Below are 54,446 nucleotides of genomic sequence, written 5' to 3'. Positions count from 1 at the left end.
TTCTCGATGTCGGTTTATCCCCGCTGGCGCGGGGGAACACGTGCCGTCCCAGTTGTTGATCGCTATTTTCGCCGGTTTATCCCCGCTGGCGCGGGGAACACCGGACTCATTGGCATGGCTACGGGCGGCCTTGCGGTTTATCCCGCTGGCGCGGGGGAACACTCCAGCGTATTTTTCCAGCCACCCAGGTGGTCCGGTTTATCCCCGCTGGCGCGGGGAACACTCCAGCGTATTTTTCCAGCCACCCAGGTGGTCCGGTTTATCCCCGCTGGCGCGGGGAACACGGCGCTTTCAACCTGCGAATAGACCATTTCAACGGTTTATCCCCGCTGGCGCGGGGAACACATTTTCATCTCGCGCTACAAGAGGGGTTTTTATCGGTTTATCCCCGCTGGCGCGGGGAACACTCCTCAGGGCAAGAAAGGATTCAAATAATCCCGGTTTATCCCCGCTGGCGCGGGGAACACTCTAAAAATATATACCTGTTTTATAAGGCATTTTAAAGGCAGGAAAATTCCACCGATTTTTTCCGGTTGTTAAAGAACGCTAACCTATTGATTTTCAACAGGGTGAAATGAGACTAACCGCAGTCCGTCGAGGTCCACCGGCATCCGGCGGTTTTCACCGAAGGTTTGAAACTCAAAACCGGATTCGGTATTGGTGGCCCAGGCCATCACCACGTTGCCCTGCTCCGCCAGTTCCACCACCTGCTGCCAGATCATTTCCCGCACCCGACGCGAGGTGTCGCCCACATATACGCCGGCGCGCACCTCCAGCAGCCAGATCGCCAGCCGACCACGCAGGCGCGGCGGCACATTCTCGGTGACCACCACCAGCATACTCATCCGCCATGCCCCCGGTGACCGGCGTCGCCAAACGGCGTCGGCTCGGGAATGGCCGGCGGTTGCGCGTCCGGCGGCGCCTGTGGCGGCGCGATCTCGCCGGCGGCCAGCACGTCTTCAATCAACGGAATCAGTTTGGCCAACGTCTGCTGGCTGCGGAAAATATCGCGGCACGCCACCCGCACGTCGCGATCCGGTTCCAGCGGATTACGGGCGGCAATCTCGAACGCTTTAGGCACCACGCCCTCGAACTTGATGATGTCGGCGATATCGTAGACAAACGATAACGGCTTGCCGCTGTGGACAAAACCGATGGCAGGCGCGTAGCCTGCCGCCAGTACCGCCGCCTCGGTAATACCGTACAGGCAGGCGGTGGCGGCGCTGATGCACTGGTTGACCTTGTCGCCGCGTTCCCAATCTTTCGGGTCGTAGCGGCGGCCCTGCCATTTCACGCCGAACTGCTTCGCCAGCAGGCTGTAGGTCTGCCGTACCCGCGCGCCTTCAATGCCGCGCAGTTGCTCTACCGAGCGTCGGCTCGGCGCCGGTTCGCCAAAGCGCAGCTCAAACATGCGCCGCACCACCTTCAGCCGCAATTCTTCATCCAGCGCCAGCTTCGCCTGATACAGCAACCGGTCAGAACGCGCCCCGCCCGGCTGCCCGGCGGCGTACAGCCGCACCCCGGCCTCGCCCACCCACACCAGCAACGTGCCGACGGTAGCCGCCAGCTTTGCCGCCGCGTGGGAAACGCGGGTACCCGGCTCCAGCATAATGCAGGCCACCGAGCCGACCGGGATATGGGTGCGCACACCGTTTTTGTCGATCAGCACAAAAGCGCCGTCGATAACGTCAATCTGCCCGTATTGCAGGAAGATCATCGAGGTACGGTCTTTTAGCGGCAGCGGGTTAAGCGGAACAAACGACATTCACCCTCCCGTTCAGGCGCGTCGCAACAGCAGCAGCCCACACCCCAGCGACCGGCTTTTGCCCAGCCCCTGACTGACCGCCTGGGCAAAACGCCCGGCGTCGGTGATACGCAACAGGCCGTCGAAATCCACCGAACTGAAGCTGACCGGCGCGGTCTGCTGCGGTTTATACAGCCGATGACGCTGATAACCGTCAACGCGACAGGCGTTCACCTCAAACCCGCAGCGCTCGCCCTGACGCGCCAGCCAGTCAGCGGCGGCCTGTTGCTGGCGCGGCCAGATCTTCGCCTTGTCCGCCCCTTGCGCTTTGGCGTGGTATTTGGCGTCCATCAGCACATCACTCCGCTGACGCTGGCGCGTCACCACCGGATTGGCGCGCAGGGAAAACGCCAGTTGCATCCCGACGCTCAGCTGTGGCTGCCAGGGTTTGGTTTCCACCACAAACAGGTTGTGATCCTGCCGGGGCGCGCAGGCCGAGAGCAGGTAATAGCGGCTAAGCGTCGCATGGTCGTCCTGCCGAAACAGAAAACCGCGTTGCGCTTCCTGCGGGAACAGTTGCCACAACCACTGATGGCTGGCGTAGACCGGCGAGGTCTGCCACTTGTCCGCCATCACCGATGACAGCGCCGCCGGTTGCAGCGTCACCCGGGAAAAGAACATCACTGACCTCCTTTCAGCACGCCGCGATACTGTACCCGCGTGGTAAATTGCCAGCGCCGACGGCTGGCGGGCTGATCGCCGCGCAACACCTGCATCACCCCGTCCGCCGCCACATCCTCACCCGCTTCCCAGTAGCAGGTGCCGTCCGGCTGGTTGATGAACTGCAGATCGGGGTCGTTTAGCAACGGCGCCCCGTCAACCTGTTGCCATACCTCAGGGAGCGAGCCGCTGAACAGGTGCGGCGCCAGCGGCAACGCCAGCGGGCAGCTTTTGCGGCCGAGATACAGCGGGAACACCGGCGTGCGCAGCGCGTCGGCCAGGTGCGCGAGCGTGACCGGCGCGCCGTCGGTGGCGCTCACCGCCACGTGGTAGTAGGCGTCGCAGCGGTATTCGCGGGCGGTCAGCAGCGTTTCCAGCCCTTGCGCCGGGTCTGAACACAGCTCATCGCGACGGGTGTGGCGCACCCGCTTGCGTTCTTCACGCGGCATTTGCACGGTATGGTAGTCACGCAGCCAGCCCTCCCGGCGGGAAAGCGGCCTGACCGCGAAGCGGTAGTGGGTGTTGAATTGCGTCAGCCGTTCTTCGTCATCGCGCCGGATGCCGAGCGCCGCCGCCAGCAGCCCCAGCAGCGCGGAACGGCTGGGCACCGGCGAGGTATGGCGCACCTCGCCCACCGCCGGTTCCCCCCAGGACGCCAGCGGCGCGTAAAGCTGAAACACCAGATACTCAGTCATGCCGCCCTCACTGGCTGATGAAATCCAACAGTTGCGGCAGGCTGCCGGCTCCGGCTTCCACATCCAGCACATAGTCGGTCATGCCGTCGGCGCCGTAGGCGCGATTGAACTTCTCCTGCTGGTTTTTCAGCGCGCTAATCGCCGTTTCCAGCGGTTCGGCGCTGCGCACCGGTTTGAAAAACGCCACCGACAGCGCGCGCGGCTGCGCCGAGCCACGTTCCGCCAGCACGTAAGAGGCATACGCGCGGGAGGCGAAACTGTTCTGCTTGCCGGTGGGCGACACGGTGAGCGCGGTTTCCCCCAGCGCCCGCAGCGTGCGCTGCACCAGCGCCTCGTCACCGCCGAGGTTTTCCCGCAGCCGGTCGCGGTCGATGCAGATATATTGATAGAACAGCGCCGAGGCAAAGCCTTGCTCGCCCATATGGCCGGAGCCGCTGTTGTCCTCGCCGGTGTTGAGGTCATCCACCGCGGTGAAGAAATCGTCTTCTACCGTCACCGCGCTGACGCCCAGCGCGTGCGCCACCTGACAGGCGGCCTCCACGTTAAATTCCGGGCTGGACGCCAGCATACGGCCGAACAGCGCGATATCGACGCTCGCCACCGCTTTGCGCAGCAGCTTCAGCTTTTCTCTGTTGGGCTCGCGGGGTTCGGCAATAAGCGTCGCCACCAGTTGATCCACCCGCGCCCGCTCCGGCACGCTGACGTGCGCCAGCTGTTCAATGTCGAACTTCTCCAGCGGGTCGGGGCTGTTTTTTTCTTCTTTTTTCAGCTTGCCGAATTGGGCAGCAATCTCCTTCGCGGCGTCTTCTGCGGTTTTGATCGGCACTCCGCCGTTGATCAGTTGCTGATACACCTCGCGGCCTAAACGCCGGGTACGGATGCCGATGTGTTCCCCCAGCGCGGTTTCAAACACCTCGGAGGTGCGCCAGGCGCGTTTGAGACTTTGTGACGACACCCGCAGCCGCTCTACCCCGCCGACGATGGCGGTTTTCGGGCGGCCGGTGTCGTCCCGGTTCAGGTTGGCTGGTGCGTAAGCGGTCAAAAAATGCAGTTGAATAAAGGTGGTCATGCCGGTTCCTTGTTGTCGGTCGGGTGATTTCCGGTCGGTTCGTTGGCGGTATGGGCTGATGGCGTATCGTCCGGCGCGGGATCCAGCGACGTCTGGTTGTATTCGCAGGCCCAGCGCACCGCGTTGCGTTTTAACGGATTGGGTTGTGCCGGCAGGTTGTGCTGTCGGTCGTACCATTCGTCCATCCACAGCAGGATGCCGTCGGCCAGCGACGGCAGATTCACCCCGTCGCTGCCGCGAATCGTGACGGCGCGGATCAGCAGGCGACACAGCTCCTCCGGCGTCTGCGCCCGCAGCAGGCGTTCAAAACGCAGTTCGGACAGGTAGCGCCGGTCGCTGCCGGCAGTGACCTTTTCCCCCAGTTGCGCGGCGAAACTTTTCTTGCCGTTATGCTCGTCCGCATGAACCGCCACCGCCGCGAATATCGCCACCGCCAGCAGGCGATGTTCCTTATCGCCGATTTGCGACGCCAGTATCCGCGCAATCCGTTGAAATCCCGGACAGGTCAGCGCGCCATAAGGGGCGGCGGCGCGCCGCAACGCCGCCCGATCCGCCCGCCCGTTGTAGTTGTCGTTATGCCGGTTCTGTAATGCGTAAAACCAGGCACTGATTTTCGCCGCCGCCGGCGCGTCTATCACCAGCAGCGTTGCGGTATTACCCATTCACCGCCTCCTCCTGAGGTTGCATTTGTTTAAACTGCTTCATCGATTTCTGACCGTAAAACAGCTTCACCATGTCGCTGCGTGCTTTCACCGCCTGCGTCAGGTCGCCCAGTTGGTCCGGGTTGCCGAACGTCAACCGGTCGAAGGTGCCGAGCAGGTATAAGTAGAGCTGGTTCTGCCAGGCTTTCAGCGCGCTGATGGCGCACTTGCCGCTGGCGATGGAGCGGTAAAGCTGGCGGAAAAACTGTTCGGTTTCCTGCCAGAACGACACGTCGATAATACTGAAATCGCCGCCCACCTCTTTCGGCCGACGGAACCAGGCCGCCTTCACCGACTGGCGCAGCAGTTGCTGAGCCTCGTGGGCCATCTGCAAGCCCAGCGGCAGGTAGTCGTGCACCGCCGGGGGGATCTCTTTCCACACCGGCACATGGTGTTCGTACCAGCAGCGCGCCTTCATGTTGTCCATGTCGTAGCCGAAGCACCACAGCCCGACCTTGTGCAGCAACGGCGCCCGTTGCTGGTTGAGGCTCACCACGCGGGCGGGCAATGTCTGGCTGAGCGCATCCTGCGTGCCGATCACCAGCCCCAGCCAGTCGCGGTACGACAACCCGCCCGGCTGGCCTTTCACCGACAGCAACATGCCGTCTTTGTTCGACAGGCGATACGGCGTCAGCGGGTGCTGCCAGTGTTCGTACTGTACGCCGTAGTTTTTGGTGCGGTAGTGCGTCAGCAGTTGCTCCGACTTATCGCCGCACAGGTCGCAATGCCCGGCCTCGGTGTGGCCGAAATCCAGTTCAATGCGGCGCGGCATGCCCCAGAACGCCTGCAACCGGTGCGCGTTTTCCGGCGTCACCTTGTCTTTATCGCCTTCGCTGGTGCGGGTGGCCGCCAGCCAGGGGAACACCGCCGCCACGCAGTCGCCGCGCTCGCCGGGCGTGACGTTGGCCCACAGTTTGCGCCACAGCGGCACCGGGTTTTGCGCGTCGTAAGGCATCAGCAGGGTGGTGATCGGCCCGCCGCCGCGCACGCCGACCCGGTGCCCCACCCCGCCCGACGGCGCGTTGGTTTGCAGCGTGTACAGCGCCAGCGCGGCGCAGTGCGGGCAGATGGCGTTCACCGTGCCGCGCTTGACGAAGTGGTCTTTATTGAGCTTGAGGGTATTGCCGCCCGGCGCATCGATCAGCAAACCGGAAATCGGGCTGTCATCGGCATCCAGTGGGGAAAAGTCCTGCATAAACGCGGGCTTGTCGGCACCGAAATTGAGCGCCGGCGCCAGCGTGTCGAGCGCGCGCACCCAGCCGTCGCCCAGCCCGTCGCGCCAGATGTCCTCCCAGTCTTCCTCATCCGAGGGAGCGTACGCGGTTTGCAACAGGCCGATCAGCAGTTGCCAGGCCGCGCCCTGAAAATCGGGTCGTGGACACGCCAGATCGATAATCCGGTCGTCGGCCAATTGCCGTGGAGAAATGTGGGTGCGGTGTCCGTCCGCGCCCACTACGGGTAACCAGGGTGTGTCAATCAGTGAAAACATGAACCTACCTCTTCAGTAAGGCCTCATCCGTGAGGTCGTCATGATTCCTGTTATTGTTTTCTGCCCCAGCGCGGCCAGAGTTCGCGCCAGTGGCACCGATGTTTCCCGGTGGACAAAACTGCTAACGCAGTAAAAAGACTGTGGAAAAACAGTCGTATTACCTTAAGGCTGTGGACAAACAGCTCCATGGTCGTATTACAGACAAATTTATGTTGGAACAGTGAAACGTTTCGTGCGTGATAACCGGATTGCTCCTTCGCAACCCCGCCGCACGCCCAACAAGGAGAGGCTCAAACGCCGCCTCTCCTTGACCTCTGGCTGGTGGCTAAACTGTGGCGCTACGCGCTACCTTCGGCGTTCGACTTCGCTGTCCGGGCCGCCAGTGACGCGGTTACTCGCCCCATCCCTGGGGCTCGCCCTTCGGGCCAGCGTAAACGCTGTTCAAAAACGCTCCTGGCGTTTTTGTCCGGCGCGACAATGGCTTTCGCCGCGTCCATGCGGCTCACCCGGCGAAGTCGCCCACCTCAGCACAGTTTTGATACGCCACAAAAGGCTATGGCGCGCAACCAGAAGGGTTCTCAACAATCTGATTACCTGGCTATCAAATTCATCATGCACTGACTACCGTGCAACTAGTCCCATATCTGCATGGTAGTAATCTGCCGCTTCACCCGGCGCCAGCAACAGCACTTCGGCGCCGGGGCGGTGCAGTTGTTGCCGGAAGCGGTCCAGCGCGTCGCCCTGTAAGGTCGGCCACTGTTTTTCGTGCTGTTGCCACCAACGCTGGCGCACCGACAGGCGGCTTTTCTCCCAGCCAAATTCCCCCTCACCGGCATAGGGCTGCGGTAAAGCGTCGTCGCTGTCCGCCCGCCATGCCAGATAGACATCCTGCGATGTCTCGCCTGAGCGGGTGAACAGTTCGGCGTCATCGCGCCAGCCGCGCTGACCGGCGGCGGCGCAATACCCCAGCTCAAACGCCAGCGACGACTGCGACGCGACGGTACGATCGCCCAGGCTTTTCCCTTCAGCCTGATAGCCGCGCTCCTCCAGCGCCGCCGGTGCCGGAATGCGCTGCTCGTAGACGCTGTCTATCAGCAAACGCGCCTCGTCCGGCATGTGTAGTGCGCCGCGTTCTCGCAATATCGCCTGTGTGCGCCACAGCACCGCATGATGCTGATACACCGCGCCGGTACCGCTCAGCTCCACTCCCAGCCAGTCAGGACCGGCCTCGGGCTGCCATTGCGGCGCCAGAACCCACAGCACCGGCGGGGCGCGGTCATCCTGCTGCGGCGCAGCGTCGTCCAGCTGTTTACAACGACCATCTGCCCGGCGGATATGACGTTGCAGGCGCCCGGCGCGCTGGATCAGCAAATCCACCGGCGCCAGGTCGCTTATCATCACATCCACATCAATATCCAGCGACTGCTCCACCACCTGGGTGGCGATCAGCACCTTGCCGCGCCGCTGTGCGCCTGTGCTGTGCTTGCCGAAGCGCTCAACCGCGGTGTCTTCAATCACCATGCGGTCGCAAAACGCAAACCGGCTGTGGAACAGCAGCACATCGTCCGCTGTTATCTCGCTGCACTGGCGCAACTGCCGCCAGGCGTCAATCGCCTCATCCACCGTGTTGCGAATCCAGCAGACGCACTGCCCGGCGGCCACCGCCTGACGAATCAACGCGATGGCTTCCGACCGGCGAGACAGCCAGTCAACCGTCACCGTGCGCCGGACCTCGGCGCGGGTTTCCACCGGCCACTCCCGCAGCGCCTGCGCGCTCACCTGGGTAAACCACGGGTATCCGGCCTGCTCCGCCAGACGGCCGGGCGGTTGCTGCATCCCCCGGCCAAACGCCTGCACCAGCCGTTCCCGCTGTGATGCCGCCAGCGTGGCGGTAAGAATAATCGCGCTGCCGCCCTGACTGGCGTGGAAGGTCAGCAGGCTTTCCAGCAGACGGCCGGTATAAGCGTCGTAGGCGTGCACCTCATCCAGCAGCAGAATTTTGCCGCCCAGCCCTAACAGCCGCAGCGACTGGTGGCGAAACGCCATCACCGCCATCAGCGCCTGATCGAGTGTGCCGACGCCGACGTCCGCCAGCAGCGCTTTCTTGCGCGAGTCGGCAAACCACTGATTGCAGGCGGCGCTGGCGCTGTCTTCATTATCCGGCCCGTACCGCATCTGCCCCGCCTGCGCTGGCCCCCATAGCGACAGGCGGAAATCCGTCACCATGTCGCGCGCGCCGTGCGCCAGCATCAGCGATGGCGCCACTCGTTCGTCAAACAAGGCGCGATACGCCTTCGCCAACCGCCGGTACATGGCGTTGGCGGTCGCCATCGTCGGCAGGCCGACATACAAACCGTCGCCTCGACCGGCGCTCATCAGCCGGTGCGCCAGCACCAGCGCGGCTTCGGTTTTGCCCGCCCCGGTGACATCCTCCAGCACAAACAGCTGCGGGCCGGGCGCATCAATCTCGACCGTCATCGCCTGCTGCTGCAACGGCGTCGGCCGGGTGATAAAGGGAAAGAGGTTGCGCATTCCCGTAAACGGCGCAGCCACAGCGGCGGCCGGCAGGCGAGACACCGACCGCTCGGCCTGCGGCAACGCGCATTGCCGCCAGTATTGCGCCAGCGTCAGCGTCGGCTCCGCCCGATAGGGGAAATCGTCCTGCGATGAGCCAAGCCAGTCCGCCAGTACCACGCTGCCTGCCAGCGGCCAGCTTTTCTGTTGCAACAACACCCGCCAGTTTTTGTCGCTAAAACTATCGGGAAATGCCGTTAGTTCAGGAAACACGGCGTGCAGATCGGCCAGATAAGCCTGTGCGGCCAGAATATCGTCAGGGTGGAAAGCCAGCGCGCCGTTGCCCTCTTCCCGCGGCGGCTGTCCATGATGGCCGCATACCAGCCGCAGCCATACATCCATCGCGTAATGCAGTTTTTCCGGTCGGGATGTGGCGGGCAGCCAGTCCGTTTGCTCCCGCCAGTTGTCATGCAGCTTAAAACGCCACAACCACAACCCCAGCGAGTCATGGCGCATTGAATAAGCCTGCCCCGCCCCACGCACCAGCGGCGCGGCAGGGTTCTGGTAGAGCTGTTGAAAACCACGGGCGAACTTGCCGATATCGTGCCAGGCCAGAAACCAGGCCAGCCATAACGCGGCGCACTCTTCATCCAGTCCCAACGCCTGCAAATGGTCACGGACATGAAAACGGTTATTTTTCACCAGCCAATAGCCACAGGCCGCCACATCCAGACAGTGATAAGGCAATAAATGATAAGGCGCGCCGTTTTCGTTATTGGAAAACGTTCGGGCTTTTCCCCAGTAACGAAAATAGGACTCAGACAACAGTTCCGAATGGACTGCCTCGGGCATCGGCTTACCTCACCACTAAAAACACGTGACTATTTATTAAGTATGGAAAACAAATAGGCGGTGACAAGATAATTTTTATAAATAAAAAAGCGACTTATCACATATGTGACATTCATTAGCCGATGAATAACATTTGAGAATAAATATAACGTCATCCCAATAATAATTATTGGAAATTATTTCTCATTCCGGTGAGATAATTATTTTCTATGACCGCAGTTCCGGCTTTTTTATTGTCATAAATTCAACCAGCTGCCATTAGCGACTTCCCCGGATTACGCCGCTATACAATCATTCTTCAAGTTGCAGGTGCGTCGGCTTTACTACACTACTCCGCTCATCCCTGAGTCTCTCCCCGCGGGCTGGATACCCACAAAATCAGTTAGAGAATGAGAGGCGTCCATATAATACATGACTTCATGACTTAACTTCACTTATGGTGGTTTTGATAATGACTTCAGGAAGTGACGTCGTGAGGCGAGGGAATGAAAGCGCAGGTTTCATCACTACGGAAGAGGCAAAAAAGTACGCTTGAACAGGTGTTTAAATCGCCCGTCCAGTCAGGCATCAAATGGGCCGATATCGAGTCACTGATAAAGGCGCAGTAGCCAACCTGCGCGACTGGCTTGAAAGCATAGGAGTGAAGCCATGAGCAAACCATCCACACCAAACACCATTGAGATAGCCGGACAACTGGCTGTTATCAGTTATGTGCCGGAACTTGGCGCATTTCGTGGCAAGTTTCTGGGTCTGACCGGCTATTGTGATTTTGTGTCGGACAGCATTCAGGGGCTGAAAAAAGAAGGTGAAATCTCACTGCGCGAGTATCTGAATGACTGCAGCGCAGCGGGCATTGAGCCATACGTCCGCCAGGAAAGGATTAAAACATTTACGTTACGCTACCCTGAGTCGTTCGGGGAACGTTTGAATCAAGCTGCTGCCGAGCAGGGAACCTCTGTCAACGCCTTCATCATCGAGACGCTAAACGAGAGAATGAAACACGCGTGACGGCGGTTTCAAACTGCTTAGGGTATACACCACAACCATAAACCGCGTTCCTGATGAGCTTTTCATGCCCCTCGCCGATCAACGAGTTGATTAGCTAAACCGTTTCTTCTATTTTAGCCAACAGTTTAACTATCCCCGATAAAGAGTGTAATTATGTCTCACAAAGTATGGGTAATGGGCGATGCGGTGGTCGACCTCATTCCGGAAGGCGAGGAGCGCTATCTGAAATGTCCGGGGGGCGCGCCCGCCAACGTCGCCGTGGGCGTCGCCCGATTGGGCGGACACAGCGGCTTTATTGGCCGCGTCGGCGAGGACGCGTTCGGTCACTTCCTGCGCGACGTACTGGCCCGCGAGCAGGTGGATGTCCGTCACATGCAACCGGATGCGGAACACCGCACCTCCACCGTGGTGGTGAGTCTGGATGCCCAGGGTGAGCGCACCTTCACGTTTATGGTGCGCCCCAGCGCCGACCTGTTCCTGCAACCGTCCGACCTGCCGGCGTTTCAGCGCAGCGAATGGCTGCACTTGTGCTCCATCGCCCTGTCGCGCGAACCGTCGCGCAGCACGGCGCTGGAAGCGATAACGCGGATTCGCGCCGCCCAAGGATGGGTCAGTTTTGACCCGAATATCCGCGCCGACCTGTGGCACAGCGAGCAGGAGTTGAGAACCTGTCTGGATCAAGTGCTGGCGCTGGCGGACGTAGTGAAACTGTCGGAAGAGGAATTCCGGTTTCTCAGCGGCAGCGAGGACATTCGTCAGGGCAGCGCCAACCTGATGGCGCGATACCCCATCAAGCGGTTGCTGATTACTCAGGGCGGCGACGGCGTCTGGCTGCATGACGGCCACCAGTTGCGCCACTTTCTGGCGCACCGCGTCACCCCGGTCGACACCACCGGCGCGGGCGACGCCTTTGTCGCCGGCATGCTCGCCGCACTGGCCGGCTACGATAGCCTGTACCAGATTGACGACTGGCATACCGTACTCACGCAGGCGCAGCGCTGCGGCGCGCTGGCGACCACCGCCAAAGGCGCGATGACGGCACTGCCGTTCGCCCATCAACTCACCGCCTCGCTATAGCCTTTCAGAGCCTGTTCCCGACGACCGCATTGCACCGTCGGGAGCGGGTTTTGTTGTCATGATCACAGTTAGCACAGCAAGAAAACAAAATTCCTTGCCAACCCCTTCGGCCCCATTTAGCTTTCGCTGCATAACCGGTTTAGCAATTTAGCAAAACAAAAAAAACCATCTGACCATCCAAGGGAAAACCCAACATGATAAAGCCAGGTTATCTTGCCGCCGCCGTGGGACTCGCACTCTGTACCTCTCAGGCGCTGGCAGCCCCTTCTGATAGCATTGAAGCGCGCCTGAACGCGCTGGAGCAGCGTCTGTTGCAGGCGGAACAACGCGCGAAGCAAGCGGAAGCCCGCGCCGACGCCGCCGAAAAACAAGCTAAACAACTGGCGGCCCGCACTGCGCAGGTCGAGCAGAAAACCCAGCAGGTGGAACAAACCACCCAGCAAGTGGCGCAGCAAACCCAACAGGTCGCGGCGCGCGCCACGCAAAACGAACAGCAGACCCAGCAGGTAGCGCTGAAAACCGACTCGCTGGCCAGCAAGCGCAGTATCGCCGATGGCTTTGAGTTCCACGGTTATGCCCGTTCCGGCCTGGCTATCCACGATTCCGTCACCAGTTCGAAGGCGAACATCGGCCCCAGTATGACGCCGGCCGGTGAAACCGGCGGCCATGTCGGCCGTCTGGGCAACGAAGACGACACCTACCTGGAACTGAAGCTGGAACACCGCACCAAACTGGATAACGGCGCCACCACCCGTTTCAAAGTGATGATGGCGGACGGCCAGCGCAGCTATAACGACTGGACCGCCAGCACCAGCGACCTGAACGTGCGCGAAGCGTTTGTGGAGTTGGGCTCGCTGCCGACGTTCACCGGCGCCTTCAAGGACACCACGCTGTGGGCAGGCAAGCGTTTTGACCGCGACAACTTCGACATCCACTGGATCGACTCCGACGTGGTGTTCCTGGCAGGAACCGGCGGCGGTATCTACGACGTGAAACCGGCGGATGGCTGGAAAACCAACTTCTCCCTGTACGGCCGCAGCCTCGGCGAGATCACCACGCTGGACAACGAGATCCAGAACTACATCGTCACCAGCAATAACTTCGTCGGCCCGTTCCAGTTCATGCTGAGCGGCCTGCGCGCCCGCAACAACGACATAAAAGAAAATACCGGGCGCAACAACGCCAACAACGTCACCAACACCAATGCCGGCGACAGCGGTTATCACGCGCTGGCCGCCTGGCACGGCGACAGCTTCTACGGTCTGCGCGACGGGACGTCCAAAGTGGCGCTGCTGTATGGCCACGGCCTCGGCGGCGAAGTTAAATCCATCGGTTCCGACGGCAACCTGACCCAGAACGCCAGTACCTGGCGCCTGGCGACCTACGGCACTACCGCGCTGAATAAAACCTGGAGCTTCGCCCCGGCGATTCTGGCGCAAAGCAGCAAAGATCGTTACGTTCAGGGGGATGACTATCGCTGGGTGACATTTAATGCGCGCTTTATTCAGGAAATCACCGAAAACTTCGCACTGGCCTATGAAGGCAGCTATCAATATATGAATCTGGATCCTCAGGGATACTTATCGCGTAATCAGGTAAGCGGCGGGTTCTACAAGCTGACTTTCGCCCCGACGTTCAAAGTGGGCGATATCTCCAATTTATTAAGCCGTCCGGAACTGCGCGTCTTCGCCAGTTACATGGATTGGGACAAGCGGCTGGATAACTACGCCAGCGACGACGCCTTCGGCTCCACCGGCTTCAAAGCCGGCGGCGAATGGACCTTCGGCGTCCAGATGGAAACCTGGTTTTAACGGTTAACGCGGCCGTCACCGGCAAGGCTTATGCTACCGGTGACGGGTGACCGCACACCTGTTATTGATAAAAGAGGAATACTATGGATATTCATGCCACTGCGGCATCCCTGATTCCCTTGCTGGGCGGCAGGGAAAATATCGCCAGCGCCGCGCACTGCGCCACCCGCCTGCGGCTGGTGCTCAACGATGACAGCCTGGCCGATAAAACCGCCATCGAAAGCGTCGAGGGCGTCAAAGGGTGTTTCCAGAATGCCGGCCAGATGCAGATCATTTTTGGCTCCGGGCTGGTGAACAAGGTCTACGCCGAGTTCATCAAGGCCGCCGGCATCAGCGAAACCAGCACCGCCGAAACCGCCACGCTGGCGGCGCAAAAGCTCAATCCGCTGCAACGGCTGGCGCGCTTACTGTCGAACATTTTCGTGCCGATTATCCCGGCGATTGTCGCCTCCGGCCTGCTGATGGGCCTGCTCGGCATGATCAAGACCTACGGCTGGGTCGACGCCGGCAGCGCCATTTTCGTGATGCTGGATATGTTCAGCTCCGCCGCTTTCATCATTCTGCCGATTCTGATCGGCTTTACCGCCGCGCGTGAATTCGGCGGCAACCCTTATCTGGGCGCGACGCTGGGCGGCATCCTCACCCACCCGGCGCTGACCAACGCCTGGGGCGTAGCCGGCGGTTTCAAGACCATGCACCTGTTCGGTCTGGAATTCGCCATGATCGGCTATCAGGGCACCGTGTTCCCGGTATTGCTGGCGGTCTGGTTCATGAGTCTGGTGGAAAAGCGCCTGCGCAAGGTGGTGCCGAACGCGCTGGATATCATCGTGACGCCGTTCCTGACCGTGATCATTTCCGGCTTCGTCGCCATGCTGGTGATTGGCCCGGCGGGCCGTATGCTGGGCGACGGCATTTCCTTAGTACTGAGCACCCTGATTGCCCACGCCGGCTGGCTGGCCGGGCTGCTGTTCGGCGGGCTTTATTCGGCTATCGTCATCACCGGCGTGCACCACAGCTTCCATGCTATTGAAGCCGGGCTGCTGGGCAACCCGTCCATCGGCGTCAACTTCCTGCTGCCGATCTGGGCGATGGCTAACGTAGCGCAGGGCGGCGCCTGTCTGGCGGTGTACTTCAAAACCCGCGACGCTAAAATCAGAGCCATCGCCGTGCCGTCGTCGCTTTCCTGTCTGCTCGGCATTACCGAAGCGGCAATCTTCGGGATTAACCTGCGCTTCATCAAACCGTTTCTGGCCGGGCTGGCGGGCGGCGCGCTGGGCGGCGCCTGGGTCGTCGCCAACCACGTCAACATGACGGCGGTCGGGCTGACCGGCATTCCGGGCCTTGCCATCGTACAGGCAGGCTCAATCCTGAATTATCTGATTGGCATGTTGATCGCCTTTGGCGCAGCCTTCCTGATCTCTCTGTTGCTGAAATACAAAACGGACAACGCATAATGAAGGAAATCCATCTGTTAAAACGCATGGCCTACGCCCTGATGTCCGGACCGTCACGGCAAACCTATGACCCGCATCGTCCGCAGTGGCACCTGTCGCCGCTGGTCGGGCTGCTGAACGATCCGAATGGGTTCGTGCAGCATAAGGGGCGTTACCATCTGTTTTATCAGTGGAATCCGCAGGCCTGCGCCCACGGCGCCAAGTTCTGGGGGCACTGGAGCTCCGCCGATCTGGTGCACTGGCGTCACGAACCGGTGGCACTGGTGCCATCAGAAAGCTATGAAAGCCACGGCTGCTACTCTGGCTCCGCCGTGGTGGACAACGACGCTCTGGCGCTGATTTATACCGGCAACGTGAAATACGACGACGGCTCACGCACCGCGTATCAGTGCCTGGCGCGCGCCAACGACGACGGCGAATTCGACAAGGCCGGCCCGGTGCTGTCATTGCCGGAAGGGTACACCGGCCACGTCCGCGACCCGAAGGTCTGGCGTCATCAGGACAACTGGTACATGGTGCTGGGCGCACAGGATGTGGATTTACAGGGCAAAGTGCTGCTGTATCGGTCATCCGACCTGCTGCAATGGCATTCTCTGGGTGAAATCGCCGGCTCCCGCCTCAACGGGCTGGGCGATTTCGGTTACATGTGGGAATGCCCGGACCTGTTCGCACTAGAAAACCAAGAGGTGTTGATCTGCTGTCCGCAAGGGCTGCCTGCCGAAGAAGAGCGCTACCTGAATACCCATCAGTCCGGTTATTTCATCGGTTCGCTCGACTACGACAACGGCAGTTTCCCCCATCAGGCGTTCCACGAACTGGATCTGGGCTTCGAATTTTACGCGCCGCAAACCACGCAGAGCGAAGATGGCCGCCGTCTGCTGTTCGGCTGGATGGGCGTGCCGGATCAGGACGAATTCTTTCAACCGACAATCACGCACGGCTGGATCCATACCATGACCTGCCCGCGCGAACTGACGCTGCGCGATGATCGGGTTTATCAGCAACCGGCGCGCGAGCTGCAAAGCCTGCGTCATCTGGAACATCTGTGGCAGGGCGTCGCTAACTACGCGCCCGCGCTGCCCGCCAGCAGCGTGGAACTCATGCTGGACACACAGGGCGAATTTCAGATCAACTTCGCCGGGGTGATGGTGCTGTGCTGGGACGGCGAACGCCTGACCCTGAGCCGTCGCAATCGCCGCACCAACGAGCCGGAACACCGTTACTGGCATGACGGCCCGCTGCACCACTTGCAGATTCTGTGCGACCGCTCCAGCGTGGAAATTTTTATCAACCACGGGCAGGCGGTGATGTCATCACGCTATTTCCCCACCAGCGACGCCATGGTCAGCTTCAGCGGCTCGGGTCGCATCACGTTGCAACACTGGCTGTTGGCACCGTGCGTGATAGAATAAGGTTCCTTTTCATGCCATTAAAGGCACATTGTTCTCTAAAGATACCACGGTGAAACAGACCAAACGCGTCACAATCAGCGACATCGCACGACTGGCGGGAGTATCCAAATCCACCGCCAGTCTGGTTCTCAATGGCCGCAGCAAAGAGTTCCGCGTTTCGGACGAAACCCGTGACCGGGTGCTGGCGCTGGCGCAGCAGCAACGCTATCAACCCAGCATCCACGCCCGCTCTTTGCGCTCCAGCCGCAGCAACACGCTGGGGCTGGTGGTGCCGGAAATGACCAACTACGGTTTTGCGGTGATCTCCCGCGAACTGGAGTGCCTGTGCCGGGAAGCCGGGTTGCAATTGCTGATTGCCTGTACCGATGAGAACGCCAGCCAGGAAATGATGGCGGTCAACAGCCTGATTCAGCGTCAGGTGGATGGCCTGATCGTCGCGTCCAGCATGCTGAGCGATGTCGAATACCAGAAGATTAACCAGCAGTTGCCGGTATTGCAGTTCGACCGGGTGATCGGCGAGTCCGACCTGCCGATGGTGGTCTCCGAGGCGGTGGAATCGACCGCCACGCTGGTGGAAAACATCGCCCGTCAGCATCCGGACGAATTCTATTTCATCGGCGGTCAGCCGCGCATTTCCCCCACCCGCGATCGATTGGCTGGTTTTCAGCTCGGGCTGGAGCGCGCCGGCGTCGAGTGCCGCCCGGAATGGATTATCCACGGCAACTATCATTCCAGCGCCGGTTACGAGATGTTCGCCCAACTGTGCGCCCGCCTCGGCCGCCCGCCCAGGGCGCTGTTTACCGCCGCCTGCGGCCTGCTGGAAGGGGTGCTGCGCTACCTGAATCAGCACAACCTGATGGACTGCGACATGCGGTTGTGCAGTTTTGACGATCACTACCTGTTTGATTGCCTGCCGATGAAGATCGATACCGTGGCGCAGGATTGCGAGACGCTGGCGCGCAACAGCTTCGAGATGATCAACGCGCTGATTGAAGGGCAACCGTTGCAGGAAAGCCGCGTGTATGTGCCGACCCGCCTGCACTGGCGTCACCCGGACTCCCGCGCCTGAAGGCGATGCATCTGAAAGACCTCACTGAAGAGATAGCGTGACAAAAAGAGAAGCGCGACAAAAAGAGAAGCGCGACAAAAAGTAGCTTGCGAGGCTGGCGACCGGTAAGATAACCGACAACTGGTTATATTTACAGGTGTGATAATGAATGCCCAGACCTTTGAAGAGCAAAAGTTTAGTGCGGATCGCTTCACCCATCAGCGCGTCGAAAACTGTAAATTCCATAATTGCGACTTTGCCGGCTGCGATTTAACTGATACTCAGTTTTTGGACTGCCAGTTTTTCGATCAAGAAAGCCAAATGGGCTGTAATTTTTATAGAGCGACATTGAAAGACGCCAGCTTTAAAAACTGTGATTTGTCGCTGTGCAATTTCCGCTCGGTGAAGGCTCTGGGCATTGAAATACGCGACTGCCGGGCGCAGGGCGCTGACTTCCGGGACGCCAGCTTCATGAACAGGATTACCGCCCGCACATGGTTTTGCAGCGCCTACATCACGAAATCAAATTTAAGTTACGCCAACCTGTCGGGCGTCATACTGGAAAAGTGTGAGCTTTGGGAAAACCGCTGGACGGGCGCGAATGTCAACGGCGCCAGCTTTGTCGGCTCCGATTTATCAGGGGGAGAGTTTACTTCTTTTGACTGGCGTTCCGCCGACTTTACGCAATGCGATTTAATCAACTCAGAATTGGGGGAGCTTGATGTGCGCTCGACAAACCTCGAAGGCGTGAAGTTAGATAATTATCAGATAAATACGTTGATGGAGCGTCTTGGAATAATCGTGATTGAACAATAGTTGAAAGCCGCAAGAATCCGTCAGGCGCCGCCAGCGCTCTCGGTTTATTCGCGGCAGCGTGCAAAAAACCAAACGCCCATAAAAAAACCACCGCCGGAGCGGTGGTTCAGTGCAGGCAGCAAACCGCGACTCAGCGCGCTTTCTCCGCGCCCATCAGGCCAATTTTGAGATAGCCCGACTCACGCAGCGAATCCATCACCCGCATCAGGGTTTCATAATCCACACTCTTGTCTGCCTGAAAGAAAATGGTGGTGTCTTTATTGCCCAGGGTTTTGGCTTCCAGCGCCTGAGCCAGCGTCGCTTCGGTGATCGCATCGTCGCCCAGATAGAGCTGTTTATCGGCCTTCACCGTCAGGAACACCGGTTTTTCCGGGCGCGGCTGCGGCGTGGCGCTGGAGGCAGGCAGGTTGACCCGCACATCCACCGTCGCCAGCGGCGCAGCCACCATGAAGATGATCAGCAGCACCAGCATAACGTCGATAAACGGCGTCACGTTGATGTCATGCATTTCACCGTTTTCACTCTGCCCGTCGTTCAGATGCATCGCCATCGACTTACCCTACCCGCAGTTTCTGCGCCGGTGAAGAAGAGGCGTTGCCGGTACTGGCTGCAATATCCAGATCGCGGCTCTGCAACAGCAGAATCTGCGCGGCCACATCGCCCACTATCGCCTTGTAGCTGGCCGTCCAGCGCGCGAACACGTTATAGATCACCACCGCCGGAATCGCCGCGACCAGACCGATGGCCGTCGCCAGCAGCGCTTCGGCGATACCCGGCGCCACCACCGCCAGATTGGTGGTCTGCGACTGGGCGATGCCGATAAAGCTGTTCATGATGCCCCAGACGGTACCGAACAGACCGATAAACGGCGCGATAGCGCCCACCGTCGCCAGATAACCGGTGCCGCGCCCCATCTGACGCCCGGTAGCCGCCACCCGGCGTTCAAAACGAAACGCGGTGCGCTCTTTGATGCCGTTATTGTCGTCGGAACGTTCGGACAGCTCCTGCTCATTGCGGGCATCCGCCAGCAGTTGCAGCGAAACGCTGCCCGGCTTGAACACGCCGGCGATATCCGACGCGTCATCCAGCGAGCGGGCATCATCCAACGCCTGATACTCTCGACGGATGCGCTTTTTGGCGCTCATCAGGCTGGCGCTCTTGCCGAAGAAGATCGCCCAGGTAACCACGGATGCCAGCAACAGGCCTATCATCACCGTTTTTACCACCACGTCAGCGTGCTGATACATTCCCCAGACGGACAGATCCGTGCTCATCAGGCTGCTGACGGCTCCCGGCGGCGCGGACGGAGCAACCGTCGCCGCTGCCGTGCCGGTCGCGATCGGCGCCGACGTCGGCGCGGCCAATGCGCCGCCTGCCATGCCCAGCAACGCGAACGCCATCAGACGATGAGTAAAGCCCCCGAACACACGGCCGGACTTACGCCAGACTGATGATCCCCGTTGGTTAATATTCTTGTCAGCCGTATACACGCTGTGCCTCCACCAATCATTTTCATGCCACTTTAATCTGGCGAAAATGATACCAAACCCAGAATTAATTGATAGTCGTTCTCATTATTATTTACGCATTTTGCTGCACGCTTTACCTCTAACGCGCCGTTTCCCGGCACATTCGCTGCATCGCATCAACGACATATTCATCTTGATAAGAAAAGCCGCCCCCCTGTCATCCCAGCCGTGATAACGTACAGGAATAGACGCAAGGAATGTTTGAGCTACAGGTGATGCCGTATGACGAGTAAAAAAATCGCCACCGCGCTGGTGGCCGCCGGGCGCAGCAAAAGAGTGACCCAGGGGGCGGTAAACCCGGTGATTCAGCGCGCCTCTTCGCTGGTATTCGACAGCGTGCAGGACAAGAAACACGCTACCATCAACCGCGCCAAAGGCGCGCTGTTTTACGGTCGCCGCGGCACCCTGACCCACTTCGCTTTTCAGGACGCCATGACCGAACTGGAAGGCGGCGCGGGCTGTGCGCTTTACCCCTGCGGCGCCGCGGCCACCGCCAACGCCATCGTATCGTTTGTCTCGGCGGGCGATCACCTGTTGGTCACGGGTTCCGCCTATGAACCGACGCAGGATTTTTGTAACAAAGTGCTGAACAAAATGAACATCAGCACCACCTTTTTTGATCCGATGATCGGCGGCGACATCGCCAGCCTAATCCAACCCAATACCCGGGTCGTGTTTCTGGAATCTCCCGGTTCCATCACCATGGAAGTACAGGACGTTCCGGCGATTGTCGCCGCCGTGCGCCGCGTTAACCCGGATATCGTCATCATGATCGACAACACCTGGGCGGCCGGCGTGCTGTTCCGGCCGCTTGATCTTGGCGTAGATATTTCGATTCAGTCCGGCACCAAATACATCACTGGTCACTCCGATGTCATGATTGGCACCGCCGTCGCCAACGCGCGCTGCTGGGATCAACTGCGCGAGCAGTCCTACCTGATGGGGCAAATGGCAGACGCCGACAGCGCCTACATGGCCAGCCGCGGACTGCGGACGCTCGGCGTCAGGTTGCAGCAGCATCAGGAAAACGGCTTGCGCGTGGCGCGCTGGCTGGCGGAACGCCCGGAAGTGGCGACGGTCAACCACCCGGCGCTGCCCGGTTGCAAAGGGCATGAATTCTTCGTGCGGGATTTCAGCGGCGCCAACGGCCTGTTCTCATTCGTGCTGAAAGAGAAGCTAAGCCGCGAGCAACTGGCCCATTATCTCGACCATTTTAGCCACTTCCGCATGGCCTATTCCTGGGGCGGTTTCGAATCGCTGATTCTGGCGAATCAGCCGGAAGAACTGGCGGCGATTCGCCCGGCAGGCGGCGTCGACTTTACCGGTACGCTGGTACGGCTGCACATCGGCCTGGAAGATTGCGACGATTTGATCGCCGATTTGGAAACCGGCTTCAGGAGATTGCGGGAAATGTGACGCCACTATCCCTCCGGCCCCCTGATGCCGCTGTGGTAAGTGAGGCAAAGCGTATATGATGAACAGTAACAATGATGATAATACGTTTACCTTTTTTACCCTATCCTGATGCTCGTCTTTTCAGGCTTAGAGCCTATCCCAATAGGCGTCATTGGCGCAGCCAGTTTGGACACGGACAGCGCGCAGAACCCGGAGCGTACACGTAGTACGTGAGGAGTTCGAGCACTGCCCAGGTCCAAAATGGCAAGTAAAATAGCCCTATTGGGATAGGCTCTTAGTGCGGCGTATTTACGCGGCTTCAGGGGTTATAGCAAACCAGACAGGATGCGATATGAGTGTTGTTCATGAAATTATTCAGGCGCTGTGGCAACAAGACTTCAGCGCGCTGGCCGATCCACGTGTGGTATGGGTCATTTATGGCGTGCTTTTCACCACCCTGTTTCTGGAAAACGGTTTGCTGCCCGCCTCCTTTCTGCCCGGCGACAGCCTGTTGCTGCTGACCGGCGCCATGATCGCCAAAGGCGTGATGAGCTTTATTCCCACTATGGTGCTGTTGACCGTGGCCGCCAGCCTCGGTTGCTGGCTGAGTTACCTGCAAGGGCGCTGGCTGGGCGATACCCGGCTGGTGAAGAAATGGCTGCATCAGTTGCCGGCTCACTATCATCAACGCACCCACAACCTGTTCCACCAGCATGGGCTGGCAGCGCTGCTGATTGGTCGTTTTCTGGCGTTCGTGCGGACCTTGTTGCCGACCATTGCCGGGGTGTCCGGACTGAGCAGCACCCGCTTTCAGATTTTCAACTGGTTGAGCGGTTTTCTGTGGGTCACCGGTATCGTCACGCTGGGCTACGCTCTCAGCCAGATTCCGCTGGTCAAACGCTATGAAGATCAGGTCATGACCGCGCTGTGCATTCTGCCGCTGGTGTTGTTGTTCAGCGGGCTGGTGGGGATGCTGCTGGTGTTGTGGCGTAAAAAACGGGCGATGGCCTGAGAAATACAATTACCGGCGGAGCAAACATACCGGCGGAGCAAACACGCGCCGCCGGATAATCGATATGCGGTTCATGCGCGGTTCAACTGCTCTCCACCACCCCTGACCCCGAACGCAGTCTGGCGACTTCATCGCCTGGCGTAACGCCAAAGAAGCGCTTGAATTCCCGGCTGAACTGCGAAGAACTTTCGTACCCCACCTGCATGGAGGCCGCATTGGCTTTCAGCCCGTCATGCACCATCAACAAACGCGCCTTGTGCAGCCGGTAGGACTTCAGGTACTGCACGGGCGAGGTGTTGGTCACCGCCTTAAAGTTATGGTGAAACGCCGACACGCTCATGTTCACTTCCATTGCCAGCCGCTCCACGCTCAGGTTGTCTGCGTAATGGTTTTCGATATAGCGCAGCGCGCGGGCAATCTGGCTGAAATGGCTGTAGCGGTTCATCAGCGCCTGTAACGAATCGCCGCAGGGTCCGCACAGCACATGGTAGAGAATTTCACGCACAATCCACGGCCCCAGCACCCTGGCGTCGCGGGCATTCGCCATCGCCTCCAGCAATCGCTCCGTCGCACACAGGATGGCCTCGTTAAGCGGCACGCTGTTGATGCCGGCGCTATCGGCACGTCGTTTCTCGCCGCAGCCGTCATCCCCCATCTCGATCAACAGATCTTGCAGAATCGGGATATCCACCCGGATGGAAATGCCGACCAACGGATTTTCCGGGCTGGCGAAACTTTCGCACTCGAACGGCAGCGGCACCGTCATCAGCAGGTAGTTGTCCGGGTCATACTGGAAGACCTTGTCTCCCAGGTACCCCACCTTGTGACCCTGAAAAACGATCACGATGCGAGGGTCGTACAGCACCGGCGCCCGCGCGCCGTGGCGGTCGATGTAAATCACCTTGACCTGCGGAATCGGGGTCTGACTGACGCCATTGCCGGCGGTGTGCAGCATCGCCAGATTGACCAAACGCTGGCGTGGGCTAGGACTTTGCATATATTCATCTCTTACTGACAACGGAAATAAAGTGACATATATGGGCGATAGAATCACCCTTTTCTCCTAAGCTTTGCAGAAACAAGCAATACATAGCGAGAAATGAGCATTGCCGGAACACCGGGAGAAGCCGAGAATAAAATCCACATTAATGTACGCCGTTCCACCAGCCATCACGTAATGGCTCGGCCGTGCATGACAAGGAATCCCCATGAATCAAACCATTGAGTTACTCACTCATCATCGCAGCGAACGCAGTTATCTGGACAAACCGATTCCGGAAGAGGTGCTATCCACCATTATCGAGGCCGCGCGTCTGGCGCCGACGTCGGTGAATTCGCAGCAGGTATCCATCGTAGTAACCCGTGACCCGGCCCGGCGCGCCCGCATCGCCGAACTGGCGGGAGGACAGCCCTGGATCGCCCAGGCTCCGGTCTTCCTGACACTGGTTCTGGACATGCACAAAACCGCGGCCGGCATTGCCATGAGCGGCAAAGAACAGCACGCCAACGAGAGCGTCGAGAGCATCGTTTCCGGCTCCACCGATGTCGGCATCGCGCTGGGTACTCTGATCACCGCCGCCCACGCCTTTGGCCTCGGTATTGTGCCAATCGGCGGCGTGCGCCGTAATCCACAGGGTATGATCGACCTGCTGGAACTGCCGCCGCTGACATTCCCGGTCGTTGGATTGGTGCTAGGCTATGTAGACCAACCGGCGTACCAGAAACCGCGCCTGCCGCTGGATACGTTCCGCCACGACGAGGTTTACCGCACCGAACCTTTGGCAGCAGCGATCGAACAATATAACAACACCCTGATTAACCACTGGAAGCAAACAGGACGCAGCGATGGCGAAGCCTGGGGCAGCAATACCGCCAGCTACTATCAATACGTCTATTACCCCCATGTCCTGCCTGCGCTGTTACAGCAAGGCTTCAAACTGGACCAGTAACCTTACAAGGGATTTATAACCATGCAGAATTTTACTCTCCATACCCCGACCAAAATCCTGTTCGGCGAAGGGCAAATCGCCAGTCTGGCCGATCAAATCCCGACGGACGCCCGTATCCTGATCACCTACGGCGGCGGCAGCATCAAGAAAAACGGCGTGTTCGACCAGGTGATCAACGCGCTGAAAGGCCATAACGTACTGGAGTTTTCCGGTATTGAACCGAACCCGACCTACGAAACGCTGATGAAGGCGGTTGAGATTGTCCGTAAGGAAAAAATCGACTTCCTGCTGGCCGTGGGCGGCGGTTCAGTGGCGGATGGCACCAAGTTCATCGCCGCGGCGGCACACTACAGCGCAGCAGAAGATCCGTGGCACATCCTGCAAACCTGGGGCGCACAGGTCGAAACCGCCATTCCGCTGGGCGTGGTGCTGACCCTGCCGGCGACGGGCTCCGAATCCAACAGCGGCGCGGTCATCACCCGCAAGAGCAGCGGCGACAAACAGGCGTTCATGAATCCGCTGGTGTGCCCGCGCTTCGCCGTGCTTGACCCGGTAGTCACGTACACCTTGCCTGAGCGCCAGATCGCCAACGGCGTGGTGGATGCCTTTGTCCATACCGTCGAACAGTACCTGACCTACCCGGCTAACGCCAAAGTACAGGACCGCTTCGCCGAAGGGCTGCTGCTGACGCTGGTCGAAGAAGGTCCGCGCGCGTTGCAAGAGCAACAGAACTACGACGTACGCGCCAACGTGATGTGGAGCGCCACCATGGCGCTTAACGGCCTGATCGGCGCCGGCGTGCCGCAAGACTGGTCGACCCACATGCTGGGCCATGAAATCACCGCCATGCATGGGCTGGACCACGCCCAGACGCTGGCTATCGTGCTGCCGGCGATGCTCAATGAGCGCCGCGTCCAGAAACGTGAAAAACTGCTGCAATACGCAGAACGCGTCTGGAACCTGCGCGACGGCACCGAAGACCAGCGCATTGATGCGGCTATCGCCGCCACCCGCGCCTTCTTCGAACAGATGGGCGTACCGACCCGCCTGTCCGACTACCAGTTGGACGGCAGCTCCATTCCGGCGATGGTGGCGAAGCTTGAAGAGCACGGCATGACCGCGCTGGGCGAGCACCACGACATCACGCTGGACATCAGCCGCCGCGTGTACGAAGCCGCCCGCTAACCGCGGCAGGCTGACTTTCGACTACACTTAGGGCATGCCGCCGGGCACCGCCTGATGTGAAAACCGGCATTCAGACGCCGCCGTTCGGGCGGCGTCTTTGTCTCATCGCCACATCACCGCCATAACGTCTGGCTCCCTCAAGCGTCGGGCGTAGAAAGCGCATAACAAGGAGAATGACATGACGATGCAACCTCTGGTTAAACTGGCTGACGGCAATATCATGCCCCAGCTAGGGCTTGGCGTCTGGCAGGCCAGCAACGAACAGGCTGCCGCTGCCGTTACCGAAGCCCTGAACATCGGTTATCGCGCCATCGATACCGCCGCCATTTACAAGAACGAAACGGGTGTTGGCAAAGCATTACAGGAGACCAATATCCCGCGCAGCGATATTTTCATCACCACCAAACTGTGGAACAGCGATCAGGCGCATCCGCGTCAGGCGCTGGAGGAAAGCCTGCGCAAACTGCAGTTGGAGTACGTCGACCTGTATCTGATCCACTGGCCGTTGCCGGAGCAGAACACCTACGTCGAAGCCTGGCGCGGATTGCTTAATCTCAAGGAACAGGGGCTGGCGAAAAGCGTCGGCGTCTGCAATTTCAACCCGCACCACCTGCAGCGCCTGAAAGAAGAAACCGGCGTGATGCCGGTCATCAATCAGATAGAGCTGCACCCGCTGTTCCAGCAGCGCATGTTGCACACCTGGAACACCACCCACCACATTCAGACCGAATCCTGGAGCCCGCTGGCGCAGGGCGGAGAAGGCGTATTCGACCATCCGGTGATTCACGCGCTGGCGAAAAAATACGGCAAGACGCCGGCGCAAATCGTGATCCGCTGGCATCTGGACAGCGGTCTGGTGGTGATCCCCAAATCCGTTACCCCGGCGCGTATTCGGGAAAACTTCGAGGTGTTTGACTTCAGGCTGGAGAAAGAAGAGTTAAGCGAGGTGGCGACGCTCGACTGCGGCAAACGGCTGGGACCGGACCCGGATCAGCCGCGCACCGATGCGCCGCGTAAAGACTAGCATTGCCAAGACTAACATCGCGCCCGCGCCTGACGCGCGGGCGACGCTTATCAGGGCTGCGCGACTAAACGCCCATCAGGGCTGTACTACCAATTGAGCCGTGGAGCCGCGATCGGCCATTTCCAGCGTGTGGCTGTAATACAGGAACGGGAACTGCGGCGTGGAGAACTGGCCGAAATACACCAGCAGTTCCACGTCATTTTCCACCCACACCGTGTCTTTCCAGCCGCTGTCCTCCGGCGGCGTCAGGCCGCCGTTCACGCTGCGCACCAGAAACATCGCGCCCTGAACGTGGAACGGCTGCGGCTGATCGGCATGCACAATCCAGCGCTCATAGCGCCCGACCTGCGTTTGCACATCCACACGATTCATGTCCCACATGGCGCCGTTGATGCCCGGCAGGCTGTCGCCGAGGCGGAATTCTCGCGTCCGGCTGACCGCGCCGTCGATGATGTTGTCGGCCAGCAGGCGCATCGGCAGGGTGTTGGTCACCAGCGGCAGCAGGCCAGTGGGCCGCAGGGTCAGAATCGCCGATGACACCAAAATAGTGGAGGGTTCGAACAATCCGCGCAGCCGCTGCATGATGCTGGCGGATTCGCCGGCGGTCAGCGTCGCCTCGTTGCCCAGGGACATATCAACCAGCACTTCGCGGCGCTCGCCGGGCGCCAGCGAAACCTGATTCAACGCCATCGGCGCAGGCAGAAAACCCTGATCGTTGGCGATCAGGTGCAACGGCCGGCCGTCGCTCATGCGCATCACGTAGCGACGGGCGTTGGAAGCGTTGAGCAGACGCAAACGCACCCAGCCGCGGGAGACTTCCACATACGGGCTCCGCGCGCCGTTCACCAGCAGCGTATCCCCCATAAAACCGCCGCTGCCGGGCGGGTTGTACAGCGGCGCGCCAAAATTATCCAGCCGTTTGTCCTGAATAATCAGCGGGAAATCATCTACGCCGTAATGATTCGGGATAGGCAGCGACTTGCTGAGGTTGTCTTCCACCAGCCACAGGCCTGCCAGCCCGTTATAGACGTGCGGCGCCATGCGGTTGGGCGTATTGGCGTGATACCAGCAGGTAGCCGCCGCCTGACGAACCGGCAATACCGGCGACCAATCCATATTCGGCTGAATCATGCGGCCGGCGCCGCCCATCAGCGAACCCGGCACCTGCAGGCCGCTGACGGTCATCGACACCGGTTCATTAAGGCGGTTGCTGTAAATCAGCTTGACGTCATCATTGCTGAACACCCGCACCGTCGGGCCGAGATAGCGGCCGTTAAACCCCCATACCGGATTTTTTCGCTCGCCGGAGAAGGACCACTGCGCCTGTTGCATGGTCAGAAAGACCGGCTGCCCGCGGCGGGACTCCAGCAAAGGGGGAACGGGCAGCGGGTTTTGCCCGCCATCGGCTCTGGCCGTCAGCGGCATTGCACCCGCGCACAGCGCAATGCCCGAGGCCTGAAGAAACTGACGCCGACTCAATGACATAATGACTCCGAAAACCTATTCAATCCTTTACTCCATCCCGGGCCGATATTCCGCCCGTAAGGTCACGCCGCGCATCCTCGCGCTGACTTAGCGTTTTTCCGCCGCTTCGCGCTGCGCGACTTCGGCGTCCAGCTGTGCGATTTTCGCCGCCATCAGTTCATGGCAATAAGCGGCCAGTTCGCGGACCTGTTCTTTACCGTAAGCGCTGCAGTCGACCGGCGGCAGCACCTCGACGATCACATGGCCGTTATTCCAGCGGTTCAGCTTCACTTTTTTATGAGTGGTGGACACGCAGATCGGCACCACCGGCACGCCGGCGGCAATCGCGGCATGAAACGCGCCGGTTTTGAACGGCAGCAGGCCGCGCCCACGGCTGCGGGTGCCTTCCGGAAACATCCACACCGAAATGTTGCGCTCTTTAATATGCTTCACTACCTGCGAGATAGTGCCGTGCGCTTTGGCGCGGTTATCCCGGTCAATCAACAGATTGCCGGTGAGCCAGTACAACGGGCCGAAAAACGGGATCCACACCAGACTCTTCTTGCCTACCGTCACGGTGCCCGGCATCACCACGTTTGCCGCCGTCACCATGTCATAGTTGTTCTGATGATTGGCGATATAGATACAATTACCGTCAAAGTGGGACGCCTGCGGATAACGGATTTCCACCTTCAGGCCAAACACCACCGACAAGCGCCCAAACAGGCGGCCAAACCGGGAAACATGGCGGGGATCTTTCGGGGTAAACAAGCAGTAAACCAACCCTGCCAGACAGATCACCACAGAACAGACGATCACCACCAAAAACCGGAGAATGAATAACATAGCAACCTCATTAGCCAACAGCCGCCGCTAGTATAGCGGCTTCGCGATAAAACACACGGCGAACCTTGCCGCAGCAGATCGCATTGTCCCCCCCAAAGCGGCTATCGGACGTACAGGGAAAGACGAAAAGGGAATCCCGACGGGAAATGCCACCCCGGCATCGGCGCCTATCGAAAAAACAGGGCCCGTCGCACACAGCGACGGGCCGCCAGCTTCCACAGGAAGGACTATTCTTCGCTGCTGCCGGCGCTCGCGATGCCGGCAGGCGCGTCAACCTCGATGCGATCGACCCGCTGCAGACCGCGCGGCAGTTGCGTGCCTTTACAGCCCCGGCTGGCCTGGTACTTCTGCAGTTCTTCCGGACGCAGCGAGTACTTGCGTTTGCCGGCATGCAGCGTGATGGTGGATTGCGGCGCGATCGCCATCAGCCACAGGATCCGATCGTCGCCGCTGGCCAGGTGCGCCGCCGGGATCGAGACGATCTTGTTGCCTTTACCTTTGGACAGCTCCGGCAGGTCGGCCACCGGGAACAGCAGCATGCGGCCGGCCGCTGTCACGGTCAGCAGCAAATCATCGTCGCGTTGAAGCTCCAGCGGCGGCAACACGCGCGCATTATCCGGCAGGGTCAGCACCGCTTTCCCTACCCGGTTGCGGGCCACCAGATCGGCAAAGGTGCAGATAAAGCCGTAACCGGCGTCGGAAGCCAGCAGCAACCGCTGATTGTCCGCCGCCATCAGCACCTGCTCGATGCTGGCGCCCGGCGGCAGCGTCAGTTTACCGGTCAGCGGCTCGCCCTGACCGCGCGCCGACGGCAGCGTGAGCGGATCCAGCGCATAGCTGCGCCCGGTGGAGTCCATGAACACCACCGGCTGGTTGCTCTTGCCGCGGGCGGCGGCACGGTAAGCGTCGCCGGCCTTATAACTCAGGCCGGACGGGTCGATATCGTGCCCCTTGGCGCTGCGCACCCAGCCCATTTCCGACAGCACGATGGTCACCGGTTCGGACGGCGACAGATCATGCTCGCTCATGGCTTTAGCTTCGCCGCGCTCATGCAACGGCGAACGGCGTTCATCGCCGTAGGCTTTGGCGTCTTCCTGGATCTCTTTCTTCAGCAGGGTGTTCATTTTGCGCTCGGACGCCAGCAGCGCCTGGATCTGATCGCGTTCTTTCGCCAAATCGTCCTGCTCGCCGCGGATCTTCATCTCTTCCAGCTTGGCCAGATGACGCAGTTTCAGTTCCAGAATGGCTTCGGCCTGGGTGTCGCTCAGGCCGAACTTCGCCATCAGCACCGGCTTCGGTTCGTCTTCGTTGCGGATGATATGAATGACTTCATCGATATTCAGGAATGCAATCAGCAAACCTTCCAGAATATGCAGGCGCTTGAGCACCTTATCCAGCCGGAAATTGAGGCGGCGGCGTACGGTGTCGCGGCGGAACGCCAGCCACTCAGTCAGGATTTCCCGCAGCCCTTTCACGCCGGGGCGGCCGTCCAGACCGATCATATTCATGTTGATACGGTAGCTTTTTTCCAGATCGGTGGTGGCGAACAGGTGGTTCATCACCAGATCCAGATCGATGCGGTTGGAACGCGGCACCAGCACCAGCCGAGTCGGGTTCTCATGATCGGACTCGTCGCGCAGGTCGTCGATCATCGGCAGCTTCTTGGCGCGCATCTGGCTGGCGATCTGCTCCAGCACCCGCGCGCCCGAAACCTGATGCGGCAGCGCGGTGATCACGACGCTGCCGTCTTCTTTCTTCCACACCGCCCGCATGCGCACCGAACCACGGCCGCTTTCGTACATTTTGCGGATTTCGTCGCGCGGGGTGATGATTTCCGCCTCGGTGGGGAAATCCGGCCCCTGCACGTGGCGCAGCAGCGCGTCCAGCGAGGTATCCGGCTCATCGATCAGCGCCACCGCCGCCGCCGCCACTTCACGCACGTTATGCGGCGGAATATCGGTGGCCATGCCGACCGCGATGCCGGTAGTGCCGTTGAGCAGGATGTTGGGCAGGCGGGCAGGCAGCATCTTCGGCTCCTGCAGCGTGCCGTCAAAGTTCGGTACGTAATCCACCGTCCCTTGCCCCAGTTCGCCAAGCAGCACTTCGGCATACTTCGACAAACGGGATTCGGTATAACGCATGGCGGCGAACGATTTGGGATCATCCGGCGCCCCCCAGTTGCCCTGACCGTCCACCAGCGGGTAGCGGTAGGAGAAGGGTTGCGCCATCAGCACCATCGCCTCGTAACAGGCGCTGTCGCCGTGCGGGTGGTATTTACCCAGCACGTCGCCCACCGTACGGGCGGACTTCTTGAATTTGGCGCTGGCGCTCAGCCCCAGTTCAGACATCGCGTATACGATACGGCGCTGAACCGGCTTGAGGCCGTCGCCAATAAAAGGTAACGCCCGGTCCATGATGACGTACATGGAGTAGTTGAGATAGGCGTTCTCGGTAAACGTGTGCAGCGCAAGACGCTCTGCGCCGTCATGAGTCATGTCACTCATTGATAATCCTTAAACCGTGGCGTTTTGCCATGTTCAAAAAAACTCGCTTATTTTACGCGATGAGCCACGCGGTGGCAGAAGCTGCCCGGATAGTACCGCAAGTTGTGTCTCTCTTCACTGCATCCCGTTGCCGCGACGCCTTGCCCCGGTTCAAAACCGACGATTATTGACGATTCGGCAACAGTGTTGTGCGCCACGGCACATTTTTCTTCGTTAATTCGACGGCTAGACTGGTCTACAGCACATGCCCATTTATGCCACCCGAGGTCATCAGCCATGCATAACGTACTCATCATCAACGCCGGGAAATCCTTCGGTCATTCAAAAGGCGAACTCAACCGCACCCTGACGGATGTCGCCGCCTCTTTCCTGCGCGACAAAGGCCGCCACGTCCGCATCACCACCGTCGATGACGGTTATGACATTGAGCAGGAAGTACAGAATTTCCTGTGGGCCGACGCCGTCATTTACCAGATGCCGGGCTGGTGGATGGGCGCGCCCTGGATCCTGAAAAAATACATCGACGACGTGTTCACCGCCGGGCATGGCGCTCTGTACGCCAGCGACGGCCGCACCCGCGCGGATGCCAGCAAGAAATACGGTTCCGGCGGACTGCTGCAGGGCAAACACTACCTGCTGTCGCTGACCTGGAACGCGCCGCTGGAAGCCTTTACCGACCCCGATCAGTTCTTCCACGGCGTCGGCGTGGATGGCGTGTACCTGCCGTTCCACAAGGCCAATCAGTTCATCGGCCTGTCGTCGCTGCCTACGTTCATCTGCAACGACGTCATCAAGCAGCCGGATGTGGAGCGGGACATCGCCCGCTACCGCGCGCACCTTGATCAGGTTTTCGCCTGATTCCGGCCACATCGCTTTAATTTACCCTCGCCGATTTACCCTCGGCGCAGCATCCGCTTTACGACTAGAGTGGGTGCTGCGCCACTTTCTCGCTGAGAAAATCCAGAAAACTGACAATCCGGCTGGCCAGTTCCGTATTGCGGTAGTACACCGCATTCACCGGCAAGCGTCTGTCTAACGTTTCTTCCGCTAGCACCTGCACCAGTCGACCGGCCGCCACATCGCTCTGGGTCATGAAATCCGACAGCCTGACAATGCCTTCTCCCTGCAGCGCCAGTTGACGCAACATTTCACCGTTGGACGCCGCAATTGTCGGCACGATCGGATAGTAATCGCCAAAAGCGCTGCGTAACGGCCAGAGATTGAGCGATTCGGACTGGGTAAACCCCAACAAGGTGTGGCCGCTCAATGCTTCCACGCTGAGCGGCGTACCGTGACGGCTCAGATAAGCGGGACTTGCCAGAATCCGCAGCCGGGTGGCGCCCAGCAGCCGGGCATGGATGCTGGAATCACGTAGCTCGCCGATTCGAATCGCGACATCGGTATGCTGTGCAAGCAAATCGATAATCACGTCATCGGTATTCAGTTCCAGTGAAATACAGGGATAACGACGGCGAAACTCCGGGATCAGCGGCACGATCAAATGCTGCATGAATGAGGCGGCGGCGTTGATGCGCAACCGCCCGCTGGGCTTCCTGCGACGCAGCGCAATTTGCTCTTCCGCCAGTTCCACCGTCTGCAACACCTCCCGCGCATGTTGCAGGAATATCTGCCCTTCTTCCGACAACGCCAGACGGCGGGTGGTGCGGTGCAGCAGCGTCATGCCGAGCTTACTTTCCAGGCGGCCCAGCGCCCGGCTGATCCCGGACGTGGTCTGCCCCAGTTGCGCGGCCGCGGCGGTGACGGACCCGCTGTCCACCACCACTACGAATGCCTGCATCTCTTCCAGCGTAACTTTCATCGTACCCAGGCGTCAGACGTCAAGTTCAGCCTTGTCGCCCTTCTCCTGCAGCCAGTTACGGCGGTCTTCGGCGCGCTTTTTCGCCAGCAGCATGTCCATGGTCGCCAGCGTCTGTTCAATGTCTTGCTCATTAATAGTGAGCTGCACCAGACGGCGGGTATTAGGGTCCAGCGTGGTTTCGCGCAGCTGCATCGGGTTCATTTCCCCCAGCCCTTTAAAGCGCTGGACATTGGGCTTGCCTTTCTTGCGTTTGAGCTGTTCCAGAATGCCGGCTTTCTCTTCTTCATCCAGCGCGTAATAAACCTCTTTGCCGAGGTCGATACGGTACAGCGGCGGCATGGCGACGTAGACATGGCCGCCTTGCACCAGCGCACGGAAATGGCGCACGAACAACGCGCACAGCAGCGTGGCGATGTGCAACCCGTCCGAATCCGCATCCGCCAGAATACAGACCTTGCCGTAACGCAATTGGCTCAGATCGTCGCTGTCCGGATCGATGCCGATCGCCACCGAAATATCATGCACTTCCTGCGACGCCAGCACTTCGTCGGACGACACTTCCCAAGTGTTGAGGATCTTGCCCTTGAGCGGCATGATCGCCTGGTACTCGCGGTCGCGCGCCTGCTTGGCGGAGCCGCCCGCCGAGTCCCCTTCCACCAGGAACAGTTCGGTCTTGTTCAGATCCTGCGAGGTGCAGTCGGCCAGTTTGCCGGGCAGCGCCGGTCCGCTGGTCAGTTTCTTACGCACCACTTTCTTGGCGGCGCGCATACGACGCTGGGCGCTGGAGATCGCCATCTCCGCCAGTTGCTCCGCCGCCTGCACGTTCTGGTTCAGCCACAGGCTGAACGCGTCTTTCACCACGCCGGAGACAAACGCCGCCGACTGGCGCGACGACAGTCGCTCTTTGGTCTGGCCGGCGAACTGCGGATCCTGCATCTTCAGCGACAGCACATAGGCGCAGCGCTCCCAGATGTCTTCGGCGCTGAGCTTGACGCCGCGCGGCAGTATATTGCGGAATTCGCAGAACTCGCGCATTGCGTCCAGCAGCCCTTGCCGCAGCCCGTTGACATGGGTGCCGCCCTGTAAAGTCGGAATCAGGTTGACGTAGCTTTCTGTCAGCAGCTCGCCGCCTTCCGGCAGCCACAGCAGCGCCCATTCCACCGCTTCGGTGTCGCCGGGAATGGTGCCGATAAACGGTTTTTCCGGCAGCGTCGGCAGGCCGTTGACCGCTTCGCACAGGTAATCGCTAAGACCGCCCTGATAGCACCAGCGCTGTTCGGTGTCGTTTACGCCGTCTTTGAAGACGATTTCCACCCCCGGACACAGCACCGCTTTAGCTTTCAGCAGATGCGTCAGGGACAACACGGAAAAGCGCGGGCTGTCGAAGAATGACGCATCCGGCCAGAAATGCACCCGGGTGCCGGTGTTGCGGCGCCCGCAGGTGCCGGTCACCGTCAGATCCTGTACTTTGTCGCCGTTTTCAAAAGCGATGTCGTAGACCTGACCGTCGCGGCGCACCGTGACCTCCACCCGGGTGGAGAGCGCGTTGACCACGGAAATCCCCACCCCGTGCAGGCCACCGGAAAACTGGTAGTTTTTGTTGGAGAACTTGCCCCCGGCGTGCAGCCGGCACAGGATCAGCTCGACGGCGGGGACGCCCTCTTCCGGGTGGATATCCACCGGCATCCCGCGCCCGTCGTCAATCACTTCCAGCGACTGATCGGGGTGCAGAATCACATCGATGCGACGGGCGTGACCAGCCAGCGCCTCATCGACGCTGTTATCAATAACCTCTTGTCCCAAATGATTGGGACGGGTGGTATCGGTGTACATCCCCGGACGGCGGCGCACCGGCTCCAGCCCGCTGAGGACTTCAATCGCATCAGCGTTATAACTTGATTGCGTCATGGTTAGAATGAATGTTGTCGTTGTTTGAAAGTCAGACGGTATCCCGCGATTATACGTGGCGCAGGCACAACGCCAAGCGTCGATTATCAGGGTGAAAACGCCGTAAAAGCGCGTTAACCAGCCTGACAGACGGGATACGAGTGATGATGGGCGCCGACCGCTCACCGCGGCCGCGCCGGGATGAGTCAGTCCGCCGTCAATCCGAGGAAATCGATAATCGGCGCAAAGTAATGTTCAAAACCCACAAACGCGTGATTACCGCCGGACTCCACCGTCTGACGGCAAGCGGTGTAATAGGCCACCGCCTGACGATAGTCCAGCACCTCATCCCCGGTTTGCAGCAGACACCACAGCAAATCCGGAGATTCCAGCGGCTCGACCTGCATCACCTTGAGATCGTAAATGTGCCGTGACTCTAACACATATTGCTCGCCGGTGTAGGGGTTCTGCTGATCCCCCAGGAAATCAAGCAGCAGTTCATAAGGCCGCACCGCGGGGTTGACCACCACCGCCGGCAGGCGAAAACGCTGCGACAGCCAGGTGGCGTAATAACCGCCCATCGACGACCCGACCAGACCGAGCGGCCGCCCGGCGCGCTCCATAACCAGTTGCTCCACCCGTTCCGCCGCGTCCGCCGGGTAGGGCGGCAACTGCGGCACCAGCATCTCAATGTGGGGGTGATGCTGCGCCAGCCACTGCTGCAACGCCGTGGCTTTCGCCGACAGAGGCGAGCTGTTGAAACCGTGAAGATAAAGCAGGGTGGGCATCAGTAACCGTCCGAATCCATATCTGGCAGAAATTCATTCCCTTCAAGGCGACACACCCGGGTTTCAACCCCGCCATCCGGCAACAATTCCAGATAGCGCCAGCCGGGCGCGACATTATCAATGGTGAAGCTGGTGCAGTGCGGCTTGAATTGCACGCAGGTCGATGGCGTCGCCAGCAGGCGGCGACCGTTCCAGTCCAGATCCATTTCCTGATGAATATGGCCGCACAATACGGTGCGCACGAGCGGGAAACGGACCAGCAGCGCGTTCAGGCTGTGGGCATTGCGCAGGCTGTGCTGATCCAACCAGGTACAGCCCGACGGCAGCGGATGATGGTGCAGCATCAACAGCGTATGGCGTTCCGGCTGGCTTTGCAGGCTGCGCTCCAGCCACTCCAGTTGGTACTCGCTCAACTCGCCGTGCGGCACGCCGAACACCTGACTGTCCAGCAGAATCACCTGCCAGTGTTCGCCCAGCAACACGTGTTTGGAAGGCGCGATTCCCGATCGGGCCAGCACATCCACCATCGCGGGCTGAAAGTCGTGGTTGCCGGGCAACCAGACGCAAGGCGCCTTGAAGCGGCGGATACCATCGGCGAAACGCGTGTAGGCTTCCTGCGTATGATCCTGCGCCAAATCCCCTGTGGCGGTAATCAGATCGAAATCGCATTGCTGGGCGGCGATGGCGTCCAGCACCGCCTGATAGCTGCGGTAAGTATCAACGCCGAGCAGCGTTCCCCGCTCGCCGGCAAAAAGGTGGGTATCTGTTATTTGTAAAATCCTGATTCTGGCCCCACGCGCCACAGGAAGTGTCAACAGGCTTTCCAAATAGTGTCCTTGGGTCTTTGCAATCTGCCTAACAAATCGATCTATACCCTCGATAACTCGCGTTGCAGCAGGGCGACATCCGGGGTGAATGACAAATCGACGTCGCCGACTTGAACGCTGCCGACAGCGACCCCAGAGGAGCCAGACCCGAAAACGAATCGGGTAAACGCGGCCAACGCACCTGCAATCTGAAGTATCACGGGTATATCTAACAAACAGGAACCGACATTGAACCACACGCCAGGCAATATCTTAGCCAATCGGCAAGAAACTGATTAATCTGATGCTTTTCGTCACGTTGATGTAACTTCTTGTTCGGATAATCATAACGTGCCTTAAAGCGGAAGATCTGCTGACTGGAACACACTTCCGCAACCATCGCATCGTAATACAGCCGCACCACCAGCGTCGGCAGACTCCAGTAGCTGACCGACGGCGCAATCTGCTGGATCTCCACCAGCGCGGTATACCGCGTAGACTCCAGAATCGTTAAACGGTAGCTGGCGTTATGGACCTGATAAACCACCGCCGCGCCCACCTCTTCATTACGGGGAAGCAAGCGGCGTAGCTGCGCGAAGTTGATTTCGTTTAGCCGCATCATTTCCGGGAAATCCGGGACATAGCGCTTCATTATCCGTCCACCCAGTCTTTTTTTAATGTCTCATGGTGCAATGCCAACCATTGCAAGGCAATGACAGAGGCGGCGTTGTCAATAATCCCCTGTTCCACCCATTGATAGCTTTGTTCGCGGCTGACCACATGAACGCGGATGTCCTCGTTTTCCTCGGCCAGCCCGTGAATGCCGCTGGCGGCGCCGGCGTCCACCTCGCCGACCCAGATGGCCAGCCGTTCGCTGGTGCCGCCGGGGCTTGCCAGATAGCTGAGCGCCGGACGGCAACGCTTCACCACCAGCCCCGCTTCTTCCTGTGCTTCGCGGCGGGCAACCTCTTCCAGGCTTTCGCCCGGCTCGATCATACCGGCCACCAGTTCGAACAACCACGGCGACGTGCTGGTGTCGTAGGCGGCGATGCGAATCTGTTCGATCAACACCACTTCATCGCGCACCGGGTCATAGGGCAACAACACCACGGCATGGCCGCGTTCCAGAATTTCCCGACTGACTTCGCCGCTCATGCCGCCGTTGAACAGGCGGTGGCGAAAGCGATAGCGCTGCAGCGAAAAAAAACCCTTGTAGAGCGTTTCGCGTGCAATAATTTCTACATCATCTTTGGTAAAAGTACCGGGTTTAGTAAAAGTACCGGGATGCGTATCTGAGGACGCCATAAACTCAACTCCTGTGAACAACACGGCAGGCAAGCCACTTTTGTGTGGCGAAAACGTGGACAGGCGTTCACCGTTTTGTGCAATATTCATCATGCAATCGTGCCAGCCCGATACGGATAATCAGGTGCGGAAAGTCTACCAGCAAGAATGAGGCGTTCCCGGTATTAACGCAATGCCTTTGCGACACCCGGAAACGACGATCCTGCCGGGGCAGCCTCTGGCATGCTGCCGGGCATTGTGCCCAGCCACAAGCCGCCAAGTAAAATAGGCTTTTGGGATAACCGCAAGGAAAAGATGGCACATTCAGCCACCTAATTCGATTGGTCGATTCTGATAGAATCGACAGGTATATCGTCTCCAGATGGCGCAACCAAGAAACTTTGCTGCACAACAAGGAATGCAAATGAAGAAACTGCTCCCACTTCTCATCAGCCTGGGTCTGGGCGGCTTTAGCGCCGTAAGTCAGGCCGAAGACTTGTTACAGGTTTACCAGCAGGCCAAAACGACCAATCCGGATCTACGCAGCGCTGCCGCCAACCGAGACGCGGCTTTTGAGAAAATTAATGAAGCCCGTTCGTCCCTGCTGCCGCAACTGGGTTTGGGCGCGGACTACACCTACAGCAGCGGGTACCGCGACCGCAGAGACATTAACAGCAATGCGACCAGCGCCTCGCTGCAGTTGACCCAGTCCATCTTTAATATGTCGCTGTGGCGCGCTCTGACGCTGCAGGAAAAACAGGCCGGCATTCAGGACGTCAGCTACCAGACATCCCAGCAGACGCTGCTGCTCAATACCGCGACCGCTTATTTCAGCGTGCTGCGCGCTATTGACTCGCTGTCTTACGTCAGTGCCCAGAAACAATCGATTTACCGCGAACTGGACCAGACCACCCAACGTTTCAACGTCGGCCTGGTCGCCATCACCGACGTGCAGAACGCCCGCGCCCAATATGACAGCGTGCTGGCAAGCGAAGTGACCGCGCGCAACAATCTGGACAACGCGATGGAAACCCTGCGCCAGGTGACCGGTCAGTTCTATCCGCAACTGGCGGGACTGAATATCGATCGCTTCAGCCCGCAGAAACCCGACGCGGTGAACGGCCTGCTGAAAGAAGCGGAAAACCGCAACCTCAGCCTGTTGTCGGCCCGTCTGAGCCAGGACCTGGCTCGCGAGCAGATTCGTTCAGCGGAAAGCGGCCACCTGCCGACGCTTAACCTGACCGCGTCCACCGGCGTTACCAACACCGATTACTCCGGTTCTCGCGCGGTAGGCGACAATTTCAACAACACCTATGTGGGCCAGAATCAGGTCGGGCTGAGCTTCTCCCTGCCGATCTACAGCGGCGGCGGCACCTCATCCAGAGTGAAACAGGCGCAACACAGCTTTGTAGCATCCAGCGAAAGCATGGAAAGCGCGCACCGCTCGGTAATTCAGACGCTGCGCTCCGCGCATAACAACATCTCTGCCTCCATCAGCAGCGTTAACGCTTACAAACAGGCGGTGATCTCGGCGCAGAGCTCGTTGGACGCAATGGAAGCCGGCTATCAGGTCGGCACCCGCACCATCGTCGATGTGCTGGACGCCACCACCACGCTGTACAACGCCAAGCAGCAGTTGTCCGGCGCTCGTTATGACTACCTGATCAACCAGTTGAACCTCAAGCAAGCGCTCGGTACGTTGAACGAAGAGGACCTGCGCAACCTGAACGCCATGCTGGGCAAACCGGTATCGACGTCCGCCGCCATCGGCGACGATGCGCCGGCGCCGGCAACCACGCCAACGGCAGCAAAAACCGCCGCCAAGGCCAAGCCCTGATATTTCGCAGGGGAACCCGGACGGGCTCCCCTGCGCTTTTCGTCCGCCGCATTCAGACAGGCTATGCCTTGTACACCGGCGCTTTACAATCTGTTCACCCTTCTCCTATTCTTAAACCCGTTTTAATACATGTAAATGATGGGCACGATGCCCTTTTGCTCTGGGATCAACTTTGTTCTGGGATCAACAATGAAAAGAACGTCAAACATCAACCACGCGCGTTTTCGCAAGCGCTGGGGTTACCGTATCGCACCGATCGCGCTGGCTGTCGGCGCCGTGTTTGTTCTCTCCGGTTGCGAGAAAACCGACGAAACCGTATCGCTCTACCAAAACGCGGACGACTGTTCCCGCGCCAATCCGGCCATGAAGGACCAGTGCGCCGCCACCTATAACAACGCCTTGAAAGAAGCGGAAAGAACCGCGCCCAAATACGCCACTCGTGAAGAATGCGTGGCGGCCTTCGGCGAAAGTCAGTGTACGCAAAGCTCGGCGGCCGGCACTACGTCGGCGACCAACACGACGGCCAGCGCCGCGCCGCAGCAGAGCGGCAGTTTCTGGATGCCGTTGATGGCTGGTTTCATGATGGGCAAACTGATGGGCGGCAACAATTTTGCGCAGCAGCCGGTGTTCAGCCCGCGTACCCCCAATAGCCCGGCCAACGGTAGCTATGTGGACGCCAGCGGCAAAAGCTATGGTTCCGCCACCGGGCGCCCCATTACCGTTCCTAAAGACGCGATGACGCCCAAACCGACCTCTAGCGTCGCGCCGTCCAGCATCACCACCACCCGCGGCGGCTTTGGCGATTCGGTTAACAAACTCAACAGTGCGCCTGCCGCCAACATGGCCGGCAATCAGGACAGAGATCGCTCCGCGACAAGCACGACGGGCAGCACATCCGCCAGCGGCGGCAGCACCCGTCAAACCAGCAGTGCGGCCCCGATTCGCCGCTCCTTCGGGGGATAAGGTCACCCGCTATGAAACGTATTGCGATTCACGAACGCCCGAACTGGCAGGAAAAAGCGGCCGAGTATGGTTTTCAGTTTCACACCATGTATGGCGAGCCCTACTGGTGTGAAGACGCCTACTATCAGTTTACGCTGGCGCAAATTGAAGAGCTGGAAGAGACGACCGCCGAGCTGAACCAGATGTGCCTGCAGGTGGTCGATAAGGTGGTCAACAGCGAAGCGCTGCTGACCAAATTCCGCATTCCCCGCCACACCTGGGACTTCGTGCGCAGTTCGTGGCTGTCGCGCCAGCCGGCGCTTTATGCGCGGCTGGATTTGGCTTATGACGGCAAGAGCCCGGCCAGGTTGCTGGAAAACAACGCCGATACCCCGACGTCGTTGTACGAGTCGGCGTTTTTTCAGTGGATCTGGCTGGAAGATCAGGTCAATGCCGGCCGCCTGCCGCAGCACGCGGACCAGTACAACAGCCTGCAGGAAAAGCTGATCGAACGCTTTGAATATCTGCGTACTCATCACGGTTTCGGCAATATGCATTTCACCTGCTGCCGGGACACCGAGGAAGATCGCGGTACGGTGCAATACCTGCAGGATTGCGCGCAGGAAGCCGGCGTTCCGAGCCAGTTCCTGTACATTGATGAAATAGGCCTGGGAGATCGCGGGCAATTCACCGATCTACAGGACAACACCATCGGCAACCTGTTCAAACTCTACCCGTGGGAATTCATGCTGCGCGAGACTTTCTCCACCAAACTGGCGGACGCTGGTGTGCGTTGGCTGGAACCGGGCTGGAAAAGCGTGGTGTCCAACAAGGCGCTCTTGCCAATGCTGTGGCAGATGTTCCCCAACCACCCCAACCTGCTGCCGGCCTATTTCACCGAAGACAACCCGCCGGCAATGAGCGACTACGTGGTCAAGCCGCTGTTTTCCCGCGAAGGCGCCAACATACAGATTTATCAGCAGGGCAAGCAGGTCGCCGCCGTGGACGGCCCCTACGGTGGGGAAGGCTCCATCGTGCAGCAATTCCACCCATTGCCCAGATTCAATGACAGCTACACGCTGATCGGCAGTTGGCTGGTGGGCGATACCCCTTGCGGTATCGGACTGCGGGAAGACCGGGAATTGATTACCCAGGACTTATCCCGCTTCTATCCGCATATCATTCTGGATTAACGCCAACTCGTCTTGATGCACACATCGTCCTTTCGGGCGATGTGTGTTTTTAGCGGCCATAACGGTCAGGGTATTATCCGACCTGTACCGACATCATGCTGAGCGACCCCATCACAATGCCGTCCGTCGGCGTAGATACCGGTTCCTGACCATCCCAACTGCCGAGTACGTACAACAGCGGCAGGAAATGGTCCGGCGTCGGGTTGGACAGCGCCGCGTCATTGTGCTGCATGAAGTTCACCAACGGGTGCTCCGCCGCGTCGCCCTGCCAGGCCAGATTACTGCGAACAAAATCGTTAAACGACGTCGCCCAGCCATAGGGCGCGCCATCGCCGTTCCACTTGATCATCCGCAGGTTATGCACCACGTTGCCGCTGGCGACGATCATGATGCCTTCGTCACGCAACGCAGCCAGCTTACGACCCAGCTCATAGTGGTAGGCAGGCGGCTTGGTGCCGTCGACGCTCAGTTGCACCACCGGGATATCCGCCTCTGGATAAACCTTGATCAACACGCCCCAGGTGCCGTGATCCAGCCCCCACTCCTGATGATCCGCATACACCGACACCGGAGCCAGAACGTCCTGCACCCGTTTAGCCACGTCCGGAGCGCCGGGCGCCGGGTACTGGGTATCAAACAACGCCTGCGGGAAGCCGCCGAAATCATGGATGGTGCGCGGTTTATCCATCGCGGTAACCGCGGTGCCGCGGGTATACCAGTGTGCGGATACCGCTACGATCGCCTTCGGACGCGGCAGGGTTTCTCCCAGTTTACGCCAGGCCAGCGTGTAGTCATTTTCATCCAGCGCATTCATCGGGCTACCGTGGCCCAGAAATAATGCTGGCATCCGGGAAGTGCTCATAGCGATATCCTTAGTAACAGTGAGGGTAACAAGTACCGATGGGGATTACTTTACCTCTACTGTTTCATCGATACAGTCGGATTCCCATGATGATGATTGTCAATAAATTTGACGATAGCCGCTCTTATACGCTTAACCGGCCGATAACGGGAGACACGGCAAGTTCGTCAGGAGCGAGAATACGCCGAGGCTTCCTGCATTAACGCCTCATCAGGCCGAACACCGGTATACAGGGCAAATTGCTCCAGTGCCTGCAACGCGATGACCTGAGCACCGTTAATAACCGGTTTATTTAATTTTCTGGCCAGCTGGATTAATGGCGTTTCCACCGGAAAGGCCACAACATCAAAAATATGACTGGCGATGAGTACTTGTTCTTCGGTAAATGCCAGTTGATTTTGTTCTTCCCCGCCAGCCATGCCAACAGGCGTGACATTCACCAGAATATCCGCCTTTATACCTGAAGCATCCCGGCACCACTGAAAACCATATTTATTCGCCAGAGAGCGCCCATTTTCTTCATTTCTTGCCAGAATAGTCACCTGCCGAAAGTTACTATCACGGAATGCTGCCACAACCGCTTTAGCCATACCGCCGCTGCCTTTTATCAGCACATGCATGGTTTTATCTTTGAGGTTTTTCTCAATCAGATCTTTAACCGCAATATAATCGGTATTGTACGCGGTCAAATGACCATTCTCATTGACGATGGTATTAACAGAATCTATCGCTTTGGCTGAATCCGACAGCGTATCAATAAAAGGAATGCAACTCTCTTTAAAAGGCATGGATACCGAACAGCCGCGGATTCCCAACGCCCGAACCCCTTTCACCGCATGCTCAATATCATTGGTGGTAAACGCTTTATATATAAAGTCGAGATCAAGCTTTTGATAAAGGTAGTTATGGAATCGTGTACCAATATTACTTGGGCGGCCTGAGAGAGAAATGCAAAGTTTCGTATCTTTATTCAGCATAGTCGGCTCCTCGTGTCATTTGTTTCAATGTATCACCGCAGCCAGCACCCGCAAGTCAATTGATCCCCCATGAATAGACTCGTCTGACACTACACGCATCAAACCGGGAAATAATAACGCACGTCCGGAAGGAAAAATCAGAGAAAATAGAACACACAGGCAATCGTACCTGCCACATCGGGGATAGTCGGGAAGAGACAACCGTTGGTGTGCCTCACTTCGCTGTGAAGTCCCTGAGACACACCAACGTATTGTTTTTGAAAAGAGTGAAGTTGACCGATAAGCCGGGTTCTGTCGTGGACAGCCATTCATCTAGGCCAGCGCTCGCGCACTGGCTCAAGCAGCCTACCCGGGTTCAGTACGGGCCGTACCATGTGAACCCCTATTTGGCCTTGCTCCGGGTGGAGTTTACCGTGCCACGGACTGTTGCCAGCCGCGCGGTGCGCTCTTACCGCACCCTTTCACCCTTACCTGATCCCGCTTACGCAGGCCATCGGCGGTTTGCTCTCTGTTGCACTGGTCGTAGGCTTTCGCCTCCCAGGCGTTACCTGGCACCCTGCCCTATGGAGCCCGGACTTTCCTCCCCTCCGCCCGTCTTCCCCGAAGGGAACGACGACGAAGCGGCGACTGTCTGGTCAACTTCGGCGCGGATAATAGGGCAAATCGGCCGGCTTGTCATCTCGATTATGCGTGACCGTCTTCCTGCTCCAGTCCGTAACGGTAAAGGGCGTTCTTCTTCACGCCATGAATCTCCGCCGTCAGCGCCGCCGCCTTCTTCAGCGGCAGCTCCGCCCGCAACAGTTGCAGCGTACGCAACGCCGCCGCAGACAGCGCCTCTTCGTCGGGCTGGTGACCTTCCACGATCAACACCATCTCGCCTTTGCGGCGGTTTTCATCTTCCTGCACCCACGCCAGCAGTTCCGCCACCGGCGCGCCGTACAGCGACTCCCAGGTTTTGGTCAGCTCACGCGCCAGCACGACGTAACGCTCAGGCCCCCAGACCTCGACCATGTCCTGAAGGCTATCCAGCAGCCGATGGGTTGATTCGTAGAAAATCAGGGTGCGCGGCTCTTCCAGCAGATCGCGCAGCGTATCCTTACGTGCCTTGGTCTTGGCGGGCAGAAACCCTTCATAGCAAAAGCGATCCGACGGCAAGCCGGCGGCGGACAACGCGGTAATCGCCGCGCACGGCCCCGGCAGCGGCACCACGCGCACTCCGGCTTCACGACAGCGACGCACCAGATGATAGCCGGGATCATTAATCAGCGGCGTGCCGGCATCCGACACCAGCGCAATGCTCATGCCTTGTTGCAACCGCGCCAGCAATTGCTCTGCCTTTTGCTGTTCATTGTGGTCATGGAGTGCGAACAGGCGCGCATTAATCGCGAAATGTTGTAACAATAAACCGGTATGACGGGTATCTTCTGCTGCAATAAGATCAACCTGTTGCAACACCGCCAACGCCCGCTGAGTGATATCCGCCAGATTGCCGATAGGCGTGGGAACAATGTAAAGCGTGGAGGCGGAAATCTGTGCTTGTTGGTCTTGATTCATTGTTTCATCCGGTTTGCCGATTTAATATTGAGCATCGTTAAAACATCACTGGATACAGTATGCTTCCGTTAAATTCTGTCCGTACCCATGCAGGCCGTCTGGTTCCTGTCATGCTGGCGGCACTGTTTCTCGCCGGCTGTCCCAGCCAGGCCCCGCAAGACACTGCGACCCAGCAGCACGTAGAGGGCAAAGCCGGTGCGTCTTCCGATTACTACCTGCAGCAGATGCAGCAAAGTGGTGATGATAGCAAGGCTGGCTGGCAATTACTTGCGATTCATGCCCTGATTCAGGAAGGCAAACTCCCGCAGGCCAACGGTCAGTTGAACGCCTTGCCGTCGCAATTGAGCGACAAGCAGCGTCAGGAACAGCGCCTGCTGACCGCCGAACTGGCGGTCGCGCAGAACGACCTGAATGCCGCCAACAGTACGCTGGCCCAGTTGGATGTGAAGTCGCTGTCGCCCCAGCAACAGGAACGTTACTACCAGACGCAAATCAAAGCCGCTCAGGATCGCCCGTCGTTGACGCTGATTCGCGCCTACATTGGGCAGGAGCCGTTGTTGCAGGGCGACGCCCATCAGCGCAACATCGATCAGACCTGGGCGGCATTAACCCGCCTCACCCAGCAGGATCTTGGATCGATGGTGATCAATGTCGACGAAAATACCCTGCAAGGCTGGCTCGACCTGCTGAATCTCTGGCAGACCAAAGCTCAGGTTCCCTCTGACCTGCAGGCTGCGATAGAAGACTGGAAGAGACGTTATCCACGTCACCCGGCAGCCAAACAACTGCCGTCGCAGCTGGGCGGCACGCCGCCCGCCGCGGCTACGCAACCGGGAGAGAGCGCCCCCGCCGGCAGTAACGCCATCGCACTGCTGTTGCCGATGAACGGGCAGGCGCAGGTATTCGCCAATGCTATTCAGCAAGGGTTTAGCGCCGCCAGAAGCGGGCAGGCAACGCTGGCGATGCCGCCGCAGGTAGCGCAATCAGCCGCGCCTGCCGAGGCGACCGGCACGGCTACGCCTACGCCATCGACAGATGCGAATACCCCGTCACTGTCCGCCACAGCGGCTGTCTCAGCGCCTGTTGCAACGGCAACCGCCGTTCCGGCGATTGCGCCGACAGCGGCCAGCAGCATTCCGGTGAAAGTCTACGACACCTCTAATCAGGCGTTGGCAAACGTGATTGCTCAGGCGCAGAAAGACGGCGCCACCACCATCGTCGGTCCGCTGCTCAAAAACGAGGTGGAACAGCTACCGGGACTCAACCCATCCCTGAATGTGCTGGCGCTGAACCAGCCGGAACACATCCAGCCCAATCCGAACATCTGCTATTTCGCTCTGTCGCCGGAAGACGAAGCCGTCGACGCGGCGCAATTCATTCACAAGCAGGGTAAGCAGCATCCGTTGATTCTGGCGCCGCGCGGCAATCTGGGCGACAGGGTGGTGGCCGCTTTCGCCAAGTCCTGGCAACAGCAGGCAGGCGGCGTGGTATTGCAGCAGCGCACCGGCGGCGTGTATGACCTGAAACAGGCGCTCAACAGCGGCGCAGGTATTCCGCTCAACGGCCAACCGGTTATCACAGCGGCTTCCGCTCCACAGTCCTCCACCACGGTTGGCGGGTTGACCATCCCGAATCAGGCGCCGCCGATCGCCACCGTCACCAGCGACGGCAACGTGGATGCGGTTTATATCATCGCCACGCCGGATGAACTGACGCTGCTCAAACCGATGATCGACATGCGCAACAAAGGCGCGCTGCGCCCGGCGCTCTACGCCAGCTCACGTAGCTATCAGGCCGGTCTGGGGCCGGATTTCCGGTTTGAAATGGAAGGGCTGCAGTTCAGCGATATTCCTCTGTTGACTGGCGCCAGCCCGGCGCTGATGCAGCAAGTCAGCACGCAGTTCCGCAACGATTACTCGCTGGTGCGGCTGTTTGCCATGGGGATGGATGCCTGGAAGCTTGCCAGCAACTTTGCGCAATTGCACCAGCCGGGGAATTCGCTGTCCGGAGCGACCGGTGTGCTTAGCACCTCGCCGGATTGCGTCGTCAACCGTAAACTCACCTGGCTGCAGTTCCGTCAGGGACAACTGGTGCCCGCCTCCTGAACCGGCGCATCACCGGCGGTCGCTACGAACAACTGGCCCGACGCTATCTCGAACGCGCCGGGCTGATGTTTGTAGCCGCCAACGTGACGGTGCGCGGCGGTGAACTGGACCTGATTATGCGCGATGGCGGCACCTGGGTCTTCGTCGAGGTTCGTTATCGCCGCAACAGCGACTTTGGCGGCGCGGCGGCCAGTGTTACCCGGCAAAAACAGCAATCGTTGCTGCGCGCCGCAGCGGTATGGCTGTCCCGTCAGGGCGCTAGTCTCGATTCCACCGATTGTCGCTTTGACGTACTGGCCGTAACCGGCCCGCAGGTGGAATGGTTGCCCAACGCGTTTGGGCAGTCTGAGTAACATCATGATTTTCAACTTCAAAACAGGTTAACAGAACGTGCTGGAGAGAATTAAAGTCTGTTTCACGGAAAGCATTCAAACCCAAATCGCCGCTGCAGAAGCGCTACCGGACGCCATTTCGCGCGCCGCTCTGGCGATGGTGCAGTCGCTGCTCAATGGCAACAAAATCCTGTGCTGTGGTAACGGTACATCTGCCGCCAACGCACAGCATTTTGCCGCCAGTATGATTAATCGTTTTGAAACCGAGCGACCCAGTCTGCCGGCGATTGCACTTAATGCCGATAACGTGGTCTTAACGGCTATCGCCAACGATCGCCTGCATGAAGAAGTCTACGCCAAGCAGGTGCGGGCGCTGGGTCAGGCGGGCGACGTGCTGCTGGCGATATCCACGCGCGGCAACAGCCGTGATATCGTCAAAGCGGTGGAAGCCGCCGTCACGCGGGACATGACCATTGTGGCCCTGACCGGCTATGATGGCGGTGAGCTGGCGGGTTTGCTGGGCCAGCAGGATGTGGAAATTCGCATCCCGTCACACCGCAGCGCCCGCATTCAGGAAATGCATATGCTGACCGTCAACTGTTTGTGCGATTTGATTGATAACACACTTTTCCCACACCAGAACGATTAAGGAGCACTCCATGAGGATCTACTCTTGCATTGCCGTGCTGTCTGCCTGTCTGATGCTACAGGGCTGTATTGGCGCTGTCGCGATTGGCAGCGCGGCGGTTGCGACCAAATCCGCGACCGATCCACGGACTGTCGGCACGCAGGTCGACGACGGCACGCTGGAAGTCAGGGTATCCAACGCGCTGAGTAAGGACACGCAATTAAGCAAAGAAGCGCGGATCTCCGCAACCGCCTATCAGGGCAAAGTGCTGTTAACCGGTCAGGCTCCTTCGACCGAGCTGGCTAGCCGTGCCAAGCAGATCGCCATGGGTGTGGAAGGCACGACCGAGGTGTATAACGAAATCCGCAAAGGCACGCCGATTTCGCTGGGCACCGCGTCCATGGATACCTGGATCACCACCAAAGTGCGTTCTCAGTTGCTGACCAGCGACACCGTGAAATCCTCCAACGTGAAGGTCACCACCGAAAACGGCGAAGTCTTCCTGTTGGGTCTGGTGACGCGCCGTGAAGCAACGTCAGCGGCCCAGATCGCCAGCAAGGTCGGCAGCGTCAAACACGTGACGACCGCGTTCAGCTACCTCGACTAATCCCCCGTTCCCCGCTCTATATGGCGGCCAGTCACGGCCGCCAGACTGACTATCCGACAGGTGGCCGCAGGCGCCTGTCATTTTACTCGCTTCTCACGTTAATCATGGCGTTGGCGTATTTCCCGCGGTCGCTGGCGGCGACAGCAACCAGATGCTGCGGCGGGCATCAACGCTGACCTCAGTATCTTTTTTCCCCTGCGACGCCCCGGTCAGCAACGGCGTGAACCCCACCTGCCTGATAGCCGCATGATAACGGGGAGAACCGATAGCCTGCTCGGCCTGCAGCATTAGCGGAATCAGCGGGCTGCTCTCTCGCCCCATGGTTTTATAAGGCCAGGGTCTGGACTCATCCAGATACGGAGCCATGAAGTCCAGAGCCGACAACAGGCTGCTGCCTTTGGGGGTATGATACTGCCACAGGTTATCGCCGTACTTCCCTGCCACGGTCGCCATCAGGCTGACAGCCTGCAGATTGAAGCCGCTGTAATGGAACGACCGGGTACGCGCCAGTTCCTCTGGTTGCGAACCATCTGCCGCCAGCTGATGGTCGAGCTTCTGGCGCTGCAATGCTGCCATCGCCTTCACCGTTTCAGGCTGGCCCAGATAGGCGGCGATACCCGCCACCTGCACCGTATACCAGCTGCCATGATTATTCTTTGCCGAGGCCTCCTGCTTGCCGTTATGGCTGGTCAGCAACCAGTGCAGGTAGTCCGTCATCCACTGCCGCATCTGCTGCTCGTCACTGGCCCCCCATCCCGGCGCCTGTCGCAACATGACCAGCGCATCCACGATACGGGTGGCGAAGAAACGGCCGTCAAGCACGCCTGCGCCCCGCCCGTCGTTTCTGCCCGGAATGGCCTGCGCATAATTCAGGTTAGGGTTCATACGCGTTTCAGGAGTGATAAACCAGGTGCGAATCATGGCGATGGCTTTGCCGGCATATTCGGGACGGTCCGAGAAATACCAGGCCAGCGCCAGCACACGCACCCGATCGGTAAACGTCGCCAGACGGATAGCATCCGTCTCCTCGCCCTTGGTCGCCGGGTTCACCTTGCCGTCATGTCGAATCCAGGGTAAGCCGTCTTTCTGCTGCGGATCAGGCCACCAGTAAGCCGCCAAACTCAAATAATCATGACGGTTGCCGCCGGGCGGCATTGAAAGTTTTTGAGTAACCGATAGGTCAGGTTTTTTCATAGCGCTATCCGCCGCCCGCAACAGCTGCTGATAAGCAAGCTGCATCTGTGGTGGCGCGGTCTGGCTGCGTAGCTGCTGTTTTACCTGGGCAAGTTTGTCTGCCTGTAAAAATACATAAGCAGAATTGTCGTTTTTAACACTGGCCGCCTCGGCAGAGGCCCCCAGGCCCCACAGCGAAAGCATCATAAGAAAAACTATGCCATACCGCATTATTTCCCCCTGTTAATGCGGTCATGATTTCCCATACAGCCACGGGAAATGGAAGCCGCTCATTGGAAAAAATCTATCAGTCAATCAGGTTTGTTAATAAAGCCGGTTCGCTTCCAGAAAATTTTCTCCGCCGATTTGGTTCATCTGACGCAAAATCCACTGCTGACGCCGCATGACGTAGCCGGACGGTTTACTGGCGCGATAGCGGATAGGATTCGGCAACACCGCCGCCAGCATCGCCGCTTCCGATGCCGTCAGCCGGCTCGCCGGTTTATTGAAGAACTGACGCGATGCGGCCTCTATGCCAAAAATTCCGGGTCCAAACTCGGCAATATTCAGGTAAACCGTCAGAATCCGACGTTTGGTCCAGACCAGCTCAACCGCCGCCGTCAGGCCGGCCTCCAGCCCTTTACGCAACCAGCTGCGCCCGTCCCACAGCAGCAGGTTTTTTACTGTCTGCTGCGACAGCGTGGATGCGCCGCGAATACGATTCTCGTGTCGCTCGTTATGTTTGAGCGCCGCTGAAATCGCGTCGAAATCAAACCCCCAATGCTGGGGAAATTTCTGATCTTCCGCCGCAATGACCGCCAATGGCGCCACTGCGGCGATCTCATCCATCGACACCCAGTCCGAATGGGCCACATACGCGAAGTCGCCGCTCAGCCAGGCGCTGAGCTGGCGATCGATCATCACGGCGGAAAAGGGTACGGGCAGAAATGCAAACAACAGGATCGCCGCTACCCACAACGCAACGACACCAAAGAAGATGCGCAACACCCAACGCCGGATACACGCGGCTATTCGTCCTAATCGGCCTTTCCCGAATAGGCCTGCTGACCTCATTCAGCCAGTTCCAAAACACGCGCCACCAGTTTCTCAATTCCACTGGCGGCTTCACCAATCGAGTTCGCCAGCATGTAAGCCGGAGTCGTCACCACCTTGTGTGTAACGTCAACGACGATGTCATTTACCGGACACTTCACATGCACGCCACCCATCGCTGCTATCGCCTGCGCAGTCCCCTCATCGTTACCAATTGTAAGCTGCACAGAGGTATTAAGCAGTTTCGGTAACATGGCGGGGGCGATGCAAATAAACCCTATTGGTTTATTTTTCTTATGAATTTCACGAGTAAGTATTTTCAGTTCGTTATCAATCTCACAGTCGGCCCCGCGGGTGGCAAAATCGCTCAAATTTTTTGCGGCACCGAATCCGCCGGGGACAATCAGCGCATCAAGCTGTTGGGGATCCGCGCTGGATAATGGCTGGATTTTCCCACGGGCAATACGCGCAGATTCCGCTAAAACATTGCGTTTCTCACCGGTAACCTCACCGGTCAGATGATTAATCACATGCAGCTGTTCTTTGTCCGGAGCAAAGCAGACAGCTTCAGCGCCGGCACGATCGATTGCAAGCAGAGTCAAGACAACTTCGTGAATCTCTGAACCATCATAAACTCCACATCCGCTGAGTACGACACCAACTTTTTTCATCACTCATGCCTCATTTCATTACATCAACTAATTGATTTTTTGATTGACAAACACTAATCTACATCACACATTTTAATGATTCTTGTAACAAACGACGCCATATTTGCTATGGTGTGTGTTGCCAGAAGATGGGATTTCAAAAACGCTTGCGTACCAACAACATCTGAGATTGAACGCAGGTGTACCGCTTTCCCTGGTGTTGGCGCATAATTCGCGCACTCCGGCCTCGGTCGGGGTCATTTTTTTTCAGCCTCTGAAACCCAGTCTTTCAATACCTGCACATCCTGCTGCCAGTCGTGTTTCAACTCGTCAATCCACTCCTGAACGTTGTCCCACCATGCCGGTAATGTCGTGGTCTGAATCTGTTGCGCAACCTGTTGCAGATGCTTGAGCCCAACCGAGCCCGCCGCGCCTTTGATTTTGTGCCCTTCTTCCGCAATGCCTTTCTGGTCGCGGGCGGTCATGTTGGAATCAAGAATCGCCAGATAGCCGGGCATCATCTGCTCGAACATCGCTAGGCTCTGATGAATCAGTTTCGGCCCTACCAGCGTCAGGTACTGCTCCAGCATCGGGATATCCAGCAAACGGTCCTGCAGCGACCCGGCGTCCACCTCTGCGGCTTCCGGTTCCGGCTGCGCATGATGATCCCAGTATTGCTGGATTACCGCCGTCAACGCCGGCACCGCCAGCGGCTTACTCAGCACGTCATCCATGCCGGCGTCCAGGTACTCTTTTTTATCTTTAAGCACATTCGCCGTCAGGGCGACCAGCGGCGGCATCGACTGCCCGGCATAACGCTCACGCAGCCGACGCGCCACATCCAGGCCGGTCATGTCCGGCAACTGGATATCCAGCAGCACCAAATCAAATTCATCCGGATCGAACATATCCAGCGCCGCCTGGCCGGTCATCGCCACTTCGACGCTGCTGCCCAGTTTTTCCAGTACCGAGCGAGCCACCACCACGTTCAGTTCGATATCTTCCACCAGCAGCACATGCAACGCCGGCAGCGGCAGTTCATCCTGTTCGTCTTCGTCAGACTCGTCATTACGCACCACCGGCGCCGTCACCGTCAGTGCAAAACAGGAGCCCTTGCCCAGTTCGCTGCTCACCTGAATATCGCCGCCCATGCTTTGCGCCAGACGTTTGGAAACCGCCAGCCCGATGCCGGTGCCGGTAGCCGGTTTGCCGCCGTGTTGATCCTTGACCTGGTAGTACATGGAGAAGATTTTCTCCAGCTCGTCGGCCGGGATCCCCATGCCGGAATCCTCCACCTCAAAACGCAGCCGGTCGCCCTGCTCATGCCAGACCCGCACCACCACCCGGCCCTCACGCGTGAATTTCACGGCGTTGCTGAGCAGATTCCACAGAATCTGGCGCAACCGGGTACCGTCGGTGACGATGGTTTTCGGCAACGGCTGATGCAGTTCCATCTCCAGCTGTAGCCCCTTAGGCTGGGCCAGCAGTCCGCCCAGATTTTCCAGATCCACCACAAAGCCGACGAAATCCACCGGCTGGTTATCCAGTTGGACCTTGCGCCGCTCCTGCTTGTCCATTTCGATGATGTCGTTGAAAATATTGCCGAGCGTGATGGCGCTGACGTGGATGGTTTTCAGGTATTTTTGCTGTTCTGCGTCCAAATGGGTGTCGAGCAGGATACGACTCAGGCCGACAATGCCATTAAGCGGCGTACGAAGCTCGTGGCTGATCGTAGAGATGAAGGTAGTCTTTTCCCTGCTGGCGTTCTCTAACGCGTCCTGGTAGCGCTTACGCTCGGTAATATCGCGTCCAAACCCCATCAGGCCATGTCGCTTACCCATGCGGTCGTAAAACGGCACCTTACGCAACTCGAAACAGGCTTTGCGGCCATCCGGATAGACCAGCCACTGCTCATAGGTCAATGAGACGTTGTGGCGAAACACCTTCTCATCCGTTTCCATGACTTTTTCGGCAATATCGGGCGGATAAACATCTTTCGGCGTCAGGCCGATCAGCTGCTTCTGGCTTTTGCCAAGCAGCAATTCCATCGCCCGGTTGCAGCCGGAAAATTCTTTGTTCTCATTGCGGTAGTAAACCAGGTCCGGCGAAGCGTCGAGGAAAGAACGCAACAGCGCCGATTGCTGCTCCAGCTCAACCTGCGCCTGCTCGCGGCGCGCCATCTCCTCACGCAGTTTGGAGACCATCAGCAGGCGGGCTTCCTCCGCCTTGATACGATCGCTGATTTCCTGATTGAGCTGGGCGATATTGCCCTGCAACTGTTCGTTCAGTTCCTGATCGCGCTGGCGCATCTCTTCCAGTTTAGCCACCAGCCGCGACAGCCGCTGGCGCGACTCTTCAAGCTGCTCCACCACCACGGACAGGAAGTACACCGCCCAGGGCGTGATCAGTAAGCCGAAAAAGATAGAGCGCACCACGTCGATGTTTTCCACCTTGCCGGTGAGCAGCAGCGTCACCGCCATCTGCACCACCAGCGCCAGTAAAACCAGCGCTGACGCCAGCAGCAGGGAAAAACGAACCAGCCCCAGTTTAACCATTAAATCAACGTAGTACTGCGCCAACAGCCTGATTTGCCTCATAGCGGTGTTCCTTAATCATAAACCCACAAATCAT

The 54,446-nt window shown here is 58.9% G+C and carries 47 protein-coding genes, 1 other RNA gene and 1 pseudogene; 21 read left to right on the top strand and 28 right to left on the bottom strand.

What is annotated here, in order from left to right:
- Positions 1-551: 551 nt before the first annotated feature.
- The 8 genes from cas2e to DXXMK7_RS01930 form a co-directional block, all read right to left on the bottom strand.
- Positions 552-845: a type I-E CRISPR-associated endoribonuclease Cas2e gene (cas2e, locus tag DXXMK7_RS01965; protein WP_038917614.1), complete on the bottom strand. Its 294-nt coding sequence runs from the start codon at positions 843-845 to the stop codon at positions 552-554.
- Positions 842-1,765, bottom strand: coding sequence for a type I-E CRISPR-associated endonuclease Cas1e (gene cas1e, locus DXXMK7_RS01960; RefSeq protein WP_038917612.1), 924 nt, complete (start codon positions 1,763-1,765; stop codon positions 842-844). Before cas1e ends, cas2e begins: the two co-directional genes overlap by 4 nt.
- Before the next feature lie 12 nt (positions 1,766-1,777).
- Entirely contained in the window at positions 1,778-2,425 is a 648-nt protein-coding gene (gene cas6e, locus DXXMK7_RS01955) for a type I-E CRISPR-associated protein Cas6/Cse3/CasE (RefSeq protein WP_038917611.1), read from the bottom strand.
- Entirely contained in the window at positions 2,425-3,159 is a 735-nt protein-coding gene (gene cas5e / locus DXXMK7_RS01950) for a type I-E CRISPR-associated protein Cas5/CasD (protein WP_038917610.1), read from the bottom strand. Before cas5e ends, cas6e begins: the two co-directional genes overlap by 1 nt.
- 7 nt (positions 3,160-3,166) lie before the next feature.
- Entirely contained in the window at positions 3,167-4,228 is a 1,062-nt protein-coding gene (gene cas7e, locus DXXMK7_RS01945; RefSeq protein ID WP_038917609.1) for a type I-E CRISPR-associated protein Cas7/Cse4/CasC, read from the bottom strand.
- Positions 4,225-4,890: a type I-E CRISPR-associated protein Cse2/CasB gene (casB, locus tag DXXMK7_RS01940; protein ID WP_038917608.1), complete on the bottom strand. Its 666-nt coding sequence runs from the start codon at positions 4,888-4,890 to the stop codon at positions 4,225-4,227. The genes cas7e and casB overlap by 4 nt, the downstream gene beginning before the upstream one ends.
- Complete coding sequence (gene casA / locus DXXMK7_RS01935) at positions 4,883-6,418, bottom strand: type I-E CRISPR-associated protein Cse1/CasA (protein WP_038917607.1); 1,536 nt, start codon at positions 6,416-6,418, stop codon at positions 4,883-4,885. The genes casB and casA overlap by 8 nt, the downstream gene beginning before the upstream one ends.
- Before the next feature lie 621 nt (positions 6,419-7,039).
- Positions 7,040-9,784 carry a CRISPR-associated helicase/endonuclease Cas3 gene (locus DXXMK7_RS01930; RefSeq protein WP_050569983.1) on the bottom strand — a complete coding sequence of 915 codons (2,745 nt, stop codon included), beginning with the start codon at positions 9,782-9,784 and terminating at the stop codon, positions 7,040-7,042.
- Between the two features lie 485 nt (positions 9,785-10,269).
- Here DXXMK7_RS01930 and DXXMK7_RS22955 point away from each other — a divergent pair.
- From DXXMK7_RS22955 to DXXMK7_RS01895, 8 genes and pseudogenes are all read left to right on the top strand, one after another.
- A pseudogene (locus tag DXXMK7_RS22955) lies at positions 10,270-10,386 on the top strand (hexulose-6-phosphate synthase); the annotation flags it as partial.
- A gap of 46 nt (positions 10,387-10,432) precedes the next feature.
- On the top strand, positions 10,433-10,792 hold the full coding sequence (locus DXXMK7_RS01925) for a type II toxin-antitoxin system HicB family antitoxin (protein ID WP_038917606.1): 360 nt from the start codon (positions 10,433-10,435) through the stop codon (positions 10,790-10,792).
- Positions 10,793-10,945: 153 nt separating this feature from the next.
- Positions 10,946-11,869 (top strand): aminoimidazole riboside kinase, encoded by a 924-nt coding sequence (locus tag DXXMK7_RS01920; RefSeq protein ID WP_038917605.1) that lies wholly within the window; start codon positions 10,946-10,948, stop codon positions 11,867-11,869.
- Positions 11,870-12,063: 194 nt separating this feature from the next.
- On the top strand, positions 12,064-13,680 hold the full coding sequence (locus DXXMK7_RS01915; RefSeq protein ID WP_084682746.1) for a carbohydrate porin: 1,617 nt from the start codon (positions 12,064-12,066) through the stop codon (positions 13,678-13,680).
- 83 nt (positions 13,681-13,763) lie between these two features.
- Positions 13,764-15,134 carry a sucrose-specific PTS transporter subunit IIBC gene (locus DXXMK7_RS01910; protein ID WP_038663021.1) on the top strand — a complete coding sequence of 457 codons (1,371 nt, stop codon included), beginning with the start codon at positions 13,764-13,766 and terminating at the stop codon, positions 15,132-15,134.
- Positions 15,134-16,546, top strand: a complete 1,413-nt coding sequence (locus DXXMK7_RS01905; protein ID WP_038917603.1) for a sucrose-6-phosphate hydrolase — start codon at positions 15,134-15,136, stop codon at positions 16,544-16,546. Before DXXMK7_RS01910 ends, DXXMK7_RS01905 begins: the two co-directional genes overlap by 1 nt.
- 49 nt (positions 16,547-16,595) lie before the next feature.
- Positions 16,596-17,615 carry a substrate-binding domain-containing protein gene (locus DXXMK7_RS01900; protein ID WP_038920772.1) on the top strand — a complete coding sequence of 340 codons (1,020 nt, stop codon included), beginning with the start codon at positions 16,596-16,598 and terminating at the stop codon, positions 17,613-17,615.
- Positions 17,616-17,759: 144 nt separating this feature from the next.
- Positions 17,760-18,410: a Qnr family pentapeptide repeat protein gene (locus tag DXXMK7_RS01895; protein ID WP_038917601.1), complete on the top strand. Its 651-nt coding sequence runs from the start codon at positions 17,760-17,762 to the stop codon at positions 18,408-18,410.
- A gap of 130 nt (positions 18,411-18,540) precedes the next feature.
- Here the strand turns inward: DXXMK7_RS01895 and exbD are convergent, their stop codons facing one another.
- Positions 18,541-18,960: a TonB system transport protein ExbD gene (gene exbD, locus DXXMK7_RS01890; protein ID WP_038663030.1), complete on the bottom strand. Its 420-nt coding sequence runs from the start codon at positions 18,958-18,960 to the stop codon at positions 18,541-18,543.
- A 4-nt stretch (positions 18,961-18,964) separates the two neighbouring features.
- A complete protein-coding gene (gene exbB, locus DXXMK7_RS01885) occupies positions 18,965-19,900 on the bottom strand; it encodes a tol-pal system-associated acyl-CoA thioesterase (protein WP_072093960.1) in 936 nt (311 codons plus the stop codon).
- 261 nt (positions 19,901-20,161) lie between these two features.
- Here exbB and metC point away from each other — a divergent pair, with 261 nt between their 5' ends.
- A complete protein-coding gene (gene metC / locus DXXMK7_RS01880; RefSeq protein WP_038917600.1) occupies positions 20,162-21,355 on the top strand; it encodes a cystathionine beta-lyase in 1,194 nt (397 codons plus the stop codon).
- 331 nt (positions 21,356-21,686) lie between these two features.
- A complete protein-coding gene (locus DXXMK7_RS01875) occupies positions 21,687-22,346 on the top strand; it encodes a DedA family protein (RefSeq protein ID WP_038917599.1) in 660 nt (219 codons plus the stop codon).
- Positions 22,347-22,428: 82 nt separating this feature from the next.
- On the opposite strand, the gene DXXMK7_RS01870 is transcribed toward DXXMK7_RS01875, so the two are convergent.
- Complete coding sequence (locus DXXMK7_RS01870) at positions 22,429-23,343, bottom strand: AraC family transcriptional regulator (protein WP_038917598.1); 915 nt, start codon at positions 23,341-23,343, stop codon at positions 22,429-22,431.
- Between the two features lie 211 nt (positions 23,344-23,554).
- On the opposite strand from DXXMK7_RS01870, the gene DXXMK7_RS01865 reads away from it, so the two are divergent.
- From DXXMK7_RS01865 to dkgA, 3 genes are all read left to right on the top strand, one after another.
- On the top strand, positions 23,555-24,295 hold the full coding sequence (locus DXXMK7_RS01865) for an NADPH-dependent oxidoreductase (protein ID WP_038917597.1): 741 nt from the start codon (positions 23,555-23,557) through the stop codon (positions 24,293-24,295).
- 21 nt (positions 24,296-24,316) lie between these two features.
- Entirely contained in the window at positions 24,317-25,480 is a 1,164-nt protein-coding gene (gene yqhD / locus DXXMK7_RS01860; RefSeq protein ID WP_038917596.1) for an alcohol dehydrogenase, read from the top strand.
- Positions 25,481-25,658: 178 nt separating this feature from the next.
- Positions 25,659-26,504, top strand: coding sequence for a 2,5-didehydrogluconate reductase DkgA (gene dkgA / locus DXXMK7_RS01855; protein WP_038917595.1), 846 nt, complete (start codon positions 25,659-25,661; stop codon positions 26,502-26,504).
- A gap of 75 nt (positions 26,505-26,579) precedes the next feature.
- Here dkgA and ftsP read toward each other — a convergent pair whose 3' ends face one another.
- From ftsP to parC, 3 genes are all read right to left on the bottom strand, one after another.
- On the bottom strand, positions 26,580-27,989 hold the full coding sequence (gene ftsP / locus DXXMK7_RS01850; RefSeq protein ID WP_038917594.1) for a cell division protein FtsP: 1,410 nt from the start codon (positions 27,987-27,989) through the stop codon (positions 26,580-26,582).
- 87 nt (positions 27,990-28,076) lie between these two features.
- Positions 28,077-28,814, bottom strand: coding sequence for a 1-acylglycerol-3-phosphate O-acyltransferase (locus DXXMK7_RS01845; RefSeq protein ID WP_038917593.1), 738 nt, complete (start codon positions 28,812-28,814; stop codon positions 28,077-28,079).
- Between the two features lie 227 nt (positions 28,815-29,041).
- Positions 29,042-31,318 (bottom strand): DNA topoisomerase IV subunit A, encoded by a 2,277-nt coding sequence (gene parC, locus DXXMK7_RS01840; RefSeq protein WP_038917592.1) that lies wholly within the window; start codon positions 31,316-31,318, stop codon positions 29,042-29,044.
- 276 nt (positions 31,319-31,594) lie between these two features.
- Between parC and DXXMK7_RS01835 the strand changes: the two genes are divergently transcribed.
- A complete protein-coding gene (locus DXXMK7_RS01835) occupies positions 31,595-32,176 on the top strand; it encodes an NAD(P)H-dependent oxidoreductase (protein WP_038917590.1) in 582 nt (193 codons plus the stop codon).
- Between the two features lie 64 nt (positions 32,177-32,240).
- Here the strand turns inward: DXXMK7_RS01835 and DXXMK7_RS01830 are convergent, their stop codons facing one another.
- The 6 genes from DXXMK7_RS01830 to nudF form a co-directional block, all read right to left on the bottom strand.
- Positions 32,241-33,137: a LysR substrate-binding domain-containing protein gene (locus DXXMK7_RS01830; RefSeq protein ID WP_038917589.1), complete on the bottom strand. Its 897-nt coding sequence runs from the start codon at positions 33,135-33,137 to the stop codon at positions 32,241-32,243.
- A gap of 12 nt (positions 33,138-33,149) precedes the next feature.
- Positions 33,150-35,045: a DNA topoisomerase IV subunit B gene (parE, locus tag DXXMK7_RS01825; protein WP_038917588.1), complete on the bottom strand. Its 1,896-nt coding sequence runs from the start codon at positions 35,043-35,045 to the stop codon at positions 33,150-33,152.
- Between the two features lie 185 nt (positions 35,046-35,230).
- Positions 35,231-35,812, bottom strand: a complete 582-nt coding sequence (gene yqiA / locus DXXMK7_RS01820) for an esterase YqiA (RefSeq protein ID WP_038917587.1) — start codon at positions 35,810-35,812, stop codon at positions 35,231-35,233.
- A complete protein-coding gene (gene cpdA, locus DXXMK7_RS01815) occupies positions 35,812-36,639 on the bottom strand; it encodes a 3',5'-cyclic-AMP phosphodiesterase (RefSeq protein ID WP_038917585.1) in 828 nt (275 codons plus the stop codon). The genes yqiA and cpdA overlap by 1 nt, the downstream gene beginning before the upstream one ends.
- Before the next feature lie 208 nt (positions 36,640-36,847).
- On the bottom strand, positions 36,848-37,270 hold the full coding sequence (locus tag DXXMK7_RS01810; protein WP_188726099.1) for a DUF1249 family protein: 423 nt from the start codon (positions 37,268-37,270) through the stop codon (positions 36,848-36,850).
- Entirely contained in the window at positions 37,270-37,923 is a 654-nt protein-coding gene (gene nudF / locus DXXMK7_RS01805; protein WP_038663080.1) for an ADP-ribose diphosphatase, read from the bottom strand. The genes DXXMK7_RS01810 and nudF overlap by 1 nt, the downstream gene beginning before the upstream one ends.
- 403 nt (positions 37,924-38,326) lie before the next feature.
- On the opposite strand from nudF, the gene tolC reads away from it, so the two are divergent.
- The 3 genes from tolC (at position 38,327) to DXXMK7_RS01790 (ending at position 41,874) form a co-directional block, all read left to right on the top strand.
- Complete coding sequence (tolC, locus tag DXXMK7_RS01800) at positions 38,327-39,739, top strand: outer membrane channel protein TolC (RefSeq protein WP_038917584.1); 1,413 nt, start codon at positions 38,327-38,329, stop codon at positions 39,737-39,739.
- A gap of 189 nt (positions 39,740-39,928) precedes the next feature.
- Positions 39,929-40,702: a DUF1190 family protein gene (locus DXXMK7_RS01795; RefSeq protein ID WP_038917583.1), complete on the top strand. Its 774-nt coding sequence runs from the start codon at positions 39,929-39,931 to the stop codon at positions 40,700-40,702.
- 11 nt (positions 40,703-40,713) lie between these two features.
- A complete protein-coding gene (locus DXXMK7_RS01790; protein WP_038917582.1) occupies positions 40,714-41,874 on the top strand; it encodes a glutathionylspermidine synthase family protein in 1,161 nt (386 codons plus the stop codon).
- A gap of 73 nt (positions 41,875-41,947) precedes the next feature.
- Here DXXMK7_RS01790 and ygiD read toward each other — a convergent pair whose 3' ends face one another.
- The 4 genes from ygiD to rsmI all read right to left on the bottom strand — a co-directional run bounded on the left by ygiD (position 41,948) and on the right by rsmI (position 45,267).
- A complete protein-coding gene (ygiD, locus tag DXXMK7_RS01785) occupies positions 41,948-42,736 on the bottom strand; it encodes a 4,5-DOPA dioxygenase extradiol (RefSeq protein WP_013316044.1) in 789 nt (262 codons plus the stop codon).
- Positions 42,737-42,903: 167 nt separating this feature from the next.
- Positions 42,904-43,713: a shikimate 5-dehydrogenase gene (locus tag DXXMK7_RS01780; protein WP_038917581.1), complete on the bottom strand. Its 810-nt coding sequence runs from the start codon at positions 43,711-43,713 to the stop codon at positions 42,904-42,906.
- A 264-nt stretch (positions 43,714-43,977) separates the two neighbouring features.
- An RNA gene (rnpB, locus tag DXXMK7_RS21450) (RNase P RNA component class A) lies at positions 43,978-44,356 on the bottom strand.
- 41 nt (positions 44,357-44,397) lie between these two features.
- Positions 44,398-45,267 carry a 16S rRNA (cytidine(1402)-2'-O)-methyltransferase gene (rsmI, locus tag DXXMK7_RS01775; RefSeq protein ID WP_038917580.1) on the bottom strand — a complete coding sequence of 290 codons (870 nt, stop codon included), beginning with the start codon at positions 45,265-45,267 and terminating at the stop codon, positions 44,398-44,400.
- Between the two features lie 59 nt (positions 45,268-45,326).
- On the opposite strand from rsmI, the gene DXXMK7_RS01770 reads away from it, so the two are divergent.
- Genes DXXMK7_RS01770 through dolP form a run of 4 tightly spaced genes read left to right on the top strand, consistent with a single transcriptional unit; the run spans position 45,327 to position 48,939 of the window.
- Positions 45,327-47,372, top strand: a complete 2,046-nt coding sequence (locus DXXMK7_RS01770; protein WP_038917579.1) for a penicillin-binding protein activator — start codon at positions 45,327-45,329, stop codon at positions 47,370-47,372.
- The gene (locus tag DXXMK7_RS01765) at positions 47,369-47,725 is read left to right on the top strand and encodes a YraN family protein (RefSeq protein WP_174213758.1); all 357 of its coding nucleotides are present in this window, start codon (positions 47,369-47,371) and stop codon (positions 47,723-47,725) included. The genes DXXMK7_RS01770 and DXXMK7_RS01765 overlap by 4 nt, the downstream gene beginning before the upstream one ends.
- Positions 47,726-47,762: 37 nt before the next feature.
- Positions 47,763-48,353, top strand: coding sequence for a DnaA initiator-associating protein DiaA (gene diaA / locus DXXMK7_RS01760; RefSeq protein ID WP_013316039.1), 591 nt, complete (start codon positions 47,763-47,765; stop codon positions 48,351-48,353).
- A 10-nt stretch (positions 48,354-48,363) separates the two neighbouring features.
- Positions 48,364-48,939 (top strand): division/outer membrane stress-associated lipid-binding lipoprotein, encoded by a 576-nt coding sequence (gene dolP, locus DXXMK7_RS01755; protein ID WP_038663100.1) that lies wholly within the window; start codon positions 48,364-48,366, stop codon positions 48,937-48,939.
- 102 nt (positions 48,940-49,041) lie between these two features.
- On the opposite strand, the gene DXXMK7_RS01750 is transcribed toward dolP, so the two are convergent.
- The 4 genes from DXXMK7_RS01750 to arcB form a co-directional block, all read right to left on the bottom strand.
- Entirely contained in the window at positions 49,042-50,343 is a 1,302-nt protein-coding gene (locus DXXMK7_RS01750; protein WP_038917575.1) for an alginate lyase family protein, read from the bottom strand.
- Between the two features lie 93 nt (positions 50,344-50,436).
- The gene (gene mtgA / locus DXXMK7_RS01745) at positions 50,437-51,186 is read right to left on the bottom strand and encodes a monofunctional biosynthetic peptidoglycan transglycosylase (protein ID WP_049842483.1); all 750 of its coding nucleotides are present in this window, start codon (positions 51,184-51,186) and stop codon (positions 50,437-50,439) included.
- Positions 51,183-51,836 carry an isoprenoid biosynthesis glyoxalase ElbB gene (elbB, locus tag DXXMK7_RS01740; protein WP_038917574.1) on the bottom strand — a complete coding sequence of 218 codons (654 nt, stop codon included), beginning with the start codon at positions 51,834-51,836 and terminating at the stop codon, positions 51,183-51,185. The genes mtgA and elbB overlap by 4 nt, the downstream gene beginning before the upstream one ends.
- A 236-nt stretch (positions 51,837-52,072) precedes the next feature.
- Positions 52,073-54,412, bottom strand: coding sequence for an aerobic respiration two-component sensor histidine kinase ArcB (arcB, locus tag DXXMK7_RS01735; RefSeq protein ID WP_038917572.1), 2,340 nt, complete (start codon positions 54,410-54,412; stop codon positions 52,073-52,075).
- Between the last annotated feature and the right edge of the window lie 34 nt (positions 54,413-54,446).

The organism is Dickeya sp. MK7, from assembly GCF_000406305.1.
In the GTDB taxonomy this organism is placed as follows: Bacteria; Pseudomonadota; Gammaproteobacteria; order Enterobacterales; family Enterobacteriaceae; genus Dickeya; species Dickeya fangzhongdai.
This window is presented reverse-complemented; position numbering and strand designations above follow the sequence as displayed.

Coding starts and splice junctions, on each gene's coding strand:
- cas2e (WP_038917614.1), bottom strand. CDS start 845: ATGAGTATGCTGGTGGTGGTCACCGAGAATGTGCCGCCGCGCCTGCGT.
- cas1e (WP_038917612.1), bottom strand. CDS start 1,765: ATGTCGTTTGTTCCGCTTAACCCGCTGCCGCTAAAAGACCGTACCTCG.
- cas6e (WP_038917611.1), bottom strand. CDS start 2,425: ATGTTCTTTTCCCGGGTGACGCTGCAACCGGCGGCGCTGTCATCGGTG.
- cas5e (WP_038917610.1), bottom strand. CDS start 3,159: ATGACTGAGTATCTGGTGTTTCAGCTTTACGCGCCGCTGGCGTCCTGG.
- cas7e (WP_038917609.1), bottom strand. CDS start 4,228: ATGACCACCTTTATTCAACTGCATTTTTTGACCGCTTACGCACCAGCC.
- casB (WP_038917608.1), bottom strand. CDS start 4,890: ATGGGTAATACCGCAACGCTGCTGGTGATAGACGCGCCGGCGGCGGCG.
- casA (WP_038917607.1), bottom strand. CDS start 6,418: ATGTTTTCACTGATTGACACACCCTGGTTACCCGTAGTGGGCGCGGAC.
- DXXMK7_RS01930 (WP_050569983.1), bottom strand. CDS start 9,784: ATGCCCGAGGCAGTCCATTCGGAACTGTTGTCTGAGTCCTATTTTCGT.
- DXXMK7_RS01925 (WP_038917606.1), top strand. CDS start 10,433: ATGAGCAAACCATCCACACCAAACACCATTGAGATAGCCGGACAACTG.
- DXXMK7_RS01920 (WP_038917605.1), top strand. CDS start 10,946: ATGTCTCACAAAGTATGGGTAATGGGCGATGCGGTGGTCGACCTCATT.
- DXXMK7_RS01915 (WP_084682746.1), top strand. CDS start 12,064: ATGATAAAGCCAGGTTATCTTGCCGCCGCCGTGGGACTCGCACTCTGT.
- DXXMK7_RS01910 (WP_038663021.1), top strand. CDS start 13,764: ATGGATATTCATGCCACTGCGGCATCCCTGATTCCCTTGCTGGGCGGC.
- DXXMK7_RS01905 (WP_038917603.1), top strand. CDS start 15,134: ATGAAGGAAATCCATCTGTTAAAACGCATGGCCTACGCCCTGATGTCC.
- DXXMK7_RS01895 (WP_038917601.1), top strand. CDS start 17,760: ATGAATGCCCAGACCTTTGAAGAGCAAAAGTTTAGTGCGGATCGCTTC.
- exbD (WP_038663030.1), bottom strand. CDS start 18,960: ATGGCGATGCATCTGAACGACGGGCAGAGTGAAAACGGTGAAATGCAT.
- metC (WP_038917600.1), top strand. CDS start 20,162: ATGACGAGTAAAAAAATCGCCACCGCGCTGGTGGCCGCCGGGCGCAGC.
- DXXMK7_RS01875 (WP_038917599.1), top strand. CDS start 21,687: ATGAGTGTTGTTCATGAAATTATTCAGGCGCTGTGGCAACAAGACTTC.
- DXXMK7_RS01870 (WP_038917598.1), bottom strand. CDS start 23,343: ATGCAAAGTCCTAGCCCACGCCAGCGTTTGGTCAATCTGGCGATGCTG.
- DXXMK7_RS01865 (WP_038917597.1), top strand. CDS start 23,555: ATGAATCAAACCATTGAGTTACTCACTCATCATCGCAGCGAACGCAGT.
- yqhD (WP_038917596.1), top strand. CDS start 24,317: ATGCAGAATTTTACTCTCCATACCCCGACCAAAATCCTGTTCGGCGAA.
- dkgA (WP_038917595.1), top strand. CDS start 25,659: ATGACGATGCAACCTCTGGTTAAACTGGCTGACGGCAATATCATGCCC.
- ftsP (WP_038917594.1), bottom strand. CDS start 27,989: ATGTCATTGAGTCGGCGTCAGTTTCTTCAGGCCTCGGGCATTGCGCTG.
- DXXMK7_RS01845 (WP_038917593.1), bottom strand. CDS start 28,814: ATGTTATTCATTCTCCGGTTTTTGGTGGTGATCGTCTGTTCTGTGGTG.
- parC (WP_038917592.1), bottom strand. CDS start 31,318: ATGAGTGACATGACTCATGACGGCGCAGAGCGTCTTGCGCTGCACACG.
- DXXMK7_RS01835 (WP_038917590.1), top strand. CDS start 31,595: ATGCATAACGTACTCATCATCAACGCCGGGAAATCCTTCGGTCATTCA.
- DXXMK7_RS01830 (WP_038917589.1), bottom strand. CDS start 33,137: ATGAAAGTTACGCTGGAAGAGATGCAGGCATTCGTAGTGGTGGTGGAC.
- parE (WP_038917588.1), bottom strand. CDS start 35,045: ATGACGCAATCAAGTTATAACGCTGATGCGATTGAAGTCCTCAGCGGG.
- yqiA (WP_038917587.1), bottom strand. CDS start 35,812: ATGCCCACCCTGCTTTATCTTCACGGTTTCAACAGCTCGCCTCTGTCG.
- DXXMK7_RS01810 (WP_188726099.1), bottom strand. CDS start 37,270: ATGAAGCGCTATGTCCCGGATTTCCCGGAAATGATGCGGCTAAACGAA.
- nudF (WP_038663080.1), bottom strand. CDS start 37,923: ATGGCGTCCTCAGATACGCATCCCGGTACTTTTACTAAACCCGGTACT.
- tolC (WP_038917584.1), top strand. CDS start 38,327: ATGAAGAAACTGCTCCCACTTCTCATCAGCCTGGGTCTGGGCGGCTTT.
- DXXMK7_RS01795 (WP_038917583.1), top strand. CDS start 39,929: ATGAAAAGAACGTCAAACATCAACCACGCGCGTTTTCGCAAGCGCTGG.
- DXXMK7_RS01790 (WP_038917582.1), top strand. CDS start 40,714: ATGAAACGTATTGCGATTCACGAACGCCCGAACTGGCAGGAAAAAGCG.
- ygiD (WP_013316044.1), bottom strand. CDS start 42,736: ATGAGCACTTCCCGGATGCCAGCATTATTTCTGGGCCACGGTAGCCCG.
- DXXMK7_RS01780 (WP_038917581.1), bottom strand. CDS start 43,713: ATGCTGAATAAAGATACGAAACTTTGCATTTCTCTCTCAGGCCGCCCA.
- rsmI (WP_038917580.1), bottom strand. CDS start 45,267: ATGAATCAAGACCAACAAGCACAGATTTCCGCCTCCACGCTTTACATT.
- DXXMK7_RS01770 (WP_038917579.1), top strand. CDS start 45,327: ATGCTTCCGTTAAATTCTGTCCGTACCCATGCAGGCCGTCTGGTTCCT.
- dolP (WP_038663100.1), top strand. CDS start 48,364: ATGAGGATCTACTCTTGCATTGCCGTGCTGTCTGCCTGTCTGATGCTA.
- DXXMK7_RS01750 (WP_038917575.1), bottom strand. CDS start 50,343: ATGCGGTATGGCATAGTTTTTCTTATGATGCTTTCGCTGTGGGGCCTG.
- mtgA (WP_049842483.1), bottom strand. CDS start 51,186: ATGAGGTCAGCAGGCCTATTCGGGAAAGGCCGATTAGGACGAATAGCC.
- elbB (WP_038917574.1), bottom strand. CDS start 51,836: ATGAAAAAAGTTGGTGTCGTACTCAGCGGATGTGGAGTTTATGATGGT.
- arcB (WP_038917572.1), bottom strand. CDS start 54,412: ATGAGGCAAATCAGGCTGTTGGCGCAGTACTACGTTGATTTAATGGTT.